At 72.3% G+C, this 57,245-nt stretch carries 48 protein-coding genes and 1 pseudogene (2 of these 49 cut by a window edge); 21 read left to right on the forward strand and 28 right to left on the reverse strand.

Going from position 1 to position 57,245, the window contains the following annotated elements; all coding sequences use genetic code 11:
• The 3 genes in view from IEJ02_RS08505 to IEJ02_RS08515 are tightly spaced (at most 26 nt apart) and all read right to left on the reverse strand, a layout consistent with a single transcriptional unit that may run on beyond the window.
• Positions 1-558: the 5' portion of an RES family NAD+ phosphorylase gene (locus IEJ02_RS08505; RefSeq protein WP_223863578.1), read on the reverse strand. The gene continues 69 nt to the left of window position 1, outside the view; only the first 558 of its 627 coding nucleotides appear in the window; the start codon lies at positions 556-558; its stop codon lies off the left edge, out of view.
• Between the two features lie 26 nt (positions 559-584).
• Entirely contained in the window at positions 585-1,271 is a 687-nt protein-coding gene (locus IEJ02_RS08510) for a hypothetical protein (protein WP_191064175.1), read from the reverse strand.
• Positions 1,268-5,056 carry a CHAT domain-containing protein gene (locus tag IEJ02_RS08515; protein WP_191064176.1) on the reverse strand — a complete coding sequence of 1,263 codons (3,789 nt, stop codon included), beginning with the start codon at positions 5,054-5,056 and terminating at the stop codon, positions 1,268-1,270. The genes IEJ02_RS08510 and IEJ02_RS08515 overlap by 4 nt, the downstream gene beginning before the upstream one ends.
• Positions 5,057-5,252: 196 nt before the next feature.
• Between IEJ02_RS08515 and IEJ02_RS08520 the strand changes: the two genes are divergently transcribed.
• Together IEJ02_RS08520 and IEJ02_RS08525 are read left to right on the forward strand one after the other, a co-directional pair.
• Positions 5,253-5,495 (forward strand): hypothetical protein, encoded by a 243-nt coding sequence (locus IEJ02_RS08520; protein ID WP_191064177.1) that lies wholly within the window; start codon positions 5,253-5,255, stop codon positions 5,493-5,495.
• A 328-nt stretch (positions 5,496-5,823) separates the two neighbouring features.
• The gene (locus IEJ02_RS08525; RefSeq protein ID WP_191064178.1) at positions 5,824-6,714 is read left to right on the forward strand and encodes an MHYT domain-containing protein; all 891 of its coding nucleotides are present in this window, start codon (positions 5,824-5,826) and stop codon (positions 6,712-6,714) included.
• Positions 6,715-6,813: 99 nt separating this feature from the next.
• On the opposite strand, the gene IEJ02_RS08530 is transcribed toward IEJ02_RS08525, so the two are convergent.
• Complete coding sequence (locus IEJ02_RS08530) at positions 6,814-7,986, reverse strand: carboxylesterase family protein (protein WP_191064179.1); 1,173 nt, start codon at positions 7,984-7,986, stop codon at positions 6,814-6,816.
• On the reverse strand, positions 7,977-8,873 hold the full coding sequence (locus tag IEJ02_RS08535; RefSeq protein ID WP_191064180.1) for an MBL fold metallo-hydrolase: 897 nt from the start codon (positions 8,871-8,873) through the stop codon (positions 7,977-7,979). The genes IEJ02_RS08530 and IEJ02_RS08535 overlap by 10 nt, the downstream gene beginning before the upstream one ends.
• 78 nt (positions 8,874-8,951) lie before the next feature.
• Here IEJ02_RS08535 and IEJ02_RS08540 point away from each other — a divergent pair, with 78 nt between their 5' ends.
• Positions 8,952-11,738 carry a helix-turn-helix transcriptional regulator gene (locus IEJ02_RS08540; protein WP_191064283.1) on the forward strand — a complete coding sequence of 929 codons (2,787 nt, stop codon included), beginning with the start codon at positions 8,952-8,954 and terminating at the stop codon, positions 11,736-11,738.
• 31 nt (positions 11,739-11,769) lie between these two features.
• Here the strand turns inward: IEJ02_RS08540 and IEJ02_RS08545 are convergent.
• Positions 11,770-12,471, reverse strand: a pseudogene (locus tag IEJ02_RS08545) (sensor histidine kinase); the annotation flags it as partial.
• Positions 12,472-12,685: 214 nt separating this feature from the next.
• Between IEJ02_RS08545 and IEJ02_RS08550 the strand changes: the two are divergent.
• Positions 12,686-13,123 carry a TIGR03618 family F420-dependent PPOX class oxidoreductase gene (locus IEJ02_RS08550; protein ID WP_191064182.1) on the forward strand — a complete coding sequence of 146 codons (438 nt, stop codon included), beginning with the start codon at positions 12,686-12,688 and terminating at the stop codon, positions 13,121-13,123.
• A gap of 73 nt (positions 13,124-13,196) precedes the next feature.
• On the opposite strand, the gene IEJ02_RS08555 is transcribed toward IEJ02_RS08550, so the two are convergent.
• The 8 genes from IEJ02_RS08555 to IEJ02_RS08590 all read right to left on the reverse strand — a co-directional run bounded on the left by IEJ02_RS08555 (position 13,197) and on the right by IEJ02_RS08590 (position 19,385).
• Positions 13,197-14,291, reverse strand: a complete 1,095-nt coding sequence (locus IEJ02_RS08555) for a CapA family protein (RefSeq protein WP_191064183.1) — start codon at positions 14,289-14,291, stop codon at positions 13,197-13,199.
• A gap of 137 nt (positions 14,292-14,428) precedes the next feature.
• Positions 14,429-14,884 carry a PaaI family thioesterase gene (locus IEJ02_RS08560; RefSeq protein ID WP_191064184.1) on the reverse strand — a complete coding sequence of 152 codons (456 nt, stop codon included), beginning with the start codon at positions 14,882-14,884 and terminating at the stop codon, positions 14,429-14,431.
• A 116-nt stretch (positions 14,885-15,000) separates the two neighbouring features.
• A complete protein-coding gene (locus IEJ02_RS08565; protein WP_191064185.1) occupies positions 15,001-15,672 on the reverse strand; it encodes an enoyl-CoA hydratase-related protein in 672 nt (223 codons plus the stop codon).
• A 169-nt stretch (positions 15,673-15,841) separates the two neighbouring features.
• Complete coding sequence (locus IEJ02_RS08570; RefSeq protein WP_223863579.1) at positions 15,842-16,471, reverse strand: TetR/AcrR family transcriptional regulator; 630 nt, start codon at positions 16,469-16,471, stop codon at positions 15,842-15,844.
• A 119-nt stretch (positions 16,472-16,590) separates the two neighbouring features.
• Positions 16,591-17,646 carry a lipoate-protein ligase LplAB gene (lplAB, locus tag IEJ02_RS08575; RefSeq protein ID WP_191064186.1) on the reverse strand — a complete coding sequence of 352 codons (1,056 nt, stop codon included), beginning with the start codon at positions 17,644-17,646 and terminating at the stop codon, positions 16,591-16,593.
• 112 nt (positions 17,647-17,758) lie between these two features.
• On the reverse strand, positions 17,759-18,226 hold the full coding sequence (locus IEJ02_RS08580) for a DUF2269 family protein (RefSeq protein ID WP_191064187.1): 468 nt from the start codon (positions 18,224-18,226) through the stop codon (positions 17,759-17,761).
• Between the two features lie 166 nt (positions 18,227-18,392).
• Positions 18,393-18,779, reverse strand: a complete 387-nt coding sequence (locus IEJ02_RS08585; protein ID WP_191064188.1) for a tautomerase family protein — start codon at positions 18,777-18,779, stop codon at positions 18,393-18,395.
• Positions 18,780-18,821: 42 nt separating this feature from the next.
• The gene (locus IEJ02_RS08590; RefSeq protein ID WP_191064189.1) at positions 18,822-19,385 is read right to left on the reverse strand and encodes a TetR/AcrR family transcriptional regulator; all 564 of its coding nucleotides are present in this window, start codon (positions 19,383-19,385) and stop codon (positions 18,822-18,824) included.
• Between the two features lie 107 nt (positions 19,386-19,492).
• Between IEJ02_RS08590 and IEJ02_RS08595 the strand changes: the two genes are divergently transcribed.
• The 4 genes from IEJ02_RS08595 to IEJ02_RS08610 all read left to right on the forward strand — a co-directional run bounded on the left by IEJ02_RS08595 (position 19,493) and on the right by IEJ02_RS08610 (position 22,996).
• Positions 19,493-20,053: a GNAT family N-acetyltransferase gene (locus IEJ02_RS08595; RefSeq protein ID WP_191064190.1), complete on the forward strand. Its 561-nt coding sequence runs from the start codon at positions 19,493-19,495 to the stop codon at positions 20,051-20,053.
• Between the two features lie 131 nt (positions 20,054-20,184).
• The gene (locus tag IEJ02_RS08600; protein ID WP_223863580.1) at positions 20,185-20,661 is read left to right on the forward strand and encodes a DUF4186 domain-containing protein; all 477 of its coding nucleotides are present in this window, start codon (positions 20,185-20,187) and stop codon (positions 20,659-20,661) included.
• A 209-nt stretch (positions 20,662-20,870) separates the two neighbouring features.
• Entirely contained in the window at positions 20,871-21,917 is a 1,047-nt protein-coding gene (locus tag IEJ02_RS08605; RefSeq protein ID WP_191064191.1) for a tetratricopeptide repeat protein, read from the forward strand.
• On the forward strand, positions 21,914-22,996 hold the full coding sequence (locus IEJ02_RS08610) for a polyprenyl synthetase family protein (protein WP_191064192.1): 1,083 nt from the start codon (positions 21,914-21,916) through the stop codon (positions 22,994-22,996). Before IEJ02_RS08605 ends, IEJ02_RS08610 begins: the two co-directional genes overlap by 4 nt.
• Before the next feature lie 26 nt (positions 22,997-23,022).
• On the opposite strand, the gene IEJ02_RS08615 is transcribed toward IEJ02_RS08610, so the two are convergent.
• Positions 23,023-23,772, reverse strand: a complete 750-nt coding sequence (locus IEJ02_RS08615) for a FadR/GntR family transcriptional regulator (protein ID WP_191064193.1) — start codon at positions 23,770-23,772, stop codon at positions 23,023-23,025.
• A 17-nt stretch (positions 23,773-23,789) separates the two neighbouring features.
• Positions 23,790-25,139, reverse strand: coding sequence for an enolase C-terminal domain-like protein (locus tag IEJ02_RS08620; RefSeq protein ID WP_191064194.1), 1,350 nt, complete (start codon positions 25,137-25,139; stop codon positions 23,790-23,792).
• A gap of 294 nt (positions 25,140-25,433) precedes the next feature.
• On the opposite strand from IEJ02_RS08620, the gene IEJ02_RS08625 reads away from it, so the two are divergent.
• From IEJ02_RS08625 to IEJ02_RS08655, 7 genes are all read left to right on the forward strand, one after another.
• Complete coding sequence (locus IEJ02_RS08625) at positions 25,434-26,369, forward strand: fumarylacetoacetate hydrolase family protein (protein WP_191064195.1); 936 nt, start codon at positions 25,434-25,436, stop codon at positions 26,367-26,369.
• A 220-nt stretch (positions 26,370-26,589) separates the two neighbouring features.
• Positions 26,590-27,216 (forward strand): alpha-ketoglutarate-dependent dioxygenase AlkB, encoded by a 627-nt coding sequence (locus IEJ02_RS08630; protein ID WP_191064196.1) that lies wholly within the window; start codon positions 26,590-26,592, stop codon positions 27,214-27,216.
• A 319-nt stretch (positions 27,217-27,535) separates the two neighbouring features.
• On the forward strand, positions 27,536-28,333 hold the full coding sequence (locus tag IEJ02_RS08635; protein ID WP_191064197.1) for a thaumatin family protein: 798 nt from the start codon (positions 27,536-27,538) through the stop codon (positions 28,331-28,333).
• Between the two features lie 11 nt (positions 28,334-28,344).
• Entirely contained in the window at positions 28,345-29,157 is an 813-nt protein-coding gene (locus IEJ02_RS08640) for a glycoside hydrolase family protein (RefSeq protein ID WP_223863581.1), read from the forward strand.
• Between the two features lie 96 nt (positions 29,158-29,253).
• Complete coding sequence (locus tag IEJ02_RS08645; RefSeq protein ID WP_191064200.1) at positions 29,254-29,688, forward strand: septal ring lytic transglycosylase RlpA family protein; 435 nt, start codon at positions 29,254-29,256, stop codon at positions 29,686-29,688.
• 215 nt (positions 29,689-29,903) lie between these two features.
• Positions 29,904-31,844: a serine/threonine-protein kinase gene (locus IEJ02_RS08650; protein WP_191064201.1), complete on the forward strand. Its 1,941-nt coding sequence runs from the start codon at positions 29,904-29,906 to the stop codon at positions 31,842-31,844.
• A complete protein-coding gene (locus IEJ02_RS08655; RefSeq protein WP_223863582.1) occupies positions 31,841-32,695 on the forward strand; it encodes an FHA domain-containing protein in 855 nt (284 codons plus the stop codon). Before IEJ02_RS08650 ends, IEJ02_RS08655 begins: the two co-directional genes overlap by 4 nt.
• 22 nt (positions 32,696-32,717) lie before the next feature.
• Here the strand turns inward: IEJ02_RS08655 and IEJ02_RS08660 are convergent, their stop codons facing one another.
• From IEJ02_RS08660 to IEJ02_RS08670, 3 genes are all read right to left on the reverse strand, one after another.
• Positions 32,718-33,740 (reverse strand): cytochrome d ubiquinol oxidase subunit II, encoded by a 1,023-nt coding sequence (locus IEJ02_RS08660; protein WP_191064202.1) that lies wholly within the window; start codon positions 33,738-33,740, stop codon positions 32,718-32,720.
• 16 nt (positions 33,741-33,756) lie between these two features.
• Positions 33,757-35,190, reverse strand: a complete 1,434-nt coding sequence (locus IEJ02_RS08665) for a cytochrome ubiquinol oxidase subunit I (RefSeq protein ID WP_370467004.1) — start codon at positions 35,188-35,190, stop codon at positions 33,757-33,759.
• Positions 35,191-35,316: 126 nt separating this feature from the next.
• Entirely contained in the window at positions 35,317-37,848 is a 2,532-nt protein-coding gene (locus IEJ02_RS08670; protein ID WP_191064204.1) for an ABC transporter permease, read from the reverse strand.
• 210 nt (positions 37,849-38,058) lie between these two features.
• Between IEJ02_RS08670 and IEJ02_RS08675 the strand changes: the two genes are divergently transcribed.
• On the forward strand, positions 38,059-39,309 hold the full coding sequence (locus IEJ02_RS08675) for a sensor histidine kinase (protein WP_191064205.1): 1,251 nt from the start codon (positions 38,059-38,061) through the stop codon (positions 39,307-39,309).
• A complete protein-coding gene (locus tag IEJ02_RS08680) occupies positions 39,302-40,027 on the forward strand; it encodes a response regulator transcription factor (RefSeq protein WP_370467005.1) in 726 nt (241 codons plus the stop codon). The genes IEJ02_RS08675 and IEJ02_RS08680 overlap by 8 nt, the downstream gene beginning before the upstream one ends.
• Positions 40,028-40,235: 208 nt before the next feature.
• Here the strand turns inward: IEJ02_RS08680 and IEJ02_RS08685 are convergent, their stop codons facing one another.
• The gene (locus tag IEJ02_RS08685; RefSeq protein ID WP_191064207.1) at positions 40,236-41,261 is read right to left on the reverse strand and encodes a LacI family DNA-binding transcriptional regulator; all 1,026 of its coding nucleotides are present in this window, start codon (positions 41,259-41,261) and stop codon (positions 40,236-40,238) included.
• Between the two features lie 244 nt (positions 41,262-41,505).
• Between IEJ02_RS08685 and IEJ02_RS08690 the strand changes: the two genes are divergently transcribed.
• The 4 genes from IEJ02_RS08690 to IEJ02_RS08705 all read left to right on the forward strand — a co-directional run bounded on the left by IEJ02_RS08690 (position 41,506) and on the right by IEJ02_RS08705 (position 47,373).
• A complete protein-coding gene (locus IEJ02_RS08690; protein WP_191064209.1) occupies positions 41,506-42,288 on the forward strand; it encodes a TIM barrel protein in 783 nt (260 codons plus the stop codon).
• Between the two features lie 68 nt (positions 42,289-42,356).
• Positions 42,357-43,376, forward strand: a complete 1,020-nt coding sequence (locus tag IEJ02_RS08695) for a Gfo/Idh/MocA family oxidoreductase (protein WP_191064210.1) — start codon at positions 42,357-42,359, stop codon at positions 43,374-43,376.
• A gap of 168 nt (positions 43,377-43,544) precedes the next feature.
• The gene (locus IEJ02_RS08700; RefSeq protein WP_191064211.1) at positions 43,545-46,211 is read left to right on the forward strand and encodes an ATP-binding SpoIIE family protein phosphatase; all 2,667 of its coding nucleotides are present in this window, start codon (positions 43,545-43,547) and stop codon (positions 46,209-46,211) included.
• Positions 46,212-46,275: 64 nt separating this feature from the next.
• Entirely contained in the window at positions 46,276-47,373 is a 1,098-nt protein-coding gene (locus tag IEJ02_RS08705) for a LacI family DNA-binding transcriptional regulator (RefSeq protein ID WP_191064212.1), read from the forward strand.
• Here the strand turns inward: IEJ02_RS08705 and IEJ02_RS08710 are convergent.
• The 8 genes from IEJ02_RS08710 to IEJ02_RS08745 form a co-directional block, all read right to left on the reverse strand.
• A complete protein-coding gene (locus IEJ02_RS08710; RefSeq protein WP_370467009.1) occupies positions 47,367-48,254 on the reverse strand; it encodes a carbohydrate ABC transporter permease in 888 nt (295 codons plus the stop codon). The genes IEJ02_RS08705 and IEJ02_RS08710 overlap by 7 nt on opposite strands.
• A 58-nt stretch (positions 48,255-48,312) precedes the next feature.
• Entirely contained in the window at positions 48,313-49,260 is a 948-nt protein-coding gene (locus IEJ02_RS08715) for a carbohydrate ABC transporter permease (protein WP_191064214.1), read from the reverse strand.
• A 34-nt stretch (positions 49,261-49,294) separates the two neighbouring features.
• A complete protein-coding gene (locus IEJ02_RS08720) occupies positions 49,295-50,602 on the reverse strand; it encodes an extracellular solute-binding protein (protein ID WP_191064215.1) in 1,308 nt (435 codons plus the stop codon).
• The gene (locus IEJ02_RS08725; protein WP_191064216.1) at positions 50,599-52,494 is read right to left on the reverse strand and encodes a glycoside hydrolase family 2 protein; all 1,896 of its coding nucleotides are present in this window, start codon (positions 52,492-52,494) and stop codon (positions 50,599-50,601) included. The genes IEJ02_RS08720 and IEJ02_RS08725 overlap by 4 nt, the downstream gene beginning before the upstream one ends.
• A 121-nt stretch (positions 52,495-52,615) precedes the next feature.
• Positions 52,616-52,849, reverse strand: coding sequence for a hypothetical protein (locus tag IEJ02_RS08730; protein WP_191064217.1), 234 nt, complete (start codon positions 52,847-52,849; stop codon positions 52,616-52,618).
• A gap of 87 nt (positions 52,850-52,936) precedes the next feature.
• Entirely contained in the window at positions 52,937-55,321 is a 2,385-nt protein-coding gene (locus IEJ02_RS08735; RefSeq protein ID WP_191064218.1) for a family 43 glycosylhydrolase, read from the reverse strand.
• On the reverse strand, positions 55,322-56,788 hold the full coding sequence (locus IEJ02_RS08740; RefSeq protein WP_191064219.1) for a sulfatase family protein: 1,467 nt from the start codon (positions 56,786-56,788) through the stop codon (positions 55,322-55,324).
• Positions 56,785-57,245 carry the 3' portion of an aliphatic sulfonate ABC transporter substrate-binding protein gene (locus tag IEJ02_RS08745; RefSeq protein WP_191064220.1) on the reverse strand. 520 nt of this gene lie beyond the right edge of the window, so the window shows 461 of its 981 coding nt (coding positions 521-981); the start codon falls outside the window, past its right edge; the stop codon is at positions 56,785-56,787. The genes IEJ02_RS08740 and IEJ02_RS08745 overlap by 4 nt, the downstream gene beginning before the upstream one ends.

The raw sequence follows: 57,245 nt of genomic DNA on the forward strand, positions 1-57,245 counted from the left end.
CCCCTCGAACGTGCCCAGGTTGTGGGCCTGGCCGGGCACCGCCTTCAGCGGCTCCTCGCCGCAGCGGTCGCCGAACAGCACCAGGGCGGGGTGCGGGCGGTGCCGCCGGGACTGCCACACCAGCCCTTGCGCGTCCGGCACCTGGCGCCGGATCTCCCGCGCCCAGGCGCGGGTCTGCGCGTAGTCGTCCGTCTCCAGCAGCCAGGAGGTCTGGAACACCGCGGCCAGGTCCTCCTCCTCGACCAGCCGCACCAGGACCAGGTCCTCGGTCACCCGCACCTTGGACAGCGAGCGGGTGGCCGCCCGCGCCCACGGCACCTGACGCCGCCCCTCCGGCCCGGTGAACTCCATGTCCCGCAGCATCACCTCGGCGAGGGTGGTGGTCGGCTCCACGGCCGCGTAGAGATACGGGTACCGGTCCTCGGCGGTGGCGTCGAAGCGGTTGCCGCCGAAGAAGGAGTGCGCGGGCTTCGGGTTGAACTCGGTGCAGGCGTAGGCGGTTTCATGGCACCGCCACAGCTCGGTGCCCGCGCTCAGGACGAACAGGTTCGGGCTCATGCGCGCGCCCTCGGGGGGCGCCTGCCTCACCATCCGCCGTCTCCGACCAGCGCGGCGGCGGCCTCGGTCAGCCGTGCGTCCGGCACCCGCCCCACCAGGGCGGCGGGCGCGTCGCGCAGCCAGGCGTTGCCGCCGAGCCACCAGTCGGCGGCGCCCCACGGGTCCTGGTCCGACAGCAGCATTCTGTTGATCCGCTGCACCACCGGCCGTGGCTCACCGGTGTCCGGGTCGAACTGGAAGTCCGGGTAGCGATCGCCGCGTTCGGGGTCCGACAGGCGGATGAGTCCGGCCCCGGTGGGATCCTCGGCGGCGGTGCCGGTGAGCTGCTCCGGGCCCCGCGCGGGGGCGGTGAGCAGCCGCTGCCGTACGGCCCCGGCGATCTCGGCGCTCTCGGGATCCAGCGTCGGCCAGTCCACGGAGTCCAGCAGCCGGATCAGCTCGGCCAGCCGGTCGGTGTCCGGCAGGACGGCGGAGGGCGCGGCGCCCCCGGACCGGAACTGGTCCAGTTTTCTGCGCAGTTCCATCTCGCGGGGGAGGGGCAGCAGCGCCAGCCGCACCTGCCGCACCGCACCGCGCACGGCCCTGGCGTCGTCTCCGGCGGCCCGCAGCCGCAGCACACTGTCCTGGAAGCCGCTGAACTGCGCGGCGGTGAGCGAGGCGCGGATCTCCGGCAGATGCCGGCGCAGCAGCTCCAGGAGATCGTCGGTGGTCATGGCTGTCGTCCTTCCACGGGTGCGTGGGGAGCGGGGTTGCCCTGGTGGATGAAACCGGCCCAGGAGACGGCCCGGGCCAGGCCGCCCGCGTCGCTCTGCGTCTCGGCCAGCAGGAGCCCGGTCAGCCCGGGGACGGGACGGCGGTCGTGGTCGAGCATCCACAGCTGGGCGGCGCGCAGGGCGTCCGGTGGGGCCAGCCCGGCGACGGTCAGGTGGTGGTGGAAGACCACCATCAGCGCGGCCGAGGCGCTGTCCGAGACCTTCCACCGCGAACCGACCACATCCGTGGCGCCACGGGCCAGCAGGGCGGTGGTCGGGGTCAGCGCCTCGTCGTGGTCACGGCTGCTGAGGTCCGTCTCGCAGGCGCTGAGCACGATCAGCGGCCCGGTGGCGGCCCGTTCCCCGGCGGGTACGTCGAGGATGCGCGTCACCGTCAGCCTGCCCAGGTCCGGAGTGTCCGCGGGGTCCGGGGCCGCCGCGGACTCAGGGTCGGCCAGGTGGAGGGCCGAGTCGGTGGGCCGCAGCCCGGCCAGGCCGTGCACCACCAGATGCAGCAGCGAGGCGGCGGGCGCGGCCGGGTCTCCGGGGAGGTGGGAGAGCACGTCATCGGGCGTGCCCGGCGCGTTCGCGGGCGCGTCCTCGTGCCAGCCGTAGAGCAGGGCCTCGGTGTAGTAGGCGGTGCGGAGCGCCGTCACCTCGTCCTGCGCCCACGTCAGATCCCCGCTGGGGTCGGCCACCAGCACCGCGCGCTCGCTCGCGGGCACCCGGCCGCGCCGGGCGGCCCGCAGGAACTCACCGCCGGACGCGGCGTACGAGATGACCGCGACCTCGCAGGCGTACGCGTACGGGCGCCGTGCGTCGGCCCGTGGCCCGGGGAGGCGGGCGGCGTGCCAGGGAACGGCGCCCAGGTTGCCGCACGGCACGAGGACGAGCCGGACCGGCGCGTCGGGTTGCCCGGGCCCGTCCTGCGCTTTGCCGGGCCCGTCGTTCGCTTTCTCGCGCCCGTCGTGTGCTTTGCCGGGCCCGTCGTTCGCCTTCTCGCGCTCGTCCCGCGCTTCCCCGTGCCCGCCCGCCGCCCGGGCGTCCAGTGCGTCCAGGATGGGGGCGAGGACGGCCGGGCCCGCCCAGTCGCACAGCCCCTCCAGCGCCGCCTCCCAGCCGCGATGGGCCTCGGCGTGGGCGTCCATGCCCTGCTCGGACACGGCGGACCGCCGGGCACCCGCGTCCAGATAACGCTCCAGCGGCTCGCGGCCGAGCGCGCCCAGCCCCGGCAGCGGCAGCGCCATCGGCTCGCCGGTGCTCCGCACCAGGACGGCCACGCCACCGGCGGTGCCCTGCCCGGGCACCAGATACACCAGGGCGTCGGCGCCGGTGGCGCGCAGCCCGTCCCGCAACTCCTCGATGCCGGGTGCGCCGAGCAGTCCGCGCAGCGCCTCGGAGCCGCCCTCCGGCCGCCGCAGCGCCTCCAGCGCGCGGCGGCGCAGGGTGCTGGGGATGGCGAGGCCCGGGGCGGGCCCGGTCGGCATCACTCGCGCGAGCGCGCTGCGGACCTCCTCCGGGGTGCCGCCGCCGAGACCGGTCGCGAGTCCGCCGCCGAGACCGGTCGCGAGCCCACCACCAACTCCGGTCGCGAGCCCACCACCAAGGCCGGTCCCCAGTCCGCCACCGGTCGGCGCGGCACCGGGCGGAAGGTCCCGTACGGCGGTCCGCCACTGCTCGGCCAGCTCCGCCTCGCCCCGGGCGGCCAGCTGCTCCGGGACCCCGGCGGCCGCGGCCGCGGCGCGCAGCACCAGGCCCCGCCCGTTCTCCAGCGACGTCACGGCCTCCTCGATCCGGCCGTCCACGGCGGCCCAGTGGGCGGCGAGCAGCCCGCGGCTGGCCCCCGCCCTGGCCACCTCGAGGCCGTGCTCGGCGCCGAGTTGCAGCAGGACGTCCTCGGCGAGCACCCGCAGCGACTCCTGCGCCGTCGAGACGGCGGCACCGAGGTCGTCACGCGCCCGGTCGCCGCGCAGCCGGTACGCCTCGGCCAGCTCCCAGAGCACCTTCTGCCGGATGTCCGGGCTGGTGCGCTCCGTGAGGTCCCGGCGGGCCTGCTCCAGCTCGCCGACCGCTTCCTCCAGGACGGACGGGTCGTCGGTCGAGCGGTGGATGGCCAGCAGCGCGTACACGATGGCCTGCCGGATGCGCACATGCTGGTCGGCGGCCGAGGCGGGGCCCTCCAGGGCCCCGCGGGCCCGGGTCACCGCCTCGGAGACCCGGGCCAGGTCCGGTTCGATCAGGGAGGAGAGGGCCAGCGCGGGCGCCCAGCACGCGTCCATCAGGGGCCGCGCGAACACGGGAACCCTCGGATGGCCCGCCGCCTCCTCCAGATACGCGACGGCCGTACGCAGGGCGGTGACCCCGCCGTCCAGCGTTGCCAGGCTCAACTGGGCCTGGCCGAGCAGGAAGAGGACCAGGAACTGCCACTCGCCGCCCTCGGTCTCCTCCAGCAGGTCGAGCAGCTCGTCCAGCAGCTCCTCGAGCCGTTCGGTGTCCTCCTCGGCGAGGGCTTCGGTGATGCGCAGCTGAAGGTGCATGCACTGGTTGCAGATCCGCAGCCCCGCGGCGCCGGGCCCGGTGGCGTGTGCCGAGTCGAACACCGCGGAGGCGGGGCCGAAGAGCGCGTCGAGACGGGCCCGCGCCTGATCGCGGTCGGTGAGGTTGCCGCCGAGGGTGTTGGCCGCGGCCAGCAGCCCGGGCGAGATGAGCCCGGCCATCCAGCCCAACCGTCCGGACCCCTCCCCGGCCGCCGCGTCGATCAACTCGGCCGCCTCGGCCAGCCGCTCGGCGTCACCCGTGCGCACACCCTGCGCCATGCGGCTCATCGCGGCGCGCATCGCGGTCTCCGCCTCTTCACCGGCCGGTCCCTTGCTCACCTCCTCGACCAGGGTGGTCAAATCCTCCGCCCGGATGGTGCCGGGCACTTCGAGCTCCAGCAGGAGGGCGGCCTCCGCGAAGGTGAGAGCGGTCTCCTCCTCGGTGGGCTCCTTCATCGCCTCGGCCTTACCGCCTTCGTCCGCCTCCCCGGCCCTGGAGAACTCGGCGACCAGCCCGCTCAGGGCCCGCATCAGCTCGGAGTTGCGGCCCGGCAGCCGCTGCGCCATCTGCTCGGCCAGGTCGGCCATCTGCCCGATGTCCCGTGAGCGCACGACGGCGGGCACCCGCTCGAGGACGCCGGCCGCCCAGACCAGGGATTCGGCGGCGTCTTCGGGGAGGGTTGGTGCCAGGTCGGTCACCAGACCGCGCAGCTCGGTCAGATCGGCGGTGAGCTCAGGGTCGCCCAACACCACTCGGCGCCCCAGGTCGAAGGAGTCCAGGAGGCGGGGCAGCGTGCCGTCCCACCCGGCCATCATGCCGGGCGTCATCAGCAACCGCATCAGGTGGAAGGCGGAGGCACGTTCGTCCCGTGGGTCGAGCGCCCCGGAGGCGCGGGCAGCCCGCAGCACCCGCAGGCCCCTGCTCCGGTCGTCGTCCGTGGGATCGCGCCCATAGCGCTCGGCGTACAGGCCGCCGAGCCGGGCGCGTACGGTGCACAGCAGCGCGTCCCCGTCCGGCACGGCCGTCGCCAACTCCGCTTCCGCCGCCTCGAGTTCGGCGATGCGGTGGTCGAGCAGGGCGGGGGAGGCGCCGCCGGACGAGCCCTCGGCCGCCGGGCCCTGCGGCGAGGGCGGGGCGATCCACGCCAGCGCGTCGGCCGCGGCCCGTTCGGCGCGGTCGCGTAATGCCGCGAGATCCCTGGCGTGCATGAAACGTCCCCCTTCGTCATGCCTCTCCCATCATCCGCCCGTCCGCGCGAGCACAGGAGTCCTTTGATCGCTCTTTCCGGAAACCGACCAGAAGACGTCCGCGAATCGCCCGGTCGATACGCGGGTCCGGCGCCGCGCGAAAACTCCCGCGGTGCCTGCGCGCTCTTCTTCGTACGGTTTCCTTAGAATCGCTCGCATGTCTGATCTGGTGACTGATGAGCTGATTGACCTGCAAAAATCCGCCGATGCAGAGCGTCAGCGGGTGTCCGGCCTGGACGGCGAGGAGCGCCGGGACCAGTGGGAGCGGTGGCGCGCGGCGGCGGAGCGGGTGCAGGCGGCGATCACGGAGCACGCCGCGTCGGCCGGGCTGAGCAGATTCGAGGTTGAGCGGGCGGTGAAGAAGGTCGTGAGACATCCGGAGGATTCATCCGCGGCGTAGTCGCTCCCGGGGCGAGGGCGGCGCGGATGGCTCCCGGGCCGCCCTCGAACCGATCCCGGGCCGCCTCTCGCGCCGCCCCCCGGGCGACTCTCGGCCGCTTCCGGACCGTCCTCACGCCAGGCACGTGCCCCCGGCACAACCCCGCCCACCTGCGGCGAAGGGGAAAACGGACATGAGGTGAATCACGTGACATCCCATCACGCCCGGTGAGACACCTTTATCAATGCGTGACCAAATGTGTGGGTGGCGTGGACGATCGCGCCCTACCCTCGCCGGTGACGCAACGTTTCTGCACGGGATCCCCGCGGTGAAAAGGGTGGGACGTTACATGTACGGCACGATCGACGGGTTCAACTACGGGGCCGCCACCCCGCTGGCGGCCTACCTCATGGCCTGTCTCGGCGGGGCCCTGGGCTTACGCTGCACGGCCCGGTCGGTGCGTACCCAGCGCTCCTGGAAGGCGGGCTGGCTCGCGCTCGGATCCGCGTCGATCGGCTCGGGCATCTGGACGATGCACTTCATCGCCATGATGGGGTTCCATGTGAAGGAGACCCCGATCGGCTTCGACATACCGATCACCATTCTCAGCCTCGTCGTGGCGATCGTCGTCGTCGGCATCGGCGTCTTCATGGTCGGCTACCGGGGCACTTCCCCGGGGGTGCTGCTCTCGGCCGGTGTGTTCACCGGACTCGGCGTCGCGGGCATGCACTACATCGGGATGTCCGCGATGCGCATGCAGGGGCACCTGGAGTACTCCGTGCCGACCGTCCTGCTCTCCGTCCTGATCGCGGTCGTGGCCGCGACCGCCGCCCTCTGGGCCGCCGTGACCATCCACGGCTTCCGCGCCAGCCTGGCCTCGAGCCTGGTGATGGGGGTCGCCGTGACCGGGATGCACTACACGGGCATGGCCGCGGTCAGCGTGCGGCTGGACGATGTGCTCAGCGCCTCCGTGGGCGGTGAGGCGCCCGCTTCGCTCATCCTGCCCATGCTGATCGGCCCGGTGATCTTCCTGGTGATCGCGGGGACCATCATCATGTTCGATCCGCTGCTCGTCCTGGGCGAGGGGGAGTGGAACGAGAAGAAGGAGGACAGCGCGCGCACCCCGCCGCCACCGCCCCGGCCGGTCTGGCCGAGTTGGCCCCCGGAGGAGGAGCCCGCCCGGGCCCGGACGAGCCGCCCGGCCCCGCGCCACGGCCGCCAGGAGTACCGCGAGTGGTGAACCCACGACCGTTCCGGAGTACGACGAGGCGGCCGTGACCCGCGCGCGGATACGGACACCGATCCGCCGCCACGGCCACCCCGTCGCACTCCGTGCGCCCTAACGGAACCGGTGCGTTCCCGACCAGCCGGGATCCCCGTGCGTGGCGAAGCGCACCCACGCGCCGTGCATCTCCGCGGCCAGTGACGCCGGGACGTCCGGTCCGAGCAGCCCGTTCGCCGTACGGAGCGCGGGCAGCTCGGTGTGGTCGAAGACGAACGGGAGCTCCACGGCGTGGCACGCGCCGAACGGCCCGCCCCGCCAGTCGAAGTCGTAGGTGAACGCCTTGTCGTAGCGGGACACCAGCCGCTCACGGGCGTCGCGGAACACCGCGTCGATGGCCGCGCTCTGCTCCGGCCGCTGGTAGAGCAGCGACTCCTGGGTGTTCGTGCCCACCAGCAGATCCACCGGATGCGGCGGTGGCGCGTCGTCGAGCCCGTCGAGCACCACACCGAGCGGCGACAGCCTCGGCCCCATCCCGGGCACCTCGGCGAGCGCGGACACCAGCCGCTCGTCGGGGATGCCGGCGAACGCCTCGGCCGTCGCCGGAACGCCCAGCCGGTCGGCCAGGGCCCGGGTCGTCTCCGCCGCCTCCGCGCCGGTCAGGGCGTGGAGCCCGCCACTCTGGCTGATCGCGCCCCGGAACAGCCCGGCGGCCTCGGGGGTCACCAGCAGCGCGCTGACGATCATCCCTCCCGCCGACTGCCCGAAGACCGTGACCCGGTCCGGGTCCCCGCCGTAGTCCGCGATGTGCTCACGCACCCATCGCAGCGCCGCGAGCACGTCCAGCAGACCACGATTGCGCGGGGCGTCCGGCAGGTCGAGCCAACCCAGCGCGCCGAGGCGGTAGTTGAGGGTGACCAGGACCACGCCGTCGCGGGCGAAGGGCGTCCCGTCGTACACCGGCGCCTGGCCGGTGCCGGAGAGGAACGCGCCGCCGTGCACGAAGACCATCACCGGGGCGTCTCCGTCGGTCCGGGGCGTCCAGACGTTGAGCGTCAGATAGTCCTCGCCACGCACCCAGCCCGGGCCCATCAGCGGACTCAGATCCGCCGGGAACCGCCGCTCGGGTGCCGGAGCCGTCGGCCCGGGCCCGTCGGCGCCGGGTGCGCCGTGTAGGTCAGGCGCGCCGGGTGCACCGGGTACGCCCGATACGGGGGTCGGCGCGGCGAATCGCGCGGCGCCGGTCGGCCCGGCCGCGTACGGGATGTTCCGGAACACGCTCACCGCCATGCCGCCCACTCCTTCACCGCGAACCGCTCGCCGTCCCGCCGCACTTCGGCCGCGCTCGCACCGGGGAAGTGCGCGGGGAACACCAACGCACCCTCGTCCGCGGCCTCGCCCAGCACCCGGCGCCGCGAGAGCCGCGCCCGGGGCTCGTCCTCGTCGAAGCAGGGGCAGGCGTCCGGCTCCACGATCTGCAGCGGGCTGTGCACCAGATCGCCCACGAAGACCGCCCGGTCCGTGCCCGACCGCAGCCGTACCACGGAGGAGCCGGGGGTGTGGCCGGGGGCGGGCTCGATGCGCAACTGGGCGTCGACGTCGTAGTGGTCGCCCTCCCACAGCACGGTCTGCCCGGCCCGGTGGACGGGGGCGACGCTGTCCTCGAAGACATTCGCCATCCGGGGGCCGGAGCGGGTCCGGTGACCGTTCTCCGGGTTCCAGTAGTCGAAGTCGACGCGGGGGAGCACGTACCGCGCGTTGGGGAAGGTCGGCCGCCACTCACCGTCCGCCCATGAGGTGTTCCAGCCGACGTGGTCCCCGTGCACATGGGTGCAGATCACCACGTCCACATCCTCCGGGCGGACCCCGGCCGCGGCCAGCTCCCCGAGGTAGTTCGTGTGCAGATGGTGGAAGGGCGGCATGCCCGGCCGCTCCCGGTCGTTGCCGACGCCCGTGTCGATCAGGATCGTCCGGCCCTCGCTGCGGAGCAGCCAGGTCTGGATCATCGTGCGGACCTCGTCGGCGGCCGGATCCAGGAATGCGGGGGCCAGCCAGCTCTCGTGCGCGCGCCAGTGCTCCGGGGCCACGTCGGGAAAGATGAAGTCGCGTGGCAGACCCCTCGGAGCCACCTCTACCACGCGGGTGATCTCGACGTTTCCAAGCGTGATGGTGTCCATGTATCCAGCCTGCGCTCCGGCGGGCGCCGGCGGTATCGGTCAGATGACTGCACCACGGGCTAGAGTCGGAGGATGACCATGGTCGGGCGGGAGAGTGAGAGCGCGGCCGTACTCGGTCTGACCAACGGTGTGCTGATCCTCACGGGGGAACCGGGCGCGGGCAAGAGCACCCTGCTCGACCTCGCGGCGGATCGTCACCAGGGCCGGGTGCTGCGGATGACGGGCAGCGAGAGCGAGGCGAACCTGACGTTCGCGGGGCTGCACCAGCTGCTGCGCCCGGTGCTGGCGGAGACCGCGCGGCTGCCGGGGCGGCAGCGGTCGGCGCTGCTGGGGGCCATGGGCTTGGGGGACGGCGATGGAGGGGGCGGCGGTTTCGGCCAGGCCATGCCCGGCAACGCCCCCCTCAGCGAGGCCGAGCCCGGCAACGTCCCCCTCAGGGAGGCCGAGCCCGGCAACGTCCCCCTCAGGGAGGCCGAGCCCGGCGGCGTCGACCCCCGACACGGTGGCCCGCCCGATCGGCTGTTGCTCGGCGTCGCGCTGCTCACCCTGCTGTCGGACCTCGCCCGGCAGTCGCCCGTCCTCGTGGTCGCCGACGATCTGCAGTGGATCGACGCCGGTTCGCTGGAGCTGCTCGCCTTCGCCGCCCGGCGCATCGGCGACGAACCCCTCGCCGTGCTGGCCGGGGCCAGGGACCGGGCGGACGAGGGCGCCCGGGGCGGGGCCACGGCGCCGTTCTCCGGCTTCCCCCTGCTTAACCTCGACCCGCTGGACGCGACCGCCGCGGGCCTCCTGCTGGACCGGCAGCCGTATCCGCCGACCGGCAGCCGCCGGTTGCGCATCCTCGACCAGGCCGCCGGAAACCCCCTGGCGCTGATCGAACTGGCCCGGGCGGACGGCGCCCGCGGCGCGGACTCGGCCGACTCCGCCGACGGAGAGCTCCTGCCGCCCACCGACCGCCTGATGCGGGTCTTCGCCGCCGACCTCGAGGCCCTGCCCGAGGCCACCCGGCAGGCACTGCTCCTGGTGGCGGCGGACGACCGGGCGGTGGCGGGCCGGGTCGAGGCGCTGGCCCCGGCCGAGGCCGCCGGACTGCTGCGGATCACCGGTGGCGGGCGCGACGGCTGGCGGGCCCGCTTCCGGCATCCGCTGATCAGGTCCGCCATCTACCACTCCGTACCGCTGGCCGCCCGCCGTCGGGCCCACCGCGACCTCGCCACGCTGCTCAGCGCCGAGCCCGACCGCCGCGCCTGGCATCTGGCCGCCGCCGCGGAGGGGCCGGACGAGGAGATCGCCGCCGCGCTGGAGGAGTCGGCGGCCAGGGCCCGGGAGCGTGGCGGATACACCGCCGCCACCACCGCGCTGGAGCGGGCCGCCGAGCTGAGCCCCGGGCGGCGCGACCGCGCCCGCCGCCTGGTGGCCGCCGCGGGTGCCGCGGTGTCCACCGGACAGCCGCACTGGGTGCGCCGGCTCGCCGCGCAGGCGGCCGCGCTCACCGACGACCCCGAGCTGTCGGCCGAGGCATCGCTGCGGGTGGGCCAGGTGCTCACGCTGAGCACCGAACACGACACCGCGATGTCCTTGCTGCTCCGGGCGGCGGAGGACCCCAAGCTGCGCCGGGTCGCGCTCTCCTCGGCGTCGGTGGCGGGCTTCTACTCGGGCGACGAGAAATACCGCCTCGCCGTACGGGCCCGGGCACAGGACGACCCCTGGACGCTCGCGGTGACCGACCCCACCGCGCACCGGTCCGAGCGGGTGGCGGCCATCCCGGCGCTGGTCGAGCGGGCGGGCGGCGACCCCGCCCGGCTCATCTCGCTCGGCGCCATGGCCTGGCTGCTCGACGAGACCGCACTCGCGGTACGGATCTTCGACGACGCCCTCCACCGCTGGCGACTGGGCGGCTCCCTGCCCATCGGTCTCGGCTGCTCGGCAGGGTGGTCGTACCTGGACCACGGGCGGTGGGCGCAGGCCCGTACCGCCGCCGTGAACACCGACTCGGCGGGTGCCGGGCTGCCGCACCTCGACGCCGCCGCACGGTCGCTCGAGGCCGCCGCGCTCGCGCTGACCGGACGGACCGACGAGGCCCGCGCGGCGGGCTCGGCCGCGCTGTCCCTCGTCGATCCGCACCGCAGCCGCGCCGTGGCCGTCCGGGCCCGGTGGGCGCTGGGCATGGCCGCGGTGGCCGACGGCGACCACATCGGCGCGTACGAGCAGTTCCGCCTGCTGTTCACCGCCGACGGCGACCCCGTCCACTACGCGTGCTCCTACCCCGGGGTCGCCGAACTGGCCGCCGCGGCCGTCCGCACCGGCCACGGCGCCGAGGCCGCCGCCATCGTGGAGCGCACCGCCGACCGGCTCGGCGAGGACCCCTCGCCCCGGATGCGCATCCTGATCCACCGCGCCCGCGCGCTGCTCGAACCGTCCCAGGCCGAGCCGCACTTCACCGCGGCCCTCGCCGAACCCGGAGGCGGCCAATGGCCGTTCGAACGCGCCCAGATCCTGCTGGACCACGCCGAATGGCTGCGCCGCCGCCACCGCATCACCGAGGCCCGCCACCAGCTGAACACCGCGCTGGAAACCTTCCGCCGCCTCGGCGCCTCCTCCTGGATCGACCGGACCCGGGCCGAACTGCGTGCCGCCGGTGTCGAATCGGCCCCCGCCGGCCCCGACGCCCTCACCTCGCTGTCCCCGCAGCAGCAGCACATCATCCGCCTGGCCGCGCAGGGGCTGAGCAACCGCGAGATCGGCGAACGGCTCTTCCTCTCCCCGCGCACCGTCGGCTCGCACCTCTACCGCAGTTTCCCCAAGCTCGGCGTCACCGCCCGCTCCCAGCTGCGCGACCTGATCGAGGCGTCCGGCCAGTCGTAGGGGCGGTGGCCACGTGCGGTCCCGGCGATCGTCACCGGCAGGGCAGCTCCACCGCGATGACGGTCGGCCCGCCGCGCGGGCTGGTCACCGCCACCGTTCCATCGAGCGCCGCGACGCGGCGGCGTATCCCGAGCAGCCCGAGGCCACGTTCGGAGTCATGTCCGGCGCCGCCGGTCCGCCTGGCCTCGGACCCGCCGGTGGCGGCCTCGGCGCCGCCCCGTCCCCCGTCGCGCACCGAGACGGACAACCCGCTCGGGGTGCGCGCCAGCCGGACCTCGGCCCGGTCGGAGCCGCTGTGCCCGGCCACGTTGGCCAGCGCCTCCGCCACGACGAAGTACGCCGTCGCCTCGACCGCCATCGGCGCCCGCTCCCCGTCCTCCAGCCCGTCCACCCGCACGGTCACATCGAGCCCGCTGCTCGCGGCGAGCGCCCGTACCGCCCCGGCCAGGCCACGGTCGGTGAGGACCGGCGGATGCATGCCACGCACCACCTGGCGCAGCTCCGCCAGCGCCTCGTCGGCCAGGTCCTGCGCGTCGTCCAGCATCCTGCGCGCCGCCGTCGGATCCCGGTCGTACGCCCGCTTGGCCAGCCCGATCCGCAGCGACAGGGAGACCAGCCGTGCCTGGGCGCCCTCGTGCAACTCCCGCTCGATACGCCGCAGTTCGGCGCCGTGTGCGGCGATGGCACCCGCCCGGGTTTCCACCAGCTCCTCCACCCGCCGGGCCAGCCGGGCCGTGGCCCGCGTCGTGTGCCGCGTTCGCCTCCCCATACCGACGAGGCTAGAAGACCGGCCGGACCCACGCGGGAGAGCGAGCCGCCCCTTCGACGGTGGAGTCCGCTACACCCCCGGCCCCCGGCCCCGGACTCACCGGCATGGACGGATCAGGGTGCGGGTACGGGCCGGGGGAGTCATGGTGGGGGAACCGGTCCGCCCAGAAAGGCACCCGATGACGGATCTTCAGGAAGTGGACCGCATCGCCGCGGCCGACCACCACTTGGCGGTCGTGTCGACGACGCGCGCCGACAGCACGGTCCAGGCATCCGTGGTCAACGCCGGGATCGTCGGCCATCCGGTCTCCGGTGACCAGGTGGTCGCCTTCGTCACCTACGGCCCCGCCAAACTCGCCCATTTGCGGGCGCGTCCGCGGGCCACCGTGGTCTTCCGCGCCGGATGGAACTGGGCCGCGGTCGAGGGCCGCACCGAGATCGTGGGGCCGGACGACCCGTTCCCCGGGATCGACCCGGAGCGTCTGCGTCTGCTGCTGCGCGAGATCTTCACCGCCGCGGGCGGTACCCACGACGACTGGGCCGCGTACGACCGCGTGATGGCCGAGCAGCGCCGCGCCGCGGTCTTCGTCCACCCCGAGCGCGTCTACAGCAACTGACCCCCGTGGTGGCGCCGGGGCTGCCGGACGGCCCCGCCGCCACGTAGCCACCGCCGATCCGGCAACGGCGTCGTCAGAAGCGGACGCGGCCGTCCCGGTCCACCCTCGTCGAGGGGGCCAGCTCCTGGGAGAACTCTTCGACCTGCCGCAGGATGCGCCGCGCCGTCGAGGCCGTGGGAATCACCGGCTCGCCGTCGGCGGTGAGCTCGACCGGATGGAGGCGCAGCCGGGGCGGGCCTTCGCCCAGCGTCACCTCGAACACCGCGCTCTCGAACCACGGCCGGTCGAACATCCGCCCCTTGTAGCGGGAGGGCGGGCGCCGGTCGGCGGGAGCCACCTCCTCGCAGGGATGGAACAGGAAGTTCCCGGTCGAGTAGAGGATGAGGCCGTCCCCGTACCGCTCGACCGGGTGGAGGCAGTGCGGATGGTGTCCGATCACCAGATCCGCCCCGGCGTCGACAAGCCGCCGCCCCAGCGGCTGCTGATATTCGGTCAACGGCCCCTGGTTGCTGGGCAGATAGCACCAGGGAACGCCCCAGTGCACCGCCACCACCACCGTGGCGGCCAGCTCCTTGGCCCGCCGGACCGCCTCCTCGGCACGCGCCGCATCGGCCTCGCGCGCCTTGGTGCGGACATACGGCACGGTCCCGGGCTGCTCCTCGATCAGCACGCCGTCGAACTCGTAAGCCTGCTCGACCCTCACCGGCGCGATCCCGGGCCGGTGCGAGGTGGCGTTGAAGCCCGGCGGCAGGGCACAGCACAGGCTCAGAAAGGCCACCTCGGCGCGGCCCCGGCCGGAGAGCCGGACGGCACGCAGCGCCTCGTCGAGGTTCTCCCCGGCCCCGGCGTGGGCGACACCGGCCGTGTCCAGAGCCGCCCTGGTGCTGCGCAGACCGTCGATGCCGTAGTCGAGCGCGTGGTTGGTGGCCAGCGAACAGGCGTCGAAGCCGAGCCGGGCCAGCTCGGGCGCCATGTCGCTGCCCACACGGAAGGCGACCGGCTTCTCGGCCGGGTACCCGGTGTCGGTCAGCGGGACCTCGAGGTTGCCGATCGTCAGATCGGCGTCCCGCAGCAGCGGCAGCGCCGAGGTGCCCGCGGAGAGGTCCCCGTCGAGAGCCACGGCCGGTCTCCGGGCGACCACCACGTCGCCCACGGCGATCAGCTTCATGCGCAACTCCCCCCACTCGGGCCGGTCCACGACGGGAACAGGCTACGCGGGGGCCGGGAGCCGGGAGCCGGGAGCCGGGAGCCGGGGGCCGAGGACCGGGGGCCCGGAGCCGTCCGCCGGCGTGGCGGCCGGGCCGGTCAGCCGTCGGTGCGCAGGATCATGCAGGTGGTGGTCGCGTGGGCGATCAACTTCCCCTGTTCGTCGAGCACCTTGCCCTCGGCGGTGGCGGTGCGGCGACCGGCGTGGAGGACGGTGCCTTCGGCGCTGAGGGTCTGCCCGTCGGTGCGGGCCGCGCGGATGTAGTTCACCTTGAGCTCCAGGGTGGTGTAGCCCACCCCGGCCGGGAGAGTGGTGTGAACGGCGCAGCCCATGGCCGAGTCGAGCAGGGTGGCGGCGATACCGCCGTGGACGGTGCCGAGGGGGTTGGCGAAGTCGGGGCGGGTGTCGAGGGAGACGACGACGCGTCCGGGGTCCACCTCGTCGAAGCGCATGCCGAGGAGCCGTCCGATGGTGGGGACGTCGGTGGGACGCTCGGACTGCACCCATCGGATGAGGTCGAGGCCGGAGAGGGTGGTGAGGTCGGTGGTGGTCACAGGCGTTCCTTGCGGTCGTGGTGGCCCGCGCCGTTCGGGATGCGTGCGGCGCGGGAGCCGGTGGGGCTGTCGGCCAACGAGGCTGTCGCCAAGGGGTTGGTCGGCCGATGGGGCGCTCAGCCCAGGGGGTTGTCCTTCGTGCGCAGGGCGGCCAGTACGGGCGCGTACATACGGCCCTTGATGGTGCCGAGGGTGTCACCGGCCTTGCCCGCCTGCGCCGCGGCCAACTCGACGGCGGTCGAGCGGACGGAGTCCTCCGCCACCGCGTGGTCGACGATCCCGGCGGCGAGCGCGTCGTGGCCGCCGTAACGACGAGCGGTGACCATGGCCTCGTGGGCGGTGCGCGGGCTCAGCCGGCTCTGGATGAGAGCGGACATGCCCGGGGTGAAGGGGATGTTGATGTCCGCCTCGGGCAGACACCAGAAGCCACGGTCGGCGCGCATCACCCGGACGTCATGGGCCAGGGAGAACATCGCGCCCGCCGCGAAGGTGTGCCCCTGCAGCGCGGCCACGGTCACGAGCGGCAGCGACAGCATCCGGGCCAGGAGCCCATGGACGGAGACGACATAGTCCTGGTGCTGGTCGGCGTGGGCCAACAGCCAGTCCAGATCCAGGCCGTTGGAGTAGAACTTGCCGGTGGCGGCGGTCACCAGGGCACGCGCCCCGTCGGCCTTCTCCACCTCGTCCAGGGCGCCGTCGACGGCGGCGAGCCAGTCGGGGTGGAAACGGTTCTCGCCGTCCCCGAGGTCGAGCACGAAGACGTTGTCCTGGCGGTCCAGCGTGGGCATGGCTGCTCCTTCACACAGGGGCTGAGTCGGCCGACGGGCCCGCACGCCACCCATCCGGCGGCCCGCGGATCACGGCGGTGGTGCACTGCGGTTTCACGGCGGTTGTCCACCGCGGTTTCACGGCGGTGGTGCACCGTGGTGGGTTTCACGGTGGTGGTGCACCGCGGTCTCACGGTGGTGGTGCGTCGTGGTCGCGGGCGGGGTCCGCCAACGCGCCGGTGGTACGCAGAGCGTGGGCCAGCAGGTCGTGGATCTCGGCGGCGGCCGCCTCCAGCGGGGCGGTGCTCCGCTCGGCCCGGCACATGATGACGGCGCCCTCCACCGCGGCGATGACGAACGCGGCGAGCCGCCTTCCCCGCTCCTCCGGCAGACCGTGCCGGACGAACAAGGCGGCCAGCGCCTCCTGCCAGCGGGCGAACGCCGCGGCCGCGGAGCGGGCGAGCTGCGGGGCGTCGTCGTTGGTCTCGACGGCCACCGCCACGACGGGGCAGCCGGTCCGGAAGTCGCTTTCGACGAGCCGCCCGCGCCACAGCGTGAAGAACGCGTCGACCGCCGCCACCGGGTCATCGGCCCGCACACCGGTCTCGATCAGCCCGGCGATGAAGTCACCGGCGAGCGCCACCGCCTCATCGATCAACTGCGCCCGTCCGCCCGGGAAGTGGTGGTAGACCGAGCCGCGCGGGGCCCCGCTGTGCGCGAGCACCCGGTCGATGCTCGTGGCGCTCGCGCCGTACTCACGCAGCAGCGCCGCGGCGCTCAGCACCATCCGCTCGCGGCTGTCGCTCTTGCGCCGGACCATGCCACCCACCACCTCCCTTACGTGTGGGTAACTTATGCTCCATGACATAGAACATGCAAGAGCTGTCGGTGAATCGACGAACCCACTGGCCGCCGCCGCGGTCGTCGGCGTGGTGCTTCCTATGGCACCCGAGCCGTCCACTCCTCGTTGCTGTACTTGGTAAGGGCGAGTTCCTCGGCGCGTGCCATCTCCGCCTCGGTGACGTGCCCCCGAGTGAGGCCGTAGCGAGTGCGGAAGGAGCCGAGCATGCGGTCGATGATCTCGGCTCGGGGCAGGCCGGTCTGGCGGCGTAGCGGGTCGACGCGCTTCTTGGCGCTCTCGGTGCCCTTGTCGGACAGCTTCTCCTTGCCGATGCGCAGCACATCGACCATCTTGTCGGCGTCGATGTCGTACGCCATCGTCACGTGGTGCAGTACCGCGCCGTCACCACCGGCGAGGCGCTTCTGCGCGGCACCGGCGATCTTGCCCTCCTCGGAGGCGATGTCGTTGAGGGGCTGGTACCAGGCCTTGATGCCCATGTCGCCCAGCGCGGTCAGAACCCAGTCGTCGAGGTAGGCGTAGGAATCGGCGAACGACAGCCCGGAGACGAGGGAGGCCGGTACCGAAAGGGAGTAGGTGATGGTGTTCTCGGCCTCCACGAACATGGCTCCGCCACCGGAGATGCGCCGCACCACCGTGACTCCGTGGCGAGCCGCACCCTCGGGGTCCACTTCATTGCGGAGGGACTGGAAGCTGCCGATGATGACGGCCGGGCGGCCCCACTCCCACACCCGCAGCGTGGGCGGCCGCCGTCCGGCGGCGACCTCGTCGGTCAGCACCTCGTCCAGGGCCATGTGCAGCGCCGGGTCCTGCGGCCCCTCGTGGATCAGTTGCCAGTCGTAGTCCGTCCAGTCGGTGGCGCGGGCCAGCGCCCGCCGCACCGCGATGCCGACGGCCTCGGGGGAGAAGCCGAACATCACGGTGTCGGCGGGCAGCCCCGCCTTGACGCGGGCGGCGAGCGCCTTCGCGTCCGCGTCGGCGGGCGCGCCCTCCAGGGCCCGGTCGATGGCGTGCAGCGCCTCGTCCGGCTCCAGGAAGAAGTCGCCCGCCACCCGCACCCTGCGCAGCGCGCCGTCGTGGACCTCCAGATCCACGACGACCAGCTTGCCGCCCGGCACCTTGTACTCACCGTGCATGCCCCGCACCGCCTCCCGTTTCCGCCTGGCGCTCCCGATCATTATCCCGCGCCAATGGCCGGATCCCGCGCGGTGACCGGCTTCAGGCCACAGCGCGGGAGACGGGGCGGGGTCAGGCTCCGGTGGTCGAGCCCGGGCGGACGATCATGAGGATGGTCACCGCCGCCCACAGCAGGTTGAACACGCCCGTGAACATGGCCAGTTGGGCGGTGTCGGAACGCTCGGGGGCCTTGCTCGCGCCGAGGCTGTCGAGGAGTTCGCCCTGGCGGGGCAGGACGAAGGCGACCAGGACACCGGCGGCCGCGGCCGTCAGGGCGATGGAGGCGGTGAGCCAGCCGCTGTCGAGGACGCCCATCACGGCGGCCGTGGCGAAGCCGAGGACGGGCACGGCCAGGCCCATCGTGGCGTAGGTGCGGCAGATGCGGTGGAGCAGCCGGACCGTGCCCAGGTCCGCCTCGCCCTCGGCGGCGGCCGCGTGGGCGTTGCGCGCCGCGGGCGGGAACATGCTGGCCGCGACGGTGACGGGACCGATCGCCACGATGGCGGCCAGGACGTGCAGGGAGAGCAGGATCTTGGTCATCGGGTGGCGTCCGGCTTCCTTTCGAACGTGGTGGGCACCAGCGTCTCCTTCCGGGCGTGGGGCGGGTGGTGCCCGCCCCACGCTAGGGAGCCGGGAGAGGATCACCCAGAGGCTGAAATGACAGAACCCAACGGATTCTCGCCATGCCGGGCCCGATGGCGACGTCTCATCCCTCGACGTACTGCGCCACCCCGTGTCCGAACGACCAGTCGGCCGACTCGTTCTCGGTCAGGGTGATGAACACGTTCCGCGGCTCGGTACCCGCGTACTCCTCGGCGAGCTCGGCGATCCGCCGGTACAGCGCCTGCTTCTGTGCCGGTGTGCGCCCCGAGCGCATCGTGAGCGCGACGTAGACGATGCCGTCGTCGCGCGGCACGCCGAGGTAGTCGTCGTAGGCCAGCATGCCGCTGGTGCCGTCATGGCTGGTCAGGACCTGGAACCGGTCGTTGGGCGGGAAGCCGATGGTTTCCACCAGCGCGTCGTGTACGGCACGGCCGAGCGCGTCGAGCCGGTCGGCGTCGGCCCGCAGCGCGTCAATGCGGACGAAGGGCATGTCGGGGGCTCTCCTTCGGGGAATGGGGGTGAGGGCGGGGGCTCAGCGGACATGGGCGGTGAGCAGGCCGAGCACTCCGTCCATCGCCCGGGCGTACACCTCGGCCGAGTCGGCGGCGCGGGCCAGCACATAGCCGCCCTGCAACACCGCGACCAGCGCGGTGGCCGTGGCCACCGGGTCGAGCCCGGTGCCGAGCTCGCCGCTCGCCCGGCCCTCCGCGAGCAGCCCGGCCAGCCGGTCGGTGAGCCAGGCGAAGGTCTCCTCGACCGGTCGGCGCAGCTCCGGATCGGCCATCACATCGGGGTCCTGGGTGAGACGGCCGACCGGGCACCCCTTCAGCGCGTCCCGCTCCCGCCGCAGATAGGCGGTGATCCGCTCGACCACGCTGCCGGGGCCGCCGAACTCGGCCTCCGCCCGGCCCCTCAGCTCCTCGGCGCTGCGGCTGATCGCGGCGAGCGCCAGGTCGGGCTTGCCGCGGAAGTGGTGGTACATGCTGCCCTGGCCCGCTCCGGAGCGCTCCTGGATCGCCTTCGGGCTCGTGCCCACATAGCCGCGCTCCCACAGCAGCTCACGGGTGCTTGCGATGAGTCGTTCCCGGGTGTCCATGGACACGACCATACATACTAGTAGGTACAAAAGGAAACGCGCGGACGGCCCCTCGGTGAGAGGATCCCCCGTACTGCGCGCGCTGGTTCGGACGGTGGAAGGTGACGATGTACGCGATACCCCTGGGCGAGGACGGCGCCGAGCTGCGCCCGCTGGAGCCGTGGCAGGCCGAGGAGTTCCTCGCCCATATGGACCGGGGGCGGGAGTTCATCGGGCGGTACATCGCGCTGGCGGACGCCGCGGCCGACCTGGAGTCGGCCCGGGCGTTCCTCCAGGGGTACGCGGACAAGGCGGCGGCCGACGCCGGGCGGATCCACGGCATCTGGACGGACGGCAAGCTGGTCGGCGGGGTCCTCTTCCGGACGATGGACGTCGAACAGCGCACCGCGGAGGCGGGTTGCTGGCTGGAGCCGTCGGCGGTGGGCAGGGGACTGGTGACCCGCGCCGCGCGCGTGATCATCGACTGGGCCGTCGAGGAGCGGGGCATCCACCGCGTGGAGTGGTGGGCCGCGGCCACGAACGAGGCCAGCATCGCCGTGGCCCGGCGGCTGGGGATGACCAAGGACGGTGTGCTGCGGGAGTTCCGTCTCCATCGGGGCACGCGGCTTGACATGGAGATCTGGTCGGTGCTCGCACCGGAGTGGCGGGCGGGCCGGCAACGCTCCTGAGTCCGCGTCAACGCGAGCCCCAACTGGGCCGGCGTCAGAGGGCGGGCGCGCTATGACCGGCCCGGCCGATGGCGCCGTGGGCCAGCCGTCATACGATCGGAAGGGGGCCTTGCCGTCTCCGGGAGCCTTCGATGTCCGACCCGACGCCTGACGCGTCCGACCCGACGCCTGACTGGTCCGACCCGACCCCTGACGCGCCCCAGCCGAGCCCTGGCTCGTCCGGTCCGAGCCCCGAATCGCTCGACCGGCGGCTGGCCGCCATCGCGCGCCATCCGTTCCGCGCGAAGTTCCATCTGCGCGGTCGCGATCGGGCCACGGCCGAGCTGTCCGGACCGTCGACGTTGCGCTGGCACGCCTACGACCTGATCGCCAAGCGGCTGGCCCCCGCCGAGCCCTACAAGGACGGCAAGCAGACGCCCTATCGCGGCCACCCCGTGTTCGTCGCCCAGCACGCGACCGCCACCTGCTGCCGCACCTGCCTTCAGCGCTGGCACGAGATCCCCAAGGGGCGGGAGCTGAGCCGCGCGGAGCGGGCCTACGTGGTCGATGTGATCTGCCGTTGGATCGAGCGCGAGGTGGCGGGGGCGCGGACCAGCCCAGGCCCATGAGGTTTTTTGCCATCGACCTACTCGGGCGGTCAACCTCTCCGGGCTCGATCGCGTCTAGATCAACAACGGGCGCACAGTACCGGTGACCCTGACGGGGCCGGTTTCCCGGCTCCTATACACCACGTGTATACATAGGGTGCATACACCCCGTGTATGCACTCGGTGTATAGAGCCATGTGCTCCTGGGACCAACAGACGGAAAGGCATCCATGTACGGCAAGGCATTCGCCCCTGAGTACCAGGGCTCCCTCACCACCCTGTCCGTGAACTCGTCCCTCGTCGAGGTGTTGGCGGCGGGCACCGAGCAGCTGCGGGCGGCCGAGCGGGGCGGCTCCCCGGGCGAGGCGGCCCGCGCGGGGCTCGCGGTCGCCGAGGCACACCGGAGGCTCGGGCAGGTGGGCGACGCCGACCGCGAGTGGAAGGCCAGCTACCGGGCGGCCCGCGCGGCGGGGGACCTCGGCGCGATGGCATGGGCGCTGTGGAGCGGAGGCACCCTCGCCCGGCAGCGGGGCGCGCTGGCGCTGGCGTGGCGGCTGCTCGGCCTCGCGGCCGACCTCGGCGAGCGCGGCGGGGACATCGTCGTCCGTGGCTACTCGCTCGCCGGGATGGCGGAGACCGGCCGTATCCAGGGCGACTACGACGCCGTGGGCGCGCTGCACGAGCAACTCCTCGCCGAGGCACGGAAGCGCGGCGAGGCGCGCCACACCGTATGGGCGCTGGAGGGCATCGCCCAGATGCACCGCAACACCGGGTCGTACGACTCGGCCTACGCGATGTTCGAGGAGGCCGCGGAGATAGCCGCGAAGGCCGAGGACCGGCGCGGACACGCCTGGGCGCTGCGGGGCATGGCCGACATCGTCTCCGTACGCGACGGGGACGTGGAGCGCGCGCTGGAGCTGCTCTCCGAGGCCGAACTGACCTGCCGCGAGATGAACCTGGTGAGCGCGCTGGCGTACAACCACAAGATGCGCGGCAATGTGCTCTATCGCGCGGGCCGTTACGAGGCGGCCCGCGCGATGTACCAGCAGGCCCTGGACGAGTTCCGCGACATGAGCGAGCCGCGCGGCGAGGGTCTCGCCCGGCTCGGGCTCATCAAGTCCCTGGCCCGGCTGGGCCGCGACCGCGCCGAAACCGCCGATGACCTGTCCGAACTGGCCGGTGTGCTGGAGCGCATCGGGCTGCGGCACGCCCGCCGGATGGTGGACCGGGCCCGCGAGGAGTTCGGCCTCACCGAGGTCCTGGAGGCGGCGCTGTGACGACGACGTTCCCCGAGCTCCTCGGAGCGCAGGAGACCACCGCCACCGCGGGCGAAATCCTCGGCCGCTGCCGGGAGTTGGTGCGCCCGACGCTGGCCGGCACGGTCGGACGGCTGCACCCGTGGGTGGCCGAGATGGCCGCGTACTCCTTCGGCTGGTGCGATGTGGGCGGTACGCCCGCCGAGGGATCGGGCGGCAAGGGGGTGCGGCAGGCCCTGGCCGTGCTGTGCGCGGAGGCGGCCGGGGCATCCGGTGAGGCGGCGGTCGCCGGAGCGGTGGCGGTGGAGCTGGTGCACACCTTCTCGCTGCTGCACGACGACATCATGGACGGCGACCAGACCCGCCGCACCCGCCCCACCGTGTGGAAGGCGTACGGGACCGGCCCGGCCGTGCTCGCAGGTGACGCCCTGTTCGCGCTGGCCGTGGAGGCGCTGGCCGGCGTGGACGGCACCGGAGCCGCGGCCGCCGTGCGGCGGCTGAGCGCGGCGCTGGGCGACCTCGTCCGCGGCCAGGCGGACGACCTGCTCTTCGAGTCGCGCCCGTGGACGGGACCCGAGGCGGTGGGGCCGGAGGAGTACCGCACGATGGTCGAGCACAAGACCGGCGCGCTGCTCGGCTGCGCCGCCGCCCTGGGCGCCGCGCTCGCCGGGGCGCCGGAGCCCACCGTGGCCGCCTTGGACCGGGCCGGACGCCACATGGGCGTGGCGTTCCAGGTGGTGGACGATCTGCTGGGCATCTGGGGCGACCCCGCGGTCACCGGCAAACCGGTCCACCGCGATCTGCGGCAGCGCAAGAAGACCTTCCCCGTGCTGGCCGCGCTGAGCGCCCGCGGCCCCGGCGCCCCGGCCGCCGAGCGGCTGGCCACGCTGCTGCGGGATTCCCCGGACATCCCGGACGACGCCACCACGCGCCGGGCGGCCGCCCTGATCGAGCGGGCCGGTGGCCGCTCCGCGGCCCTGGAGGAGGCCGAACGCCACATCGCGGCCGTGGAGACATGCCTGGAGAGCCTGCCGCTCGCGCCCCGGGCGAACGCGGAATTGCGCACCCTGCTGCGCTTCCTCGTACGGCGTGACACCTGATCCGCGGAGGACTTGCCCCCGCGTGGTCAGCGTCGGTCGCGCACCGCGTCCAGCCGGTCGCGGACCCACAGCTCCACATCGCCCACATGCCGGCTGGCCGCGGTGAACGCGGCCAGGCTGTCATGGGCGCGGAGCGCGGTGTAGATGTCCATGTGCTGCTGGTGGGTCCAGGACAGCACATCGGACGTGACCAGGGCGCGCCAGACGCGGGCCCGGGCGGTGCGCTGGGTGACCGAGTCGGCCAGCGAGGCGAGGGTGCGGTTGCCGGACGCGGCGACGATGTCGGCGTGGAAGGCGATGTCCTCGTGGACCAGCTCCTCCGGGTCCCGCAGACCGCGCATCCGCTCGATCCGCTCCTGGAGCCGGTCGAGGGTGGCCTCGTCGATGCGGGTCGCGGCCAGCGCGGTGGCGCCCGGCTCCAGGACCTTGCGGCACTCCAGCATCTCGTTCAGACCGGTGTCCTGGGCCAGGTCCAGGAAGCTGCCGAGGGCGCGCAGCAGCCGGTCCGGGCGCAGATCGGTGACGAAGGTGCCGTCACCGCGGCGCACGTCCAGGACCCCGGCCATCGCCAGGGCACGGACCGCCTCCCGCAGCGACGGGCGGGAGAGTTCGAGCTCGCTCGCCAGCACCGCCTCCGGCGGCAGCCGGTGGCCGGGCGTGAACTCACCGCTCTCGATGCGCTTGCGCAACCGGCCGATGGCTATGTCGACGACACTGCTCCCGGCGGCGGGAACACCGTCGCCGCCGGGGCCGGAGCGGTCTGGATCGGTGGACATGGCGACCAGGATGCCACTCAGCCGCGGTGGCTCCAGACCGGTCCTTCGGGGTAGCGGTAGGTCTCCAGGGCCTCCCGCCGGATCCGGGCGCTGTAGCCGGGTGCCTCGGGGACGAGATAGCGCGAGCCACGGATGCGGACCGGGTCGTGGAAGTGTTCGTGGAGATGGTCGACGTACTCGATGACACGGTCGTCCAGGGAGCCGCTGACGGCCACATAGTCGAAGATCGACAGATGCTGGACCAGCTCGCACAGGCCGACCCCGCCGGCGTGCGGGCACACCGGCACGTCGTACGCCGCGGCCAGCAGCAGAACGGCCACCGCCTCGTTGACACCGGCCAGGCGGCAGGCGTCGATCTGGCAGACGCCGATCGCGTCGGCCGCGAGGAACTGCTTGAACATCACCGCGTTGTGGGCGTGTTCGCCGGTGGCCACCCGGATCGGGCCGATCCGCCGGGCGATGGCCGCGTGTCCGAGGATGTCATCGGGGCTGGTGGGCTCCTCGAACCACCAGACGTCGAACTCCCGGAGTGCCTCGGCCCAGGAGACCGCTTCCGCCACGCCCAGCGTCTGATTGGCGTCGATCATCAGCCGGCGGTCCGGTCCGATGACACCGCGGGCGATGCGGCAGCGCCGGATGTCGTCCTCCAGATCGGCGCCCACCTTCAGCTTCACCGAGTTCCAGCCCTGGTCCACGGCCTCCTGGCAGAGCCGGGCCAGCTTGGCGTCGTCGTATCCGAGCCAGCCCGCGCTGGTGGTGTACGCCGGGTATCCGTGCTCGCGGACGTAACTCTCGCGCTCGGCGCGGCCCGGGGCGCGGGATTCGAGCATCTTCAGGGCGGCCTCGGGGGTGAGCACGTCCTTGAGGTAGCGCCAGTCCACCAGGTCGACCACCTGCCGGGGGGAGAGGTCGGCGAGGAGCTTCCACACGGGTTTGCCGGCCCGCCGGGCGGCGAGGTCCCAGGCCGCGTTGATGACCGCGGCGCTGCCCAGGTGGATGGCGCCCTTGTCCGGGCCGAGCCAGCGCAGCTGGCTGTCGCCCAGCAGATGGCGTGAGAAGGCGCCCAGATCGCCGGTGATCTCCGCCACGGACAGGCCGATGGCCCGCTCCCCGATGGCGCGCGCCGCCTGCACCGCCAGGTCGTTGCCACGGCCGATGGTGAACGTGAAGCCATGGCCCTCCAGGGGTTCGGCGCCGGGTGCGGACACCGCCGCGCCCTGGCCGGAGGGGGCGTCATCGGCGGTCTTGAGCACCACGTACGCCGCCGAGTAGTCCGGTGCCTCGTTCATGGCGTCGGAGCCGTCGAGGTGCTGGGAGGTCGGGAAGCGGACATCGATGGTCTCGACATCGACGATGCGAAGGGTCATGGCACGCGCTCCTGTGGGCAAAAGGGCGAGGAAAAGCGAGCAACGCCGACCAACATGTCAGATGTCTGCTGTGGTCGCCAGAGGTCACCCGAAAGAAAACTCGTGGTCATTGAGGCCTTGTCAAAGCCTGTAGGCGACACCTACGTTCCACAGGTCAGATGTCTCCTCGAGGGAGGGTGGTCCGCGGGGAGGCCTCCGCCATCGTCGGCATCGTGGCGGCCGGTGTGTGCACGGCCACCACCCTCCGCTGGGTAGGAGCACCGACCACACCGTCACGAGAGGAGAGGACGACAGATGACACGCATCGTGCGCTTCGCCGATGAGGCCGGGACGGTACGGACCGGAGTGGCCGACGACGCCGGTGGGATCCGGGCCTTCCCCGGTGCGCCGCTCATCGCCGAGTTGCTGCGGCTGCCCATGACGGAGCTGCGGGCCCTGGTGGAGAACACCGCCTCCGGCCCGGCCGCCGCCCATGAGCAGGACGTCCTGCCACTGCCGCCGCTGGACGGGCTGATGGAGCTGTGGGCGGCGGGGGTGACGTATGAACGCTCGCGCGAGGCCAGGGTGGAGGAGAGCACCGAGCAGTCGGTGTACGAGCGGATCTACGATGCCGAGCGCCCGGAGCTGTTCTTCAAATCGCCGCCGTGGCGCGTGGTGACCGACGGCGAGCCGATCGCCGTACGCGACGACTCCGAGCTGAACGTCCCCGAGCCCGAACTGGCGCTGGTCCTCAACCGACACGGCGAAACGGTCGGCTATCTGGTCGCCGACGACGTGAGCTCACGGTCCATCGAGGGCGAGAACCCGCTCTACCTCCCACAGGCCAAGATCTACGCCGGAAGCGCCGCCGTGTCCTCGGCCATCGTGCCCGCCTGGGAGATCGACGCGCCCGACGCGCTGGACATCATCATGGCGGTGTGGCGCGACGGCGAGACGGCGTACCGGGGGGCCACGTCCACCGCCGCGTTCCACCGCACCCCGCGAGGCCTGGTGGACCACCTGTGGCGCTCCCAGCCCTTCCCCGACGGCGCCGTGCTGTCCACCGGCACCGGCATCGTGCCCGCACTCGACTTCACCCTGCGCGCCGGGGACGTGGTGGAGATCTCCATCGAGGGGGTCGGCGTCCTGCGCAACCCGGTACGGGCCCATCAGTCCGAGCTGGACTGGCTGGTGGAGGCCATCGCCGAACCGCTGACCCGCCGTGCCCACCGCAGCCGTTTCCCGGAGTGACCCGGGAAGCGGCCCTGCGGACGGCCCGGCCCTCAGCGCTCCAGTGAGATGCCGCCCCCGGTCCGGGTCCAGGGGGCGGCGCGGCACCTCGGCCCAGGTGCTGGGCCCCAGCCCCGGTGGCCGGGAGGGGGCCGGGCGCGGGGCGCCGAAGCGGCCATGGGTGCGTCTGTCCAGGTCCGCCAGTAGAACGCTTGCTCGATTACGCGGGTACGCTGCACATATGGGTGCGTATCTCCAGGGCTCGCTCTTCGACCAGACCGACGACATCGGTCTCGGCTCGCTGCGCGGGACGCACAGGACCGAGCTCGGGTCCGGGGCCTGGATCGATCTGCTGCCCGGGTGGCTGAGGGGAGCGGACGACCTGTTCGCCCGGCTCGTCACCGAGGTCCCCTGGAAGGCCGAGCGGCGGCACATGTACGAGCAGGTGGTGGACGTGCCGCGGCTGCTCGCCTTCTACGGCGCCGAGGACCCGCTGCCGCACCCCGTCCTGGCCGAGGCCCGGCAGGCGCTCTCCGCGCACTACGCCACCGAGCTGGGGGAGCCCTTCACCACGGCCGGGCTGTGCTACTACCGCGACGGCCGGGACAGCGTGGCCTGGCACGGCGACCGCATCGGCCGCGGCAGGACCGAGGACACCATGGTCTCCATCCTGTCCGTGGGCGCGCCCCGCGACCTGCTGCTGCGCCCGCGCGGCGGCGGCAAGGCCGTACGGCGGCCGCTCGGCCACGGCGATCTGCTGGTGATGGGCGGCTCCTGCCAGCGGACCTGGGAACACGCCATCCCCAAATCCTCCCGCGCCACCGGCCCGCGCATCAGCGTCCAGTTCCGCCCCAACGGCGTGAGGTGACACCCGCCGACCACACGGGGGCCTCGCGGCGGCGCCGCCGATGCGGCCGGAGTTTGGTACAGACCATTGACAGATATGTTCGGGGGCGGTGTCATGGGGCCCGTCAGCTCTTGAGAGTGCCTCGGGCGGATGTCGTCATCCGGGGCCGGACCTCGGAGAGTTCCCCGTGAACGGACGTCCCGTCTCAGGGGTGTCGGCCGCTGCCGTGGCCACGCCGTCGCTGGGTCGATTATGGACGGACCGGGCCGCGGAGCCCGTGTCTGATGCCGGGATTGTCATGATCGTGACAACTACTGAGCGCCCTTCCCACGGAGGAGTCATGCGCAGAATTCTGATCGGCCTGGCCACCGCGGCACTGGTGGTGCTGGCGGCCCTGCTGCCGACCGCCGGGACGAGTGCGGCCACGAGCGTGGCGATGCCGACCGGCAACACACCCGCCGCGACCAAGGCGGCCCTCGCGGCCAACCACACGGTCACCTTCGTCAATCACACCGGACGGAAGGTGTGGATCGGCAGTGCGGTCAACGCCGACGGCTCCAAGCAATTCGCCAAACTGCCCATCCTGGAACCCGGACAGTCGGGGTCGGTGACGATCCCCGAGAACGCCGACCCAGGCCACTGGCGTGGAAAGTTCTTCGCGCGTCTGGGGTGCACCGGCACCTCGGGCAGCACCTTCCACTGCCAGGTGGGGGACTGCGGAAAGTTCGCCGACCACTGTGAGCTCGGCGAGCAGCCCGTCAGCCTCGCCGAGTTCAATTTCGACACCAGGGACACGCTCGCTCCCTGGTACAACGTGAGCTACGTCAACGCGTTCTCCAACCCGATCACCATCGCCCCCAACGACCCGGCTGGTGGCGGAGGTTGCGGCACTCAGGGCTGCACACAGAACCTGCTGCCGTTCTGCCCGGCCGCCAACCTCACCCGCTGGGCGGACGGCACACCGATGCTGTGCACCAACCCCAACCGGGACGTCAAGACGCCCTACAGCGACGCGATCGCCTCCCGGTGCCCCAAGGCGTACGCCTACTCCAAGCAGGACCAGGAGCCCGGCAACCAGGTGATGCAGAACTGCGGCAAGTGCAGTGGCTTCACCGTCACCTTCAACGCGGGGTCTTAGCCATGCGGAGGATGCGACTTCTCGCCGTACTGCTGGCGGTGGTGACCCTGCTGACCGCGGGAAGCCAGACGGATGCCGGCGCGTCCACCGCCGCGGTGAAGAAGAAGGGTGTCAGCGCCTGGAAGTTCAAGGGGGTCACCGCGGCGATGTCCGATTCCGGGGTCGGCTGGTTCTACACCTGGGCCTCGGGCAAGGAGCAGATACAGCCCCCGGCCGGGGTCGAGTTCGTGCCCATGATCTGGGGCCCCGGCTCGGTGACCGACGCCGAACTCAACCAGGCCAAGAGCCAGGGCACGACCCTGCTCGGCTTCAACGAACCGGACATGGCGGGCCAGGCCAACATGACCGTCGCCAAGGCGCTCGACCTGTGGCCCCGGCTCCAGTCGACCGGTATGCGGCTCGGCGCGCCCGCGGTGGCCTACGGCGGCGATGTCGCCGGTGGCTGGCTCGACCGCTTCATGAAGGGCGCCGCCGACCGGAACTACAAGGTCGATTTCATCCCCCTGCACTGGTACGGCGCCGACTTCGACGCCACCCGCGCGACCGACCAGCTGCGCGGCTATCTCCAGGCCACCTACAACCGCTACAAGAAGCCGATCTGGCTCACCGAATACGCGCTGATCGACTTCTCGACCGGTACCCCGAGGTATCCGACCCCGGCCCAGCAGGCCGCCTTCGTGAAGAAGTCCACCGCCATGCTCCAGGGGCTGTCCTTCGTCGAACGGTACGCGTGGTTCACCCTCTCCGCGGACCGCGGCGGCACCGGTCTCTACAACGGCGCGACACCCAACGAGAGCGGCGCCGCCTATCGCGCGGCCGGGTGAGACAAGGCCACTCACGCTCACACCACACCAGTCACACCACGCCGCTCACACACCGCACCCCACCACGCCACGACAACCGAAACGAGGTACTCCGCCATGCGCAAGGCAACGCTGATCGGCCGACTGGCGGTCGGGGCCGCCGCGCTGACCGCCGTAGTGACCGTCGCCCCGACGAGCACCGCCGCCACCAGCGACACCCCGCCGCCCGGGCAGAACTGCTGGGCCACGCACTACGGCTACATACCGCCCGGCGCCTACACCGCCAGCGGCGAACTCTTCGACAACAACGCGGACACCGCCGCCACCTCCCTCAGCCGCAGCCCCCAGCTGCCGTTCGGGACCAAGGTGAAGGTCACCAACGTGGCCAACGGCAGGTCGCTGGTCGTGCGCGTCAACGACCGCGGCACCTTCGGCTGGACGCCGTCCGTACCCAAGTGTCTGGACCTGACCGACGGCGCGTACTCCCGGCTCGGCGGAGTCCTCAATCCCGACTCCGGCCACATCGTCGTCAAGGAGGACATCGTGAAGTGAAAGGGCGTTTGGTGAAGGGCGTGGAGCACCGGTTCCGGCGCTCCACATCGTCTTCCCGACGCCCCGCTCGCGAAGCGACCGTCGTGCGCCGGAGGCTTCCCTCTTTCCGGGGGCTATCCGCCGGAAGCGCTACCCACCGACCTCACCGGCAAGTACTCTCCGTGGCGGCATGGGAACGCGACGGGTGATGAAGCGGGGTAGCGGGGGTGCGGGTGATGGCGGAGGCCGGTGACAGGGTCGCCGACCGATATCTCCTCCAGGAGCCCATCGGGAGAGGTGGGATGGGGGTCGTCTGGCGGGCCCACGATGAACTGCTGGACCGTGAGGTCGCGGTGAAGTGTGCCCGTCCGGACGACGACCGTGCGGTGGCGCGCCTGACCAACGAGGCGCGCAACGCCGCACGGCTGCACCATCCGCACATCGTCTCGGTGTTCGACTTCGTGGACGAGGGCGAGATCTGCTGGATCGTCATGGAGTACGTGTCCGGGGGCAGCCTCGCGGACATGGTGCGCGGCCGTGTCGCGCTCCCGCCGGAGGAGGTGGCCTCCATCGGCTGCCAGATCGCCGCCGCGCTGGCGAAGTCGCACGCCGAGGGCGTGGTGCACGGCGATGTCACCCCGGAGAACGTCCTGCTCACCGAGGACGGGGTCGCCAAGCTGACCGACTTCGGCATCTCGCGGGCGCTGTGGAGTGAGGCCACCATGACCCAGACGGGCGGGGTGCGCGGCAAACCGCCGTATCTGCCGCCCGAGGTGGCCAGGGGCGAGGCGGCCGACCGGAAGTCCGATGTCTTCTCACTGGGCGCGACCCTCTACGCGGCGATCGAGGGCCGGTCCCCGTACGGCGAGGCATCGCATCCCATGGCCTATGTGGCGCGGGCCATCGAGGGCTATATCGAGACCCCGCACCGGGCCGGACCGCTGGTGGACGCGCTCACCAAGCTGCTGCATCTGGAGCCGAAGCGGCGCCCCGCCGCCGACCAGGCCGTACGGCTGCTGCGGCGGGTCGCCCCGTCGTCCCCGCACCTCAGGGACCTCGAGGACATCGAGGACCCGCACGATGGCGACACGCTGGACCGTACGCCCTTCACGATGCGCCTGGTGCCGCCGTCGGTCCGAGGGGCGTGGCGCCGCCCGAGCCGCCGGGTGGTCATCACCGCGACCGCGCTGGGCACCGCCGCGGCCCTGGTGGCGTGGGCCGCCCTCTTCGGCCCGTGGGGTGACGGGCGCTCCGACGAGAGCCGCGGGTCCGGGAAGGACGGCGGGCGTGGCGCGTCTGGTACGGCCGACTCGCGGGCCCGGACGGGCCGGGTCGGGGCCGTGGGCGACGCGCGGACCGCCGACCCCTGCACGTTGCTCAACCCCGCCGCGCTCAGCCGCTTCGGCGATACCGTGCTCGACCCGGACTACGGCGAGATCGATCGATGCGATGTCCTGCTGCGGGGCGAGAGCGGCGATGACATCGCCGACGTCCAGCTGAACTTCAGCGCCGACCCGCCGGAGCCGGGTGGCGATGTGCCCACCAGAAGGGTCGGCAGTGTCACCGTCGCCGCGTACGAGCGCGACGGGGACGAGTGCCTGCGGAACATCACGTCCGCCGACCGCAAGCAGATCCTGATCATCACCAAGCGGCTCGACACCCCGGCGCCCGACCCCTGCCAACTGGGCGACGCCGCCACCGACTACGCCGTCAGCGTGCTGGACCGCGGCCAGGTCCCCCGGCGCTCCGGGCAGCCCGTGGCGAGCTCCCTGCTCCGGGGACACGCATGCCGGCTGCTGGACACCGATGAGCTCAAGCGGGTCGCCGGTGTCCGGGTGGCGGACCGCGACCCGGGCTTCGGGGACTGGCAGTGCGAGTGGACGGACGGCTCGGGCGACGCGGGAGTGAAGGTGGTGTTCAACCGCGACAACCAGTTCGCCACGGACGGCGGACAGCGGGCGGTCATCGCCGGCAAGCGGAGCTCCGTGTCGCCGAATGAGTGGGACGACGAGTCATGCCTGGTCCAGATGTTGCACCGCTCGTACCGCAACTCCCTGGGTGACGACACCGTCGAGTTCGTCTCGTTGAACGTCTACGGGCCCAAGCCCACCGAAAAGCTCTGCACGACCGCCAAGGCGCTCGCCGCCACGGCCGCGAAGAAACTCCCGGCATCATGACCACAACACCTCCCGGCGGCGACCGCCCTGCCACCCGGCGGACCCCCGCCGCCCGCCGTCCCGCCACCGGCCGTCCCGCCGCGGGCGGCCGCTCGCTGCCCGCCGCGCACGGCAGCCTGGCCCGCGGGGTGACCGCGCCGGTGCCGGGCACCGCCTTCGCCCTCGCCCTGACCGGTGGCATGACCCTCGGCCCCGGGGACGGCCGTGAACTGCTCTTCGGGCGGAACCGCCCCGAGGTGCACGTCTGTGTCGGCGAGGACGACCCCCAGGTCAGCCGCTGCCAGGGCAGACTGACCCACCGCCACGGCCGCTGGTGGGTCGCCAACAACGGCCGGCTGCCCCTCCGGTTCCCGTCCCGGCTGCTCTTCACGGGTGAGGAGCCACTGCCCCTGGACACCGGCTACACCCCGCTGTTCGTCCGGGGCTCGCGCGACCGCGAGCATCTGCTGGAGGTCTTCGTCAGCGGCCCCGAGACCGAGCGACCGGTGGCCCTGCCCGGGGATGTCACCCGCCCGCCCCGCGTATGGGTGCTCACCGACGAGGAGAAGCTCGCGCTCGTCGTCCTCGGCCAGCGGTATCTGCTCCACGAGCCCCGGCCGCAGCCCCTCACCTGGAGGCAGACGGCCGCCCAGCTCGCGGAGTTGCGCCCCGGGGAGAGCTGGAGCGAGAAGCGTGTCGAGCACCTGGTCAACCGGGTCCGCACGACGCTGTCCCGGGACGGAGTGCCCTGGCTGACCCGGGAGGAGGTCGGCGAGCCGGTCGGCAACGCGCTCAACGACCACCTGATCCGAGCCCTGATGATGTCCACGACGCTGGTCCCCCCGGACCTGGCCCTGATCGACGCCGCCTGACCGCTCGGTGTGCCCTGACCGTTCAGCGCGTGTCCTCGGCGCCCGCCGCCGCGCCGGTCTCCGGGCGCTGGAAGAGCGCGTAGAGCCAGCCCAGGGACGGGATCAGCAGCAGCGCCCCGACCGCGAACACGATCAGCACGGCGGCCAGCACCGACGGCGGTGCGGCCGCCCGTGCCACGGTGAGGTCCGGGGCCAGCATCAGCGGGTACTGCGCCACTCCCCAGGCCCAGACGATGAGCGCCACGGCGAGCGCGGCGGCCGCCCGGGCCCAGCCCCACAGCGACCGCATGAGCAGGACCAGCCCGGCCACACCGGTGACGGCCGACAACACCACCAGGGGCAGGGCCCGATGGGTGAGCCCGTGGAACAGCCGTGGCGCGTCGGCGTGCAGCACGGCGATGCCCACCAGCGCCACGGCGCCCGCGGCCAGCCCACTGGCCAGGGCGCGCCGCCGGAACGCCCGCACCAGGCCGGGCCCGCCGCCGCGCGCCGCGTCCGCGCACAGATAGACGGCGGCCAGATGGGCGCAGGTCACCACGGCCAGTACACCGCCCAGGAAGGACGCCGGATTGAGCCAGCTGGTGACCGTACTGCCCGCGGCGAGGCCCGGGGGTACGCGCCCGGAGGCCACACCACCGGCGACCGTGCCCAGGAAGAAGGGCGTGACGACCGAGGACGTGGCGAAGCAGGCCCCGAACAGCCGCTGCTGCCACAGCTCGGTGCTGGCCTTGCGGAACGCGAACGCGGCGCCGCGCGCGACGATGCCGAGCGCCGCCAGGGTCAGCGGCAGATAGAGGGTGGACATCACGGCGGCGAACACCTCGGGGAAGCCGCTCCACAACATCACCACCACGAAGATCAGCCACACGTGGTTGGCCTCCCAGACCGGCCCGATGGCGTGCTCGATCAGCGCGCGCTGCGGCCGTCCGCGACGGCTGCCACCGGCCACCAGATCCCACAGCCCCGCCCCGAAGTCGGCACCGGCGAAGAGGGCGTAGCACATCAGACCCAGCCACATCACCGCCAGGACGGTGTCCGCGAGCATCAGGACCTCCAGCGGTTCACACGACCGGATAGCCGGTCACATCGGCCTCCTGCGGGGCCACCGGGACCGGGCGCTCGCCCGCGAGCCGGCGCAGGACGTACACGGTGGCCACCGTCATCGCGGCGTACACCACGAGCACCAGCCACAGCCCGGTCATGAGGCCGGGGGCGGGATTCACCGCGTCCCGGACGCTGAGCACCCCCTGCACCACCCACGGCTGGCGGCCCTCCTCGGTGACGACCCAGCCGCACTCCAGGGAGACGACCGCCGCCAGGCCGCCGAAGGACGCCAGCCACAGGAAGGGGCGCGTGCCCCGGCGGGCCAGCGGATCGCTCTCGCCCCGGCGCCGGGTGCGCCACCAGGCCAGCAGCAGCCAGACCCCGAGCCCGATCAGGAACAGCCCGCCGAGCACCATCAGGTCGAACGCCAGATGGGTGCCGGTGATCGGGGGCCGCCGCGCGGGAGGCACCTGGTCCAGCCCCTGGACGACCGTGCTGGGGCTGAAGCCGACGAGCAGCGACAGACCGCCCGGGATCTCCAGACCGCCCTTGATGCCGTGGTCGCCCGCGATACCGCCCACGGTGAGCGGCACATGGCCGGAGGTGGTGAAGACACCCTCCATCGCGGCGAGCTTGACCGGCTGGTAGTCGGCCACGAAGCGGGCGATCCAGTCGCCCACCACGAGCTGGACGGGCGAGACGACGGCGCCGAGGACGAACGGGATGAAGAACCCCGCGCGGTGGTAGCGGTCGGTGCGGCCGCGCAGCAGGGAGACCGCGTACACGCTCGCGGTCAGGAACGACGCCACCATCAGCGCGGCGAGGACCATATGGACGGTCTGCGGCGGACTGGCCGGGTTGAACATCGCGGCGAGCGGATCGACGTCCACCACCCTGCCGTGCCGGACGGTGAAGCCACGCGGCTGGTTCATCCACGCGTTGGCGCACACCACGAAGAACGCCGAGGCCACACCGGCGATGACGATGGGGATCCCGGTGAGCATATGGAGGCGCGGCGGCAGCCGGTCCCATGCGTAGAGGTAGATGCCGAGGAAGATGGCCTCGATGAAGAAGGCGATGCCCTCGATGGCGAACGGCAAACCGATGACCTGGCCGTAACGTCCCATCAGCCCCGGCCACAGCAGCCCCATCTCGAAGCTGAGGATCGTGCCGGAGACCGCGCCCACGGCGAACAGCACCCCCATGGCCCGCGCCCAGCGCCGGGCGAGCAGCCGGTACGAGGGGTCGCTGGTGCGCACGCCCCACCATTCGGCGATCAGGGTGAGCAGCGGCAGGCCCACGCCCAGACAGGCCACCACGATGTGCCAGGCGAGCGAGAAGCCCATCTGGGCGCGGGCCGCGGCCAGATCGCCGGACGTGGCCGGGCCCGCCAGCCACTCCCTCACCACGGCCGCGGCCCGCGGCCACGGGTGCTGGTCGACAGCGGGCACGTCCGCTCCTCACTCGTCGCTGAGACCCCCTCCCGGAAAAACACCTTTACCCGCCTCTGTCGTGTTGCGGTGGTTTCCCGGCCGCGACACGCCGGGGTGGGGCGACGGGCGGTCGCCCCACGGCCGTCACTCGGTGTCCGCGCCGATGGCCTCCAGCATTGGGATGCGCGCGGCCTGCCGCCCCGGCCAGAGCGAGGCCAGCACACCGATCGCGGCGCTCGCGAGGAAGAACAGGGCCGTCCTGCCCCAGGGGATGACGAGCGGAACGGCCTCCTGGCCGAGGACGGCCGCCGCGCCGATGGCCGTACCGGCGGCGACGCCGAGCGCGGAGCCGAAGAGGGAGATGGTCACCGACTCCAGGCGCAGCACGGATCCGACGCCACCGCGGTCCAGCCCGATGGCCCGCAGGAGCCCGATCTCCCGCACCCGCTCGAAGACGGCCATGCCCATGGTGTTGACCACCCCGAGGGCGCCGATCAGCACGGTGACGCTGAGCATGGCGTACATGATGTTCAGGAACGGCGCGGTCCGCGCCGTGGCGGCGGCCCTCGCGCCGGCGCGGTCCTGGACCAGCAGCGCCGGGTTGTCCAGGGCGCGCCGGATCTCCTCCTGGAGCGCGGCGGTGCGGCCGGGGGCGGCCTTGACCAGCACCGAGTCGATGCCCGGCCGGTCCTCGGCGCCGGCCGGACGCGGCAGGGCGCGCTCGGACACGAGGGCGGGGGTCAGATCGTCCGGGCCGTCGTAGATCGCGACGACGGGCAGGTCGGCCTCGGTGCCCGGCGTACGCCCGCTCGCACTGGTGAAGGTGCCGGTGACACGGGAGCCGAGCCGCCAGCCGTGGGTGGCGGCCAGCTCCTCGGTGACGGCGATGCCCTGGCCGAGGCGGTCCAGCGACCCCTCGCGGACGGTGAGCGACGCGGCGCGTTCCACCGCGGCGGGGTCCACCGCGGTGACCGAGAGGGGAGTCTTGCCGGGGAGGTCGAAGTAGGTGGGGATGACGGGGGTGACGGCCTCGGCGTTGGCGAGCCGCGCCACTCGGGCCGCCGTGCCCTCGCCGATCTCCCCGAAGTCGACGGCCGTGATGCGCAGGTCCGAGGCCATGGAGCGGTCGGCTTCTCGCTCGTCGAAGCGGTTCACCGAGGTGACGGCCACGGTGACGGCGGTGACCATCGCCAGACCGACCATCAGGGTGGTCGCGGTGGCCGCCGTACGCCGTGGGTCGCGGCGGGCGTTCTCCACCGCCAGCTTGCCCCGGATGCCCGCCAGCCGGGTCAGCGGGGAGCGCAGCAGCCCGGTGAGGCCGAGCGCGAGCAGCGGGGTGAGGATGATCAGGCCGACCAGCAGCAGGGGCGCGGCGCAGAAGAGGAGGTTCGGATCGCCGACGGCGGCGGCGATCAGCAGCGCGCCACACGCGGTGGTGATCAGCCCGATGGTGTTGCGGCGGCGCAGCGACGCGGCAGTGGACGGCTGGACGGTCCGCAGCGCCGCCACCGGCGGTACGGCCGCCGCCCGGCGGGCCGGGACGTAGGCCGCGAGGACGGTGATGCCGATGCCCACGGCGAAGGCGGCGAGCAGCGGCTCGGTGGACAGCGCCGGCACGGTGGCGCTCCCCGTCCCGGAGGCGTCGAACAGACTGCCCAGCAGGTGCGCGGCGCCGACGCCCAGACCGTAGCCGATGGCCGAGGCCACCGTGCCGACCAGGGCGGCCTCGGTCAGGACCATGCGCATCACGTAGGTCGTGGTGGCGCCGATGGCCCGCAGCAGCGCGTGTTCCCGGGCGCGGGCCGCGCTGAGCATGGTGAAGGTGTTGGCCACCAGGAAGGTGGAGACGAACAGGGCGACCCCGGCGAAGCCGAGCAGCAGTGTGGTGAGCTTGTCCGCGTCCCCGTCGGGGGCGGCACCGGACTCCAGCTCGGCGCGGGTGGCCGCCCGCAGCCCGGACGGCAGCAACTTCTGTGCGCGTTGAGCGAGTTGGGCATCCGATGTGCCCTCGGCCGCGGTCAGTGTGATCGCCGAGTAGCCCTTCGGTCCGGAGGCGAAGTGCCGTTGCGCGGTGGCGGTGTCGAAGGCGGTGAGCGTGCCGCCGGAGTCCACGCGGCTGTCATGGGCGGTCAAGACGCCGACCAGCCGGGCGTCGCGGGCCGTGCCGGCCACGACGATGCGCACCCGGGCGCCCACCCGGTACCCGGCCCGCTCGGCGGTCCGCCGGTCGACGGCGATCTCGGCGGCGCCACGGGGGCCACGGCCCTCGACGAGTGGGTAGCGGATGTCCTTGCCGCCGTCGTCGGGCACGTAGTTGACGCCCACGGCCTGGTTCAGATCGCCCACCAGGGCGCCGTCGGAGCCGACGAGGAAGGAGCGGCCCTCCACCACACCGCGCGCCGCGGCCGCCGACGGCAGCGCCCGCAGCCGCCGCAGCAGCGTGTCATCGAGCCGGTGTGGCGTGTCATCGAGCCGGTGTGGCGCGGAGGGGTCCGCGGTGATCGAGACGGACGCATCGGGCTGGGAGTTGGACCGGGCGCGGTTCACGGCCGCTCTGACGGAGTCGCCGTAGAGCAGCGAACCGGTCACGAAGGCCACGCCGAGCACGACGGCGAGGGCGGGCATCGCGAACCGGAGCCGATGGGAGCGGAGGGTGCGCAGCGCGGTGCGGAACATCGACGGCCTTCGGGAGGGCGGAGGGGTCACGGTCGAAAGGGGCGTGGCGCATCAGGCTTGAGCGCTCTCCGGCCGCCCCGGATGCCATCCTTCGCGGGGACGTGGCGCGGCGGATCCACCGGAATGCCGAAGTGGGCCGTTCCCCCTCCCCGGTTTCCTCGGCCGAAAGTCTGATGTGGCGACGGCGGCCGGACCGTAGCGTGACCTGCCATGATCTCCGAGTTCCGGTCCCGTTTCCGCTTCCGGCACCTCCGGCGGGGCCTGGTCGGCGTCGCTCTGGTCGTCCTCGTGGTCCTGGAGGGGTTGAACGCGCCGCATCCGGCGATGGCCGCGGCGACGATGGCCTCCGGGGTGCTGTGTCTGACCGCGCTCGCCGTGCCGGAACGCCTCTTCGCGCGCTACGCCATCGGCGCCGCGGCCGTCTCATGCGTGCTGACCGTGACGGAAGCGCAGCTGTCCGAGCGTCCCCCGAACACCCCGGGCATGGTGGAACTGGGCGCGCTCCTCCTGCTCAGCACCCGCGCCGTGCGGCGCTGCCCGCCCCTGCGGGCGGCCGGGCTGGTCGCGGCGTCCTCCCTCGCCGCCGTGGTCCTTCCGCTGAGGATCGAGCTGTGGGACCACTACCTCGGGGACCTGATCGCCGTCATCGCGGTCTGCGCCGTGCCGTTCATGGTGGTGGTGGGGCTGTGTCTGCGTCTGTACGACACGCTGCGGGAGCGGGAGCGCGAGGCCATTCGGCAGGCCCAACGCCTGGAGCACGCACGGGAGTTGCACGACTTCGTGGCCCATCACGTCACGGCGATCGTCGCGCAGACCAAGGCCGCGCGCTTCACCGCCGCGGCCGGGCACACCCAGTCCCCGGAGGACCTGGACCGCATGCTCGCCCAGATCGAGCGGGCCGGATCCCAGGCGCTCGGTTCGATGCGCGCCATGGTCACCAGTCTGCGGGACCACGCGACCGCCTCCGCCACGACCCGGCCCACGGGGGATACGGCGGGTCCGCACGGGCTGCGCGGGCTGCGTGATCTGCGGGCCCTCACCGAGCGGTTCTCCGAGGTGGGGCCGCCCGCCGAGCTGATCCTCGCCCCGGAACTCGCCGACCGGCCACTCCCGGCCGGCATCGCCACCGCGGTCCACCGCGTGGTGCAGGAGTCCCTGACCAACATCCGCAAACATGCCACCGGGGTCGGCCGGGTGGAGGTGCGGATCGGTGTCCGGCCCGGCGATCCGGAGCGGCTGGAGGTGTCGGTCGTCGACGACGGGCAGGGTGGCGCCTCGCCCGCCGCCGAGCGGTCGGCCGAGGGGAGCGGCTACGGTCTGGTGGGGCTCGCCGAGCGGATCGAGGCGGTCAACGGGCGTATCACGGCGGGGCTCCGGGACGGCGGGGGCTGGCAGGTCCTGGCGGTCCTGCCGCTGGACAAGACGGCCCCTGAGGAGACGATCGCCTGCGATCATGCCTGATATGACGATCCAGGTACTCATCGCCGACGACCAGGAGATGGTCCGTGCCGCCTTCCGCATGATTCTCGACTCCCAGCCGGACATGCGGGTCGTCGCACAGGCGGCGAACGGCGTCGAGGCGGTCGAGGAGGCCCGCCGCCTGCGGCCCGACGTCTGCCTCCTGGACATCCGCATGCCCGAGCTGGACGGTCTGGAGGCCACGCGGCTCCTCGCCGGACCCGATGTGCCGGATCCGCTCAACGTCCTCATCGCCACCACCTTCGACCTCGACGCATACGTCTACCGGGCGCTGCGCAACGGCGCGTGCGGCTTTCTGCTCAAGGACGGCGCGCCCGGGCTGCTCACCGAGGCGGTACGGGCCGCGGCGTCGGGCAACTCGCTGATCTCCCCGTCGGTGACCGTCCGCCTGCTCGCCCACATGGCACCCCACCGCGACCGGCCCGCCCCCTCCGAGGCCCGTCCGGCCCGCCGGGGGAGGGGCGGGCCCAAGGATCTGATCGAGCCGCTGACCCAGCGCGAGGTCGAGGTGGTCCGGCGGGTCGCCCGTGGCCGTACCAACGAGGAGGTGGCCGCGGATCTCCATGTCACCCTGTCCACCGTCAAGACCCACCTCGGCAACGTCCAGCGCAAGCTGGCCGCCCGCAACCGCGTCGAGATCGCGGCCTGGGCCTGGGAGCACGGCATGGTGGACGAGTCCTCGCCGAACGGCGGCAGTTGACCCGCCCGGCGGACGTCCCCGACGTGTGCGCCACCAGGTGTGGGCGGCGCGCTGAAGCCGCTCCCGGACCCGGGCGACGTCCGGGTCGGCGTCGGCACCCGGCCGCTGTACGAGGAAGAGCGTGTCGAGCGGCCACGGCCTGGGCGGTGAGCCGTTTGCCGAAGACGTTGCGCCTCCCCGACGCGCCGGGGGCTGGCCCCCTCGCGCCTCAGACGGGCCCGGCCGTGGTGCCCCGGATGACGAGATGGGGGGCGACCACCGCCTCCCCGTCGGGGATCCGCTCTCCCTCCAGGCGGGCGATGGCCCGGCCGACGGCGAGTTCGGCGAGGCGGGGGACGTCCTGGCCGACGGTGGTGAGGTTGATATGGGCCAGGCGCGCCAAGTGGCTGTCGTCGAAGCCGATGACGGAGATCTCGTCGGGGACGGGAACCCGGGCGCGGAGCAGGGTGTCCAGGACACCGGTGGCGGAGCGGTCGTTGAAGGCGAGGACGGCCGTGGGCCGGGGAGTGGCGTCGAGGAGGGCGCGGGCGCCCGCGGCGCCGTCCTCCTCGGTGAGGCCGCCGGGCAGGACGCGGACGCGGTCGGCCAGGCCGTGGCGGCTCATGGCGGTGCGATAGCCGCGGCGCCGGTCGGCGGCGCCGGGTGCCCTGCCGCCGTCGATATGGGCGATGTCGCGGTGGCCGAGAGCCACCAGGTGGTCCACGGCCTGGCGGGCGCCCTCGTCATCGGCGGTCCGCACCACCTCAACGCCCGGGGCGGACCCGCGCAGCCGCCGGGCCACGGAGACCACCGGGAGCTGTGCGGCGAGTTCGGCCAGCCGCGCGGCCGGGGCCTGCGGGCCGAGGAGGATCAGGGCCTCGCAGCGGTCGGCGAGCAGGGCGTCGGTGGCCCGCTGCTCGCCACGCCCGGCGGCCACGGCGCTCAGCGCGATCTGGTACCCGGCGGGCTCGGCCACCGCGTAGATGCCCTCCAGCAGATCGGAGTGGAAGGGGTGCTGGAGGCCGAACTGCACCCCGAGGAGATGGGACCGGTGGCTGCGCAGCAGCCGGGCCCGGGCGTCCGGCCGGTAGCCGATCTCCCGTGCGGCCTGGAGGACCCGCTCACGGGTGGCGGCACCGGCGCCCTTGGCATCCCGCATCACGATGGAGACCAGCGCCGTCGACACGCCTGCCCGCGCCGCCACGTCCGCGAGGGTCGGGCGCTTCCCACGGGGGGCGGCCGGCGTCGGTGGCACCACTGGTCTCCCTGGTCGAGCCGTTGTCTTCGGTGGGGGTTTCGCTTCCGGGCGCGACGATCGTAGCCCAGGGTCCGACCCGCGCGCCCTCGCTTCTATAACGTTCTAGCGATTCCGTCGTCCGCCCTTGACAGGGCCGGTCGGTGACTGGCGTACTGCTGCTCGCGTCTCTAGAACGTTCTAGTGGACCTGGAACGTTCTCGTCGCTTTGTTGCCGGGGCCGGAGAGAGGACGAGCAGTAGCGATGTACACATTGGCGGTCTGCGCCGAGATGGTCTTCCGGGATCTGCCGATCCAGGAACGGGCGCGGCGCATTCACGACGCCGGTTTCCAGGTCGAGATCTGGGACTGGAGCCGACACGATCTGACCGCCCTCGAGCGGACCGGTGCGGTGTTCTCCTCCCTCACCGGCTACCTCCGCGGCAGTCTGACGGACGAGAACGGGGCGGCCGAACTCCTGCGCACCGCCGAGGAGTCGGTCAAGGTGGCCGAGCGGCTCGGCTGCCCCCGGCTGAACCTGCACGGCACCGGGCTGGACGGCGACGGCCTGCCCGTGGTGCCGGTGGCGGGCGAGGCCACCGGCCCGATGTGGATCGCCGCCCATCGCACCCTCACCCGCCTCGCCGAGCTGGGCGAGCGCACCGGGGTCACCTTCACCCTGGAGAACCTCAACACCGCCGTGGACCACCCCGGTGTGCCGTTCGCGAAGGCCGCCGACACGCTGGCGCTGGTCGAGGCCGTGGACCGGCCGGGCCTGCGGATGAACCTGGACCTGTACCACGCGCAGATCGGCGAGGGAAACCTGATCGAGCTCGTTCGCCGGGCCCACGGCCGGGGCCTGATCGGCGAGATCCAGGTGGCCGACGTCCCCGGCCGCTGCGAGCCCGGAACCGGAGAGATCAACTATCCGGCCCTCGCCCGAACCCTCGCCGACCTCGGCTACGAGGGCACCGTCGCCATGGAGGCATGGGCCTCCGGCGACAGCGGCCTCGCCCTGGAGCGCTTCCGCTCCGCCTTCACCCGCTGAAGCGCGCGCCCGCGAGGCCGTCAGCCCTCATCGCACGCCGCCACCCACAGACCCCACGGAGCATCCGCATGACCACACCACACCCCCTCCCCATCGGCCTCATCGGCGCCGGGCGCATGGGCTCCTTCCATGCCGAGACCCTTGCCCGCCGCCTCCCCGGCGTCCGTCTCGCCGCCATCGCCGACCCGACCCCCGGCGCCGCGCAGGGGCTCGGCGAGCGGCTGGGCGGCGCCACGGCGTACACCGAGATGGCCGAGCTGCTCGCCGACCCCGGGGTCGAGGCGGTGGTCATCGCCACCCCGGCCCGCACCCACGCCGGGCTGGTCGAGGCCGCGGCCCGGGCGGGCAAGGCCGTCTACTGCGAGAAGCCCATGGCCGTCACCCTCGAGGAGGCGGACCGCGCCATCGCGGCCGCGGCCGACGCCGGTGTCCCTCTCCAGGTGGGCTTCAACCGCCGCTATGACACCGGCTTCCACGCCGCCCACGAGAAGGTCCGCGCGGGCGCCATCGGCACCCCGCAGCTGCTGCGCTCGCTCACCCGCGACCCCAAGCTGGCCGACCCGGGCCGTATCCCGCCGTGGACGATCTTCCTGGAGACCCTTATCCACGACTTCGACACCCTGCGCTACCTCAACCCCGGCGCCGCACCGGTCGAGGTCTTCGCCTTCGCCGACGCCCTGGTCCGCCCCGACTTCAAGGAGCGCGGACTGCTGGACACCGCCGTGGTCACGATCCGTTTCGACAACGGCGCCCTCGCCACCGCCGAGGCGAACTTCCAGGCGGTGTACGGGTACGATGTGCGCGGCGAGGTCTTCGGCTCGGCGGGGATGCTCACCATGGGCGACATCCGCCGCGGCCATCTGACCGCCTACGGCCCGGACGGCAGTGCCGCCGAATGCGTCACCTACGACCAGGACCTCTTCCACGCCGCCTACGTGGCCGAACTCGCCGACTTCGCCGAGTGTGTACGCACCGGCCGCGCACCCTCCGTCACCGGACAGGACGCCCGCGCCGCCCTGTCCGTCGCCCTCGCGGCCATCCAGTCGGTCACCACCGGCGGCCCGGTCCGCGTCGGCGACATCGCGTAGCGGTACCGCCCTTCGGCTCTCGGTGACGGCGTCCGGCGACGTACGCCGACGACCACGTCCGGACGGGGGACTCGTTTCGGGAGAGGCGTTATATTCGGGCTGTATAGGACGCGGCTGGCCTGCGATCCGTACGGCACCGGGCTCCCGAGGACGATGACAGGTGACGCCATGGGTGTGGATGAACGGCACCCGGACAACGCGGACACCCGGATCACTCGGTCGGCGCGGACTCGGCTTCGGCTGTTGGGTTCCGCGGGTGGCCAGCTGAGTGGCACCGGGCCGGTGAGGCTCGCCCTCGGGCAGGCGGTCGCCGAACTCGGCGCCCTGGGCGGCATGATCCATGTGCGTGATCCACGCCAGGGCGTGATGCGCCTGGTGGCCACCATGGGGCTGCCGGACAACCTGGTCGCGGGGTGGGAGACCCTCACGGACGAGGACAGCGCGGCCCCCGTGTCCTGTGTGCGCTACGGCACCCTCGTCTGGACGCCGCCACCGCCCGATGTGCCGCACCGGGCACCCCTCCCGTCGCCCGGCGGCTCCTCCCACGGGGACTTTCCTCCCGGCTCCCACGGGGAATTCCCTCCAGGCGCCGGGTCGCTTCCGCCCCGAAGCGGGGTGGCGTCGGTGCCCGTGATCACGGCCGACGGGCAGCCGGTGGGCGCGCTGTCCGCCCTGGTGGCGGCGCCGGATGAGCTCGACGACGCGCAAGGTGTGTTCCTGCGGATGGTCGCCGAGTGGGTCGCGGAGTATCTGCGGCCGGCCCGCCCCGCCGCCGCGGACGTCGAGCACGAACGGCAGCCCCTCGGCGGCGACGCCGTCGGCAGCGCCGTATGGCGGATGAACGACGGACTGCTCACCCTCGACGACCAGGCACGGCTGACCTTCGCCAACCCCGCGGCCCTGAAGTTGCTGGGCGCGTCCGCCCAGGAGGTGCTGGGGACGGTGCTGTGGGACCACCCGGTGGTCCGGGACACCGGGATGGCCGCCTGCCACGGGCGGGCCGTGACCACGCACGCACCGGCCGGAGTCGACACCCGGTGGCCCGGCAGAGCGGGCTGGTACCACGCACGCCTCGACCCCGTCCCCGACGGACTGGTCATCCACATCGCGGACATCACCGAACGCCGGGCGGAGGAGGCCGAGCAGTCCGCGGCCCAGCGCACCGCGGCCGAGCGGGTCATGCGCATGGGCGAGCTGACCTCGGCGCTCGCCGAGGCACTGACCGTCCAGGACGTGGTGAAGGCGGTCGCCGACCGGGTGCTCCCGCCGTTCGGCGCCACCGGCCTGATCTGCCAGGTGATCGAGAACGGGCGGCTGCGGATGGTCGGTTCGGCCGGGTACCCGGAGGAGTTCCTCGAGATCGTCCAGAAGCTGATGGTCTCGGACATGTCCGCCATCGTCCAGGTGCTCAGCTCCCGCTCCCCGACCTTCCTGTCCACGCCGCAGGAGTACGCCGAACAGCATCCGGACGCCGCCGACTACCTCTACCGCAGCGGGATGAAGGCGTGGGCGTTCCTCCCGCTGATCGCCTCCGACCAGCAGATCGGCTATTGCGTGGTGAGCTTCTCGCAGCCGCGCCACTTCTCCGAGGAGGATCGCTCCCTCCTCATCGCCCTGAGCGGACTGGTCGCCCAGGCGCTGGAGCGGGCCCGGCTGTACGACGCCGAGCACACCCGCGCCCAGGAACTCCAGCGCGGACTGCTGCCCCGTGCGCTGCCCGTCGTACCGGCCGTCGCCGCCGAGGCGCGCTATCTGCCCGCCACCGAGGGCGTGCAGGTCGGCGGCGACTGGTACGACCTCATCCCGCTGTCCGGGGAGCGGATCGCCCTCGTCATCGGCGATGTCATGGGCCACGGGCTGTCCGAGGCCGCGACGATGGGGCGGCTGCGCACGGCCGTGCACACCCTCGCCGATCTCGAGCTCCCGCCCGATGAGCTGCTCACCCACCTCAACGATCTGGTCGGCGACCTCGGCGATGACTTCTACGCCACCTGTCTCTACACGGTCTACGACCCGGTCACCAATCGCTGTGCCTTCGCGAGCGCCGGGCACCCGCCGCTCGCCATCGTCCACCCCGACGGCACGGCCCACTTCCCGCACGTCGACGCCGATCCACCGCTCGGCGCCGCCAGCCCGCCCTTCGAGACCCATGAGGTGCAGGTGCCCGAGGGCAGCCATCTGGTGCTGTACACCGACGGCCTGGTCGAGTCGTCGGCGGTCGACATCGACGAGGGCATGGCCCGTCTCGCCCAGGCCCTCACCAGGGCCGCCGCACCCCCGCCCGAACCGCCCGGGGCCGCGTCCGCCCCCACCTCCGCACCCACCACGCTGCACGAGCCCGGCCGGCTGTGCGACGCCGTCATCAGCGCGCTGGTGCCGGAGCAGGCCGAGACCCACGACGACGCCGCGCTGCTGATCGCCCGGACGCGGTCGATGGCCCCCGAACGGGTGGTGTCCTGGGCGCTCCCGGACGGCCCCATCGCCGCGGCCGAAGCCCGCCACCATGTCACCGAGCAGCTGTCCACGTGGCATCTGGACGAGCTGACGATGACGACCGAGCTTCTGGTCAGCGAGCTGGTCGGCAACGTCGTCCGGCATGCCAAGGGCCCTCCGCGGCTGCGCCTGCTCTACGGCCGGACACTGATCTGCGAGGTGTCCGACGGCAGCCTCACCACCCCGCGGATCCGCCGCGCCGCCGAGACCGACGAGGGCGGGCGCGGGCTGCAACTGGTCGCGGCGCTGTCCGATCGATGGGGCATGCGGTTCTTGGCGACGGGCAAGTGCATCTGGACGGAGCAGGCGCTGCCCTCGCCCGCCGACCCGGCCACCGCCTGAGGGGGCGCGGCCCGCGGTGTGCCCGGCGGTGCGGCCCGCCACCGGCACGCTCTAGGATCGGTCGGTGACCGGCGTGAAACAGCAGACCACCAGGGACCAAGCGGCACCGGGACGGAAGCGCTCGGACGGTGTCGGCCGGAGCGCCACCGTCAAGGACGTGGCGACACTCGCCGGGGTCTCCCCGAAGACCGTGTCGAATGTGATCAACGGCTTTGTGCATGTGTCCCCGGCGACCCGGGAGCGGGTCCAGCGGGCCATCCGGGAGCTCGGCTACCGGCCCAACCGGGTGGCGCGCAACCTCCGCCGCGGCAGCACCGGCATGATCGGGCTGGTCCTGCCCGAGCTGGACGTCCCGTACTTCGCCGAGCTGGGACGCCACTTCCTCACCACGGCCGAGGAACACGGCCGCACCCTCCTGATCGAGCAGACGCTGGGCGACCGCGAGCGGGAGGCGGCGGTGATCCACGGCCTCGGCGACCAGGTCGTGGACGGCATGGTGGTGAGCCCGCTCGCCCTGCACGGCAGCGCCCTGGCCAACCACCTGGGCACCGTGCCGCTCGTCCTCATCGGCGAACGCCCCAGCGGCGGCCTCGCCGACCATGTGGTGATCGACAACGTGGCCGCGGCCAAGGAGGCCGTGGCCCATCTGGTGGCCGGCGGACGCCGCCGGATCGCCGCCATCGGCCTCCAGCCCGAGCCGTACATCGGCACACCGCTGCTGCGCAGGACCGGCTACCGCCAGGCCCTGGAGGAGGCCGGGCTGCCGCCGGACCCCCTCCTGGAGTGCGAGACCCCCCGCTACCACCTGGGCGAGGGTGCCCGGGCGATGGCGGCGCTGCTGGACCGGCCCGCACCGCCGGACGCCGTGTTCTGCTTCAACGACGCGCTCGCCCTCGGCGCGCTGCGGACCCTGTACGAGCGCGGACTGCGGGTGCCGGACGACATGGCCGTGATGGGCTTCGACGACATCGAGGCCGCCCGCTACAGCACACCGAGCCTGAGCAGCGTGGCACCGGACAAGGGCGCCATCGCCCGGCACGCCGTCGATCTGCTGCTGGAGCGGATCGAGACACCGGACCGTCCGGCCCAGGAGGTCGTCGTCGGCCACACCCTCCACACCCGCGAGTCCACCGAGGGCGGCATCGCCCCTACCGCTCACTGACCTCCCAGACCCGTGGTGGCCACCGACTTCACGATCTGGCGCTGGAACAGCATGAAGACGATGAGCAGCGGGATGGAGCCGAGGATCGAGGCGGCCGACTCCTGGGCGTTCCGGAGCCCGGTGGAGTCCTTCACGGTCGACAGCCCCACCGGCAGCGTCATCAGCTGCGGATCGCTCGTGCTGATGAACGGCCAGAGGAAGTTGTTCCAGGTGTTGATGAAGACGAAGATCGCCACGGCCGCCAGGATCGGCCGGGACAGCGGCAGCACCACACTCCAGAACACCCGGAAGCTGCCCGCCCCGTCGATCCGGGCCGCCTCCTCCAGCTCCCGCGGAATGCCGTCGAAGAACTTCTTCAGGATGAACACCATCGCGGGCGCCACCACCTGCGGCAGGATCACCGCCGCGTAGGTGTCGACGAGGTTCATCGCGAGCATCTGCCGGAACAGCGGCACGATCAGGATCTGTGGCGGCACCATGATCGAGGCGACGGTGACGGCGAAGAGCACCCGGCGGCCGCGGAAGAGCGTGCGCGAGAACGCGTACGCAGCCATCGCCGAGATGGCCACGGTGATGGCCGTGACGCACACGGCGATCACGACGCTGTTCACCGCCCACACCGGCAGATTGCCCTGGCCGAAGATGGTCCGGTAGGCGTCGAGGGTGAAGCCCGCCTTGGGGATCCAGTCGGCGCCCGACGCGCTCGCGTCGACCTCCGTCTTGAACGAGGTGTCCACCCCCCAGCCGAACGGCACCAGCCAGATCACCGTCATCAGCGCCAGCGCCAGCAGCGTCAGCACACGGGGGAGGGGACCCGTTCCGAGCATGGGGTGCCAGACATGGCCGCCGTAGCGGCGCCGCCGGACCACCTCCCGGGGCATGGTCGACCGGGGCTTTCCGGGGGTACGGGGGGAGAGTGTCTCGGTGGTCATGGCGCGATCAGTCCTCCCTGCGCGAGAAGATCTTCAGCTGGGCGATCGAGAGGATGATGATGAGCCCGAAGAACACATACGACACCGCCGAGGCATAGCCGAGCCGGTAGTTGGTGAAGCCGGTGTCGTAGATGTACTCCAGGATCGGCCGGGTGGCCCCGTTCGGGCCGCCCTTGGTCAGCAGGTAGATCTGGTCGAACACCTTCAGCGACGCCATCACCTGCAACACCGCGATCAGCCCGGTGGTCCGGCGCAGCTGCGGCAGGGTGACCGACCACAGCCGGCGCCACGCCCCGGCGCCGTCCAGCGCGGCCGCCTCGTAGAGGTGGTCGGGGATCGCCTGCAGCGCGGCCAGATAGAGCAGGAAGTTGAACCCCACCGTCCACCACAGGGTCACCAGCGCGATGGACCACATCGCGTACTTCTCGTCCGTCAGCCAGGCGATGCCATCGATCCCGAAGATCTTCAGCAGGCCGTTGAGCATCCCCCGGTCCGGCTGGAACAGCATGCTCCAGATCTGGTAGACCACCGCGACCGGCAGCAGATGCGAGGCGAAGAAGGCCAGCCGCCACAGCCACTGCCCCGGCATCCCCGTGTACACCAGCAGGGCCATCACCAGGGCGACGAGCACGAGGGGGACGGTGGTCAGGACGGTGAACCAGACCGTGTTGCCGAGGGTCTGCCACACCTGGCTGTCGCCGAACGCCTCGGTGTAGTTGTCCAGGCCGACGAAGGCGTTGTCACCGTGCCCGGTCAGGCTGGCGTCGGTGAAGCTCATCCACAGGCCGATGCCGATCGGCACGATGAGGAAGAGCGTGAAGAACACCAGGAAGGGGGTGGCGAAGAGCCACCCGGCGCCACCCGACCGAGGCCGGTCCGTGGCGGCGGCCCGCCGGAATCCGGTGCGCCGGGACCCGGCAGCGGCCCGCCGCGCGGGCGTGGAGACGGAAGCCATGACATTGCTCCTTTCCCTTGCGACTCCGTCGCGATCAGGCCGGATTCGGCTGGGCCAGCAGGGTGTTGATCTGGGAGACCATCGAGCGCACCGCGCTCTGCGCGGACGACGAGCCGCCGAGCGCGGGATCGAGCGCCTGGCACATCCGGGTCTGGAAGTCCGAGCCGGAACCCGCGAACCACACCGGCGGATCGAGCACGAGCTGTTTCGCGGCGCCCGCGTACTCGGACTGCGGGCGCAAGCGTGCGTACCGCGGGGACGAGACGGCCGGTGTGTACGCGGGGATGTGGCCCGCCGTCGCCCAGGTCAGCCCGGACCGGACCAGCTCGGCCACGAACCGGTGGGCGCGCCGCCTGCGCTCCGGATCCGGGTCGTCCTGGTGCGGCAGCACCAGGGCGTGGCTGTCCGAGGCCCCGGCCGGACGGTCGTAGAAGGTGGGGAGGGGGGCGCCGCCCAGCTTGTCCTTCAGGGTCGACTTGTAGGTGGCCATGTCCCACTCGCCCGAGAAGATCATCGGCGAGCGGCCGTTCGCGAAGACGGCGATCGCCGTCGTGACGTCCATGGTGCGGCTGTCGCGCGCCAGGTCGGCCATGAAGCGCACCACCTCGACGGCGGTGTCCTCGTCGATCTCGGCCTTCTTCCCCGTGAGGTCGAAGGTGGCGCCGGTCTGGCTGAACAGCGACCAGAACATCCGCCAGCCCATCGCCGCGTCGTTGGCGTGGCCGAAGATGGGCCCGAGCTTGCCGCTGTCCTTGCGGAGCTTGTCCATCAGCTCCAGGGCGTGTTTCGGCGATTCGAAGGGCACCAGCTGCCCGTCACCCGTGAGCAGACCCGCCTTGTCCATGACGTCCCGGTCGAAGAACACGACGAAGGGGTGGGTGTCCAGCGGAATGGCGTACGGCGTGCCCTGGTACAGACTCCGTTTGACGAGCGTCTTGTTGAGGTCGTCCCGCTTCAGGCCGAACTCGGCCAGCAGATCCATGTCCCACGGGTCGAGCAGACCACCGGGGGCGTAGCCCGCCAGCCGGGTCAGATGCATGATCGCCACATCCGGCGAACGGCCACCGGCCGAGGCCATCGCCAGCTTGGTGTAGTACGGCGGGCCCCAGTCCAGCACCGTCGTCCTGACCTTGAGACCCGGGACGCGCTTCTCCACGTTCCGCGTCATGGTCTTCATCAGTTCGCCGTCGGGGCCGGTGAACAGGGTCCAGTACTCGATCTCGTCGGCGCTCCGCACGCTTCCGGCGATCGAACCGCAGCCACTGAGCGCGGACGCCGACACGGCGGCCCCCGCCCCGTACACCGCGCCCCTCAGCAGACCGCGCCGTGTCAGGCCGCTCATCGCACCTCCTCGCCGGCCGGCCGCTCGAAGGCGGCGGGGCGCTGCTGGGCCGCGCGCAGCCGCGCCACGTCCAGCTTGCGGCTCCGGTCGAAGCGGTAGACGCCGTTCTGTTCCTGGAACACATCGGTGAGCTGGGTGTAGCAGTAGCCGAACATCAGGGGGTCGTCGAGCAGCGCCCCGGTCAGCCCCGCGAAGCGGGTGTGGAACTCCTCCTCGGTGCGCGGCCGCTGCCCGTATCCCCAGGACACCTCGCGGTCGTCACCGGCCGCTCCGTCCGCCTCCTCCGGATTCCACCAGATGCCGCCGAACTCGCTGCAGAAGTAGGGCTGGCCGCGGTAGGGCAGCGACCACACCGCGTCGGTGTCCTTCCTTCCGGGGTTCCCCCGGTTGTCGGGGTTGAGATACGGGTCGTCCTTGTCCAGCCCGGCCATCTGGCGGCGGAACGCCTCCGGGTCCTGCTCGTAGCTGTGCGAGTCGTAGACATCGGTCTCGGCCACGCGGTGGGAGTAGCCGGAGGCGTCCAGGACCGGACGGGAGGTGTCGGCGGCCTTCGTGGCCAGGAACATGCCCCGGGTGACATCGTCCAGGACGGTCTGCCGGTCGTGGAGTTCCTGGTGTGTCTCGTTGAGCGGGCACCAGCCCACGATCGACGGATGGGAGTAGTCGCGCTCCACGGCCTCCAGCCACTGGGCGATGAATCCGGCGGTGGGCCGCTGGTTGTCGCCGGTGGTACGCCCGGTACTGGCTCCCCAGTCGCCGAACTCGCCCCAGACGAGATAGCCGAGCCGGTCCGCGTGGTGCAGGAACCGCTCCTCGAACACCTTCTGGTGCAGCCGCGCCCCGTTGAACCCCGCGGCCAGCGACAGCTCGATGTCCCGGACCAGGGCGGCGTCGTCGGGCGCGGTCATCAGCCCGTCCGGGTACCAGCCCTGGTCCAGGACGAGCCGCTGGAAGACCGGGCGGCCGTTGAGCAGCAGCCGCTTGCCGTCGATGGCCACCGACCGCAGCCCGGCGGTGCACTCGGCGCGGTCCACGGCTTCGCCGGCGCCGTCCAGCAGCTCGATCCGCACCCGGTACAGATGGGGGTCCTCCGGAGACCACGGGCGGCGCCGGTCCTCGGGCAGCGTGAGCACCATACGGGGGGCCAGATCGAGGTCGGCCCGCACGCTCGCCTCGGCCACCGTCCGGCCGTCCGCGTCGCTCACCCGGGCCGTGATCCGGTGGCCCGGGCGGTTGGCGCTGAGCGGCAGTTCGAGGTGGAAGGCCCCGGACGCGAGGTCGGGGGTGATGCGCGGCCTGCGCAGATGGACCTCGGACACCGGCTCCGCCCACACCGTCTGCCAGATGCCGGTGGTGCGGGTGTAGTGGCAGTCGCTGTTGGCGTAGTCGGTGGCCTGCTTGCCGCGTGCCTGGGGGCCGTGGCGGGCGTCCCGGGCCCGTACCACGATCACCACCTCCGCGTCGCCGCCGGCCGCGTCCGCCACCTCGCCGAGGTCGGCGGTGAAGGAGGTGAAGCCGCCGCTGTGCCGGGCCACTTCGCGGCCGTCGGCCCAGACGGTGGCGTCGTGGTCGACGGCCCCGAAGTGCAGCAGCACCCGCCGGCCGGCCCAGTCCGCCGGTATCCGGACCGTGCGCCGGTACCAGACCGCGGGGTGGAAGTCGGTGTCCCCGATCCCCGACAGCTCGGACTCGGGGCAGAACGGGACCAGGATCCGCCCGTCCAGCTCCTGGTGGACCAGACCGCGCTCGAGTCCGCTGTCGCCGGGGTCGAAGGCGAACTGCCAGGTGCCGTTGAGATTGAGCCAGTCCTCACGGACGAAACTGGGCCGGGGATATTCGGGTCGTGGAACGTCGTTCGAGACCTCGGGCGAGGTGATGTCCAGATGGGCCATGGGATCTCCGGGAGGGCGGGGCTTTGACCGGGCAGGGGTATGCCATCACCCGTTTACATCGATGTAAAGATCCCGCGCAGCAACTTTTGCCACGACCTCGGGCGGCCGCCGGTGGGCCTGGCTAGAACTCGCCCTTCTTCACCTTGTACAGCTCGACGTCCTTGTTGGCGAAAAGGTGCACATAGCCGCAGTTCCAGCAGATCAGCCCGGTGGCCGACTCGTTGGCCCAGCCGACCTTGAACAGCTCCATGCCGGTGCTGTTGAGCTTCACCTCGCGATCCCGGAAGAGGTCGCCCTTGCAGAACACACATGTGATCCACACGTCCCCGATAGCCGCACGTACAGGCTTGGCCACGCTCTCTCACCTTTTCCGGCCACCGAAGTGGCCCCCGTCTCGCGTCAACAACGGTGATCAGCATAGGACGGGGGCCCACTCGGCACGTCAGCCGCGATAGGTGCGCAGATAGTCGAACCGCGCGAGCGCGCCCGCGGTGTTCTGCGCGACCAGGCCGATCCTGAGCTCGCTCACGCTCGGCAGGGTCCAGACGCCGGTGTGGACCCAGTGCACACCGTCCGTGCTGGTGGCGGCGCGCACCTCGGTCTCGTCCCGCGCGGTGTCGGCGTGGTACGACAGCCGCATCCACAGCGTGTCCGCGGGCGGGCCGCCGAACATCGGCCCGTAGGCCACCGGCGTCGGCGGTGTGGTGGTGGGACGCTCGCCCTCCTTCGCGAACTCGGTGACATGGGTGGCCTTCCCGTCCGCGTGGCTCACCGGGAGGACCGCGTGCACCAGCTTGTAGTAGCGGTCGTCGTTTCCGTACAGCACCAGCCCGGCCTGCTGATTGGCCCGCCCCGGAGCGAACCGGAGCCTGGTCTCCACGGTGTAGTCGCCCGGGGGAGCGTCCCGGGTCAGCACCGACGCGGTATTGGTGCCGAGATAGAGCTCGGCACCCTGAGTGGGCCAGGACAGGGCGCCATCGGACATCGTGACCCCGGACGCCGGTCCGCGCACCCAGGACCACGGCGAATCCGCGGTGGTGCCGGGGACGGTGGCGGTGTCGAAGTCATCGCTGTAGGCGGGCAGCAGCGGGCCCGGCACAGGGTCGGGGACGCGGCTGGTGACCGGTGTGTGGAGCGCCGCGGCCCCCACGTTGTCGGCCGCCGCACCGGCGCCGCGGGCGGCCACGCCGACCTTGCCGGAGCGGACCGCCGCCGCGGGCAGTGGCCGCTCCTGGGTGGCCACCGCGTCCCGCAGCCGGTCCGCGCTCACCTCCACGGTCATCCGGGTGCCGCGGATCTCCGCCGCCACGTTGTGCCAGGTGTCCCAGGCGAAGTCGGGCGGCAGCGGGGTCGTACGGGTGCCACGGCTGCGGCCGTCCACCCGTACGTCCGTCACCAGTGCGTTGCGCCGCCGGTCCAGCCACGCCACCACGAAGTCGTCCGGGCCGGTGTAGCCGGCCAGCAGCCCGGCCGCGCCGGTGGCCGAGGTGACCCGCAGATCGGCCTCGGCGCGCCGGGCCGCCGGGGCGGACCGGTCCGAGACCAGATGGGCGGGGCCGGTGGGATTCCCGCGCGGGGTGACGAAGCCCCGCGCGTCCTGCTCGTGTCCGACGCTCCAGCCCTCCGTGCCGGAGCCGCCACCGCCGTGCCACCCCTTCAGCGAGCCGTCGTTGAAGGTGCCGCCCGCGGCCCAGGAGGCCACCGGGGCCCGCTGCGCGCCCTGGGAGGCGCCGGCCCCGGCCCGTACCACCGGCCAGCCGTCGATCCAGTCCAGCCGGTCCATCAGCATCGGCCGCTTGGACAGCTTCAGCGTGCCGCCCGCGGCCGGTTTCAGATCCGGGTCGTCGGAGGAGATGGCGTGGTAGACGAGCCAGTCCTGGCCGGAGAGATCGGTCTGGAGGGCGTTGTGGCCGGGGCCGATCCAGCCGTTGCCGTTGGCGGTCAGCACCACACCGCCCTTGCTGGTGGCGGCCGTCAGCGGGACGCCCTCGTCGTCCAGGAAGGGCCCGGTCGGGCTGGTCGCCCGGCCGACCTTGACCTGATAGCCGCTGTAGGCGCCGTCGCAGCAGCCCGCGTCGGAGTAGAACAGGTAGTAGTGGCCACCGCGCCGGACGACGAACCCGCCCTCCATCCGGCGGCTCTGGGCCACTTCGGTCACCGCGCCCTCGATACGGGTGCGGGCGGCGTTCATCTTCGCCACGCAGATCGTGTCGTAGCTGCCCCAGTACAGATACGGCTGACCGCCCTCGTCCGTGAACTGGGCCTGGTCGATGTTGCCGGTGGCGCAGCCGCTCGGCGAGGGCAGCACGGCTCCCCGGTCGGTCCAGGGGCCGGTGGGGGTGGGCGCGGTGGCCACTCCGACGGTGTTCTCGGAGGACACCGAGTAGTAGAGGTTGTAGTGGCCGTCCACATAGCGGATGTCGGGGGCCCACAGCCGGGCGCCCTTGTGCCAGGCGGGTTTGGTCTCCGGGGTGAAGACCTCCCCGGCGTAACTCCAGTGCGCCAGGTCGGCCGAGCGGAGGATGGGCAGCATCCGCTCACCGTCCTCGCCCTTGCTCTGGAACACCGGGTTCTGGGTGCCGTACGCGTACCACAGGCCGTCCTTGCCCCGGATCATCACCGGGTCGGGGAAGGTGTCGACCACTCCGGCGGTGAGGGGGTTGTGATAGGTGGTCGCCTGGTGGGCCGTCGTGGTGTGTTCTGGCGCCGTGCCCTGGGCGGCCGTCGCCTGGGCCGCGGGCAACAGCCCGGCCAGCAGCGCGCACAGCAGCGCGGCCACGAGGGTGCCAGGGCCGCGTCGCGGGCTCCGTCTACGGCTCGGTCTCATCTACGCGGTCCCTTCCGGCTCGAAGGAGCTCAGGCTCGGGTCGTAGTCCAGGTCGCCGATGTCGAACATCGGGGTCATCCAGTGGTAGAAGTTGTCGCCGCGCTCCCGCAGCAGGTCGTACAGGCGGCGCATCAGGCGGCGGCGCACGGGCAGCAGCTCGGGGTGCTCATAGCGGTTGGTCAGCTCATGGGGGTCGGTGTCCAGGTCGTACAGCTCGTTGACCGACTCGGGATTGACGATGAGTTTGTGGCGCTCGTCGCGGATCATCCGCTGCGGATACGGGAAGTGGTGGCCGTGGAACTCGGCGAGCAACTCGGCCGGCCACCGTGGGTGTTCGCCCCGCACCAGCGGCACCAGGCTTCGGCTGTCCACGGCCGGTGAGGTGTCGCAGCCCGCGAGATCCAGGATGGTGGCCGTGCAGTCGGTGAGGCTGACGAACTCCTGGCGCACCTGCGGGGCCGCCCCGGGGACCCGGATGATGCCGGGGATGCGGTAGATGTCCTCGTACATCGCCGGGCCCTTGTCGTGCAGCCGGTGGGCGCCGGTGAACTCGCCGTGGTCGGCGGTGAAGAACACCGAGGTGTCATCGGTAAGACCGAGCTCGTCCAGGCGGGTGAGGATGCGCCCGATCTGCTCGTCGATCAGCGTGACATAGCCCCAGTAGACCGCGATCAGCTTGCGGGTGACTTCGATGGGGATGGTGTCGAAGGTCCAGTGGGCGCTGTAGTTGCGCTGTACCGGTGGCTTTCCCTCGAAGGTCTCGGCGATCGAGGCGGGCAGGTCCACCAGGTCGGGGTCGTAAGCGTCGAAGTAGGCGTCGGGCAGCAGATACGGCAGATGCGGCCCGAAGAAGTGGGTGGCCAGGAAGAACGGCCGCCCGTCGGCGGCGTACCGCTCCAGCTGCTCGATGGCGCGGGTGGCCAGGTAGTGCTCGAAGGTGGCCTCCACCGGCTGGTGCAGCCGTGCCGCCAGCAGATTGCCCGGATTGCCGTTGGGCGTGGTGCCGCGTACGGAATCGGATATCCGGTACGGCGGCAGGCCCCGCTCCTTCAGATACGCCGCGTAGTCCGGGTGGTCCACGGGGTTGTGCCAGCCGGGCAGATCGGGCCCGTCGAAGCCGTACGAGGCGGCGTTGCGGTGGGTGCCGACATGCCACTTGCCGACCAGCCCGAGCTGGTAGTCACGCTCGGCCAGGGCGCCGGGGAAGGTGAACGCGTCCTCGCGCAGATCCTCCAGATAGCCGACGTTGCGCTCGTAGTTGGCCAGCAGCCGGTGGCGGAAGGGGGCCTGTCCGGTGAGCAGACTGGCGCGGGCCGGGGTGCAGATGGCGGTGGGGGTGTAGAAGCGGTCGAAGCGGGTGCCGGTCGCGGCCAGCCGGTCGAGGTTCGGCGTGGCCACATGCGGATTGCCGTAACAGCCGAGGGTGTCGACGCGGTGCTGGTCGGTCATCAGGAACAGCAGGTTCATCGGGCGGCCGCCTTCGTGTAGAGGTCACCGGCGTAGAACGTGGACGGATCGGGGGACTTCGGCAACTGCCCGGTCCGGACGAAGAAGCGGCTCATGCCGTCCAGCCACTTCCCGACGGTGCCGTCCTTGGTTCTGGCCACCAGCTCGGCGGTCGTCATCGTCTTCACATGCTTCGCGTCCGCCGCGACCTTCGCCTCATCGACCTTGAGCAGCTTCGCCGCCAGCGCGATGGACTCCTCGGGGTGTGCGGCCCGCCAGTCGTTGGCCTCCTGGAGGACCTTCACGACCTTCTGATCGCGCTCCGGCTTCGCCTTGGCGGCGGAGACGAACGCGGTGGGGAAGGAGGAGCCGGGGAGGTCCTCGGTGCTCGCCACCTCCTTCATCCCCGGCACCTTCTCCTTGATGGTGTCGATGAGCGGATACCAGATCCCGGCGCCGTCGATCTGCCCGGAGGAGA

The organism is Streptomyces sp. 5-10, from assembly GCF_014712245.1.
Classification (GTDB): domain Bacteria; phylum Actinomycetota; class Actinomycetes; order Streptomycetales; family Streptomycetaceae; genus Streptomyces; species Streptomyces violaceusniger.

Coding starts and splice junctions, on each gene's coding strand:
- IEJ02_RS08660 (WP_191064202.1), bottom strand. CDS start 33,740: ATGCTCGCGGACACCGTCCTGGCGGTGATGTGGCTGGGTCTGATGTGC.
- IEJ02_RS08555 (WP_191064183.1), bottom strand. CDS start 14,291: ATGAAGCTGATCGCCGTGGGCGACGTGGTGGTCGCCCGGAGACCGGCC.
- IEJ02_RS08615 (WP_191064193.1), bottom strand. CDS start 23,772: ATGTCCACCGATCCAGACCGCTCCGGCCCCGGCGGCGACGGTGTTCCC.
- IEJ02_RS08625 (WP_191064195.1), top strand. CDS start 25,434: ATGACACGCATCGTGCGCTTCGCCGATGAGGCCGGGACGGTACGGACC.
- IEJ02_RS08565 (WP_191064185.1), bottom strand. CDS start 15,672: ATGCCCACGCTGGACCGCCAGGACAACGTCTTCGTGCTCGACCTCGGG.
- IEJ02_RS08525 (WP_191064178.1), top strand. CDS start 5,824: ATGTACGGCACGATCGACGGGTTCAACTACGGGGCCGCCACCCCGCTG.
- IEJ02_RS08590 (WP_191064189.1), bottom strand. CDS start 19,385: ATGGACACCCGGGAACGACTCATCGCAAGCACCCGTGAGCTGCTGTGG.
- IEJ02_RS08715 (WP_191064214.1), bottom strand. CDS start 49,260: ATGGCTTCCGTCTCCACGCCCGCGCGGCGGGCCGCTGCCGGGTCCCGG.
- IEJ02_RS08515 (WP_191064176.1), bottom strand. CDS start 5,056: ATGCACGCCAGGGATCTCGCGGCATTACGCGACCGCGCCGAACGGGCC.
- IEJ02_RS08535 (WP_191064180.1), bottom strand. CDS start 8,873: ATGGACACCATCACGCTTGGAAACGTCGAGATCACCCGCGTGGTAGAG.
- IEJ02_RS08605 (WP_191064191.1), top strand. CDS start 20,871: ATGTACGGCAAGGCATTCGCCCCTGAGTACCAGGGCTCCCTCACCACC.
- IEJ02_RS08720 (WP_191064215.1), bottom strand. CDS start 50,602: ATGAGCGGCCTGACACGGCGCGGTCTGCTGAGGGGCGCGGTGTACGGG.
- IEJ02_RS08740 (WP_191064219.1), bottom strand. CDS start 56,788: ATGAACCTGCTGTTCCTGATGACCGACCAGCACCGCGTCGACACCCTC.
- IEJ02_RS08520 (WP_191064177.1), top strand. CDS start 5,253: ATGTCTGATCTGGTGACTGATGAGCTGATTGACCTGCAAAAATCCGCC.
- IEJ02_RS08530 (WP_191064179.1), bottom strand. CDS start 7,986: ATGGCGGTGAGCGTGTTCCGGAACATCCCGTACGCGGCCGGGCCGACC.
- IEJ02_RS08550 (WP_191064182.1), top strand. CDS start 12,686: ATGACGGATCTTCAGGAAGTGGACCGCATCGCCGCGGCCGACCACCAC.
- IEJ02_RS08600 (WP_223863580.1), top strand. CDS start 20,185: ATGTCCGACCCGACGCCTGACGCGTCCGACCCGACGCCTGACTGGTCC.
- IEJ02_RS08570 (WP_223863579.1), bottom strand. CDS start 16,471: ATGGTCCGGCGCAAGAGCGACAGCCGCGAGCGGATGGTGCTGAGCGCC.
- IEJ02_RS08690 (WP_191064209.1), top strand. CDS start 41,506: ATGTACACATTGGCGGTCTGCGCCGAGATGGTCTTCCGGGATCTGCCG.
- lplAB (WP_191064186.1), bottom strand. CDS start 17,646: ATGCACGGTGAGTACAAGGTGCCGGGCGGCAAGCTGGTCGTCGTGGAT.
- IEJ02_RS08620 (WP_191064194.1), bottom strand. CDS start 25,139: ATGACCCTTCGCATCGTCGATGTCGAGACCATCGATGTCCGCTTCCCG.
- IEJ02_RS08540 (WP_191064283.1), top strand. CDS start 8,952: ATGGTCGGGCGGGAGAGTGAGAGCGCGGCCGTACTCGGTCTGACCAAC.
- IEJ02_RS08510 (WP_191064175.1), bottom strand. CDS start 1,271: ATGACCACCGACGATCTCCTGGAGCTGCTGCGCCGGCATCTGCCGGAG.
- IEJ02_RS08655 (WP_223863582.1), top strand. CDS start 31,841: ATGACCACAACACCTCCCGGCGGCGACCGCCCTGCCACCCGGCGGACC.
- IEJ02_RS08675 (WP_191064205.1), top strand. CDS start 38,059: ATGATCTCCGAGTTCCGGTCCCGTTTCCGCTTCCGGCACCTCCGGCGG.
- IEJ02_RS08585 (WP_191064188.1), bottom strand. CDS start 18,779: ATGCCCTTCGTCCGCATTGACGCGCTGCGGGCCGACGCCGACCGGCTC.
- IEJ02_RS08595 (WP_191064190.1), top strand. CDS start 19,493: ATGTACGCGATACCCCTGGGCGAGGACGGCGCCGAGCTGCGCCCGCTG.
- IEJ02_RS08700 (WP_191064211.1), top strand. CDS start 43,545: ATGGGTGTGGATGAACGGCACCCGGACAACGCGGACACCCGGATCACT.
- IEJ02_RS08630 (WP_191064196.1), top strand. CDS start 26,590: ATGGGTGCGTATCTCCAGGGCTCGCTCTTCGACCAGACCGACGACATC.
- IEJ02_RS08635 (WP_191064197.1), top strand. CDS start 27,536: ATGCGCAGAATTCTGATCGGCCTGGCCACCGCGGCACTGGTGGTGCTG.
- IEJ02_RS08640 (WP_223863581.1), top strand. CDS start 28,345: ATGCGACTTCTCGCCGTACTGCTGGCGGTGGTGACCCTGCTGACCGCG.
- IEJ02_RS08670 (WP_191064204.1), bottom strand. CDS start 37,848: ATGTTCCGCACCGCGCTGCGCACCCTCCGCTCCCATCGGCTCCGGTTC.
- IEJ02_RS08735 (WP_191064218.1), bottom strand. CDS start 55,321: ATGAGACCGAGCCGTAGACGGAGCCCGCGACGCGGCCCTGGCACCCTC.
- IEJ02_RS08695 (WP_191064210.1), top strand. CDS start 42,357: ATGACCACACCACACCCCCTCCCCATCGGCCTCATCGGCGCCGGGCGC.
- IEJ02_RS08645 (WP_191064200.1), top strand. CDS start 29,254: ATGCGCAAGGCAACGCTGATCGGCCGACTGGCGGTCGGGGCCGCCGCG.
- IEJ02_RS08725 (WP_191064216.1), bottom strand. CDS start 52,494: ATGGCCCATCTGGACATCACCTCGCCCGAGGTCTCGAACGACGTTCCA.
- IEJ02_RS08650 (WP_191064201.1), top strand. CDS start 29,904: ATGGCGGAGGCCGGTGACAGGGTCGCCGACCGATATCTCCTCCAGGAG.
- IEJ02_RS08580 (WP_191064187.1), bottom strand. CDS start 18,226: ATGACCAAGATCCTGCTCTCCCTGCACGTCCTGGCCGCCATCGTGGCG.
- IEJ02_RS08710 (WP_370467009.1), bottom strand. CDS start 48,254: ATGCCCCGGGAGGTGGTCCGGCGGCGCCGCTACGGCGGCCATGTCTGG.
- IEJ02_RS08680 (WP_370467005.1), top strand. CDS start 39,302: ATGCCTGATATGACGATCCAGGTACTCATCGCCGACGACCAGGAGATG.